General features: G+C 63.9%; 50 protein-coding genes, 1 tRNA gene and 1 other RNA gene (1 of these 52 cut by a window edge). 29 read left to right on the forward strand and 23 right to left on the reverse strand.

All coding sequences use genetic code 11. From position 1 onward, the window contains the following. Positions 1-2: 2 nt before the first annotated feature. The 14 genes from NKH91_RS21155 to NKH91_RS21220 all read right to left on the reverse strand — a co-directional run bounded on the left by NKH91_RS21155 (position 3) and on the right by NKH91_RS21220 (position 14,820). Positions 3-794, reverse strand: a complete 792-nt coding sequence (locus tag NKH91_RS21155) for an ABC transporter substrate-binding protein (RefSeq protein WP_023717874.1) — start codon at positions 792-794, stop codon at positions 3-5. Between the two features lie 177 nt (positions 795-971). After that, positions 972-1,367, reverse strand: coding sequence for a RidA family protein (locus NKH91_RS21160; RefSeq protein WP_352483286.1), 396 nt, complete (start codon positions 1,365-1,367; stop codon positions 972-974). Positions 1,368-1,442: 75 nt separating this feature from the next. Further along, a complete protein-coding gene (locus NKH91_RS21165) occupies positions 1,443-2,591 on the reverse strand; it encodes an acyl-CoA dehydrogenase family protein (protein ID WP_352483285.1) in 1,149 nt (382 codons plus the stop codon). Positions 2,592-2,822: 231 nt separating this feature from the next. After that, positions 2,823-3,635, reverse strand: a complete 813-nt coding sequence (locus NKH91_RS21170; protein ID WP_023717871.1) for an enoyl-CoA hydratase family protein — start codon at positions 3,633-3,635, stop codon at positions 2,823-2,825. Then, positions 3,623-4,102 carry a MarR family winged helix-turn-helix transcriptional regulator gene (locus NKH91_RS21175; RefSeq protein WP_023717870.1) on the reverse strand — a complete coding sequence of 160 codons (480 nt, stop codon included), beginning with the start codon at positions 4,100-4,102 and terminating at the stop codon, positions 3,623-3,625. The genes NKH91_RS21170 and NKH91_RS21175 overlap by 13 nt, the downstream gene beginning before the upstream one ends. After that, positions 4,096-4,869: an SDR family NAD(P)-dependent oxidoreductase gene (locus NKH91_RS21180; RefSeq protein ID WP_023717869.1), complete on the reverse strand. Its 774-nt coding sequence runs from the start codon at positions 4,867-4,869 to the stop codon at positions 4,096-4,098. Before NKH91_RS21180 ends, NKH91_RS21175 begins: the two co-directional genes overlap by 7 nt. Beyond that, the gene (locus tag NKH91_RS21185; RefSeq protein WP_352847050.1) at positions 4,866-7,160 is read right to left on the reverse strand and encodes a bifunctional salicylyl-CoA 5-hydroxylase/oxidoreductase; all 2,295 of its coding nucleotides are present in this window, start codon (positions 7,158-7,160) and stop codon (positions 4,866-4,868) included. The genes NKH91_RS21180 and NKH91_RS21185 overlap by 4 nt, the downstream gene beginning before the upstream one ends. Positions 7,161-7,302: 142 nt before the next feature. Next, complete coding sequence (locus tag NKH91_RS21190; RefSeq protein ID WP_352483281.1) at positions 7,303-7,902, reverse strand: VOC family protein; 600 nt, start codon at positions 7,900-7,902, stop codon at positions 7,303-7,305. A gap of 80 nt (positions 7,903-7,982) precedes the next feature. Further along, entirely contained in the window at positions 7,983-8,813 is an 831-nt protein-coding gene (locus NKH91_RS21195) for an ATP-binding cassette domain-containing protein (RefSeq protein WP_352885025.1), read from the reverse strand. Continuing rightward, complete coding sequence (locus NKH91_RS21200; RefSeq protein ID WP_352590791.1) at positions 8,806-9,696, reverse strand: ABC transporter ATP-binding protein; 891 nt, start codon at positions 9,694-9,696, stop codon at positions 8,806-8,808. The genes NKH91_RS21195 and NKH91_RS21200 overlap by 8 nt, the downstream gene beginning before the upstream one ends. Continuing rightward, positions 9,693-10,541 carry an ABC transporter permease gene (locus tag NKH91_RS21205; RefSeq protein ID WP_352847041.1) on the reverse strand — a complete coding sequence of 283 codons (849 nt, stop codon included), beginning with the start codon at positions 10,539-10,541 and terminating at the stop codon, positions 9,693-9,695. Before NKH91_RS21205 ends, NKH91_RS21200 begins: the two co-directional genes overlap by 4 nt. Continuing rightward, positions 10,534-11,541 (reverse strand): ABC transporter permease, encoded by a 1,008-nt coding sequence (locus tag NKH91_RS21210; protein WP_352847038.1) that lies wholly within the window; start codon positions 11,539-11,541, stop codon positions 10,534-10,536. Before NKH91_RS21210 ends, NKH91_RS21205 begins: the two co-directional genes overlap by 8 nt. A 69-nt stretch (positions 11,542-11,610) precedes the next feature. Continuing rightward, on the reverse strand, positions 11,611-13,137 hold the full coding sequence (locus NKH91_RS21215; RefSeq protein ID WP_352847036.1) for an ABC transporter substrate-binding protein: 1,527 nt from the start codon (positions 13,135-13,137) through the stop codon (positions 11,611-11,613). Between the two features lie 108 nt (positions 13,138-13,245). Further along, positions 13,246-14,820: a phytoene desaturase family protein gene (locus tag NKH91_RS21220; protein ID WP_352885022.1), complete on the reverse strand. Its 1,575-nt coding sequence runs from the start codon at positions 14,818-14,820 to the stop codon at positions 13,246-13,248. 122 nt (positions 14,821-14,942) lie between these two features. Between NKH91_RS21220 and NKH91_RS21225 the strand changes: the two genes are divergently transcribed. The 5 genes from NKH91_RS21225 to NKH91_RS21245 are packed head-to-tail and all read left to right on the forward strand — an operon-like array spanning position 14,943 to position 21,579. Then, a complete protein-coding gene (locus NKH91_RS21225) occupies positions 14,943-15,734 on the forward strand; it encodes a cyclase family protein (protein ID WP_352847033.1) in 792 nt (263 codons plus the stop codon). 16 nt (positions 15,735-15,750) lie between these two features. After that, positions 15,751-17,322, forward strand: a complete 1,572-nt coding sequence (locus NKH91_RS21230) for a phytoene desaturase family protein (protein WP_352847030.1) — start codon at positions 15,751-15,753, stop codon at positions 17,320-17,322. Further along, a complete protein-coding gene (locus NKH91_RS21235) occupies positions 17,322-17,798 on the forward strand; it encodes a MarR family winged helix-turn-helix transcriptional regulator (RefSeq protein ID WP_352815797.1) in 477 nt (158 codons plus the stop codon). The genes NKH91_RS21230 and NKH91_RS21235 overlap by 1 nt, the downstream gene beginning before the upstream one ends. A gap of 45 nt (positions 17,799-17,843) precedes the next feature. Next, complete coding sequence (locus NKH91_RS21240) at positions 17,844-19,997, forward strand: thiamine pyrophosphate-dependent enzyme (RefSeq protein WP_352847027.1); 2,154 nt, start codon at positions 17,844-17,846, stop codon at positions 19,995-19,997. Next, positions 19,990-21,579, forward strand: a complete 1,590-nt coding sequence (locus tag NKH91_RS21245) for an indolepyruvate oxidoreductase subunit beta family protein (RefSeq protein ID WP_352847025.1) — start codon at positions 19,990-19,992, stop codon at positions 21,577-21,579. The genes NKH91_RS21240 and NKH91_RS21245 overlap by 8 nt, the downstream gene beginning before the upstream one ends. Before the next feature lie 26 nt (positions 21,580-21,605). Here NKH91_RS21245 and NKH91_RS21250 read toward each other — a convergent pair whose 3' ends face one another. Further along, a complete protein-coding gene (locus tag NKH91_RS21250) occupies positions 21,606-21,776 on the reverse strand; it encodes a hypothetical protein (RefSeq protein WP_023717857.1) in 171 nt (56 codons plus the stop codon). Between the two features lie 333 nt (positions 21,777-22,109). Between NKH91_RS21250 and NKH91_RS21255 the strand changes: the two genes are divergently transcribed. Further along, positions 22,110-24,794 (forward strand): ATP-binding protein, encoded by a 2,685-nt coding sequence (locus tag NKH91_RS21255; protein ID WP_352885019.1) that lies wholly within the window; start codon positions 22,110-22,112, stop codon positions 24,792-24,794. 299 nt (positions 24,795-25,093) lie between these two features. Further along, a complete protein-coding gene (locus tag NKH91_RS21260; protein WP_352483271.1) occupies positions 25,094-25,720 on the forward strand; it encodes a LysE family translocator in 627 nt (208 codons plus the stop codon). Between the two features lie 34 nt (positions 25,721-25,754). On the opposite strand, the gene NKH91_RS21265 is transcribed toward NKH91_RS21260, so the two are convergent. Continuing rightward, a tRNA-Thr gene (locus NKH91_RS21265) sits at positions 25,755-25,830 on the reverse strand. Between the two features lie 381 nt (positions 25,831-26,211). On the opposite strand from NKH91_RS21265, the gene NKH91_RS21270 reads away from it, so the two are divergent. Continuing rightward, on the forward strand, positions 26,212-27,375 hold the full coding sequence (locus NKH91_RS21270) for a hypothetical protein (protein ID WP_352847021.1): 1,164 nt from the start codon (positions 26,212-26,214) through the stop codon (positions 27,373-27,375). A 1-nt stretch (position 27,376) separates the two neighbouring features. Here NKH91_RS21270 and NKH91_RS21275 read toward each other — a convergent pair whose 3' ends face one another. Next, positions 27,377-28,978, reverse strand: a complete 1,602-nt coding sequence (locus tag NKH91_RS21275; protein ID WP_352548794.1) for a cisplatin damage response ATP-dependent DNA ligase — start codon at positions 28,976-28,978, stop codon at positions 27,377-27,379. A 226-nt stretch (positions 28,979-29,204) separates the two neighbouring features. Further along, positions 29,205-30,215, reverse strand: coding sequence for a ligase-associated DNA damage response exonuclease (locus tag NKH91_RS21280; protein WP_352847018.1), 1,011 nt, complete (start codon positions 30,213-30,215; stop codon positions 29,205-29,207). 108 nt (positions 30,216-30,323) lie between these two features. On the opposite strand from NKH91_RS21280, the gene NKH91_RS21285 reads away from it, so the two are divergent. Continuing rightward, on the forward strand, positions 30,324-31,268 hold the full coding sequence (locus NKH91_RS21285; RefSeq protein ID WP_352847015.1) for a methyltransferase domain-containing protein: 945 nt from the start codon (positions 30,324-30,326) through the stop codon (positions 31,266-31,268). Between the two features lie 55 nt (positions 31,269-31,323). Then, positions 31,324-31,680 carry a hypothetical protein gene (locus NKH91_RS21290; RefSeq protein WP_352548791.1) on the forward strand — a complete coding sequence of 119 codons (357 nt, stop codon included), beginning with the start codon at positions 31,324-31,326 and terminating at the stop codon, positions 31,678-31,680. Between the two features lie 7 nt (positions 31,681-31,687). Here NKH91_RS21290 and NKH91_RS21295 read toward each other — a convergent pair whose 3' ends face one another. Together NKH91_RS21295 and NKH91_RS21300 are read right to left on the reverse strand one after the other, a co-directional pair. Beyond that, entirely contained in the window at positions 31,688-32,551 is an 864-nt protein-coding gene (locus NKH91_RS21295) for a prephenate dehydratase (RefSeq protein WP_352548789.1), read from the reverse strand. A 33-nt stretch (positions 32,552-32,584) separates the two neighbouring features. Further along, positions 32,585-33,313, reverse strand: a complete 729-nt coding sequence (locus NKH91_RS21300; RefSeq protein ID WP_023717846.1) for a 3-deoxy-manno-octulosonate cytidylyltransferase — start codon at positions 33,311-33,313, stop codon at positions 32,585-32,587. Positions 33,314-33,505: 192 nt separating this feature from the next. Here NKH91_RS21300 and NKH91_RS21305 point away from each other — a divergent pair, with 192 nt between their 5' ends. The 7 genes from NKH91_RS21305 (at position 33,506) to NKH91_RS21335 (ending at position 43,014) form a co-directional block, all read left to right on the forward strand. Beyond that, positions 33,506-34,159, forward strand: a complete 654-nt coding sequence (locus NKH91_RS21305; RefSeq protein WP_352847012.1) for a c-type cytochrome — start codon at positions 33,506-33,508, stop codon at positions 34,157-34,159. Between the two features lie 174 nt (positions 34,160-34,333). Beyond that, entirely contained in the window at positions 34,334-36,217 is a 1,884-nt protein-coding gene (locus NKH91_RS21310; RefSeq protein ID WP_352847009.1) for an extracellular solute-binding protein, read from the forward strand. Next, positions 36,217-38,085: an extracellular solute-binding protein gene (locus NKH91_RS21315; protein WP_352885015.1), complete on the forward strand. Its 1,869-nt coding sequence runs from the start codon at positions 36,217-36,219 to the stop codon at positions 38,083-38,085. Before NKH91_RS21310 ends, NKH91_RS21315 begins: the two co-directional genes overlap by 1 nt. A 30-nt stretch (positions 38,086-38,115) precedes the next feature. Then, on the forward strand, positions 38,116-39,210 hold the full coding sequence (locus tag NKH91_RS21320; RefSeq protein ID WP_352885013.1) for a microcin C ABC transporter permease YejB: 1,095 nt from the start codon (positions 38,116-38,118) through the stop codon (positions 39,208-39,210). After that, positions 39,210-40,349, forward strand: a complete 1,140-nt coding sequence (locus NKH91_RS21325; RefSeq protein WP_352885012.1) for an ABC transporter permease — start codon at positions 39,210-39,212, stop codon at positions 40,347-40,349. The genes NKH91_RS21320 and NKH91_RS21325 overlap by 1 nt, the downstream gene beginning before the upstream one ends. Then, positions 40,346-41,977, forward strand: coding sequence for an ABC transporter ATP-binding protein (locus tag NKH91_RS21330; RefSeq protein ID WP_352885011.1), 1,632 nt, complete (start codon positions 40,346-40,348; stop codon positions 41,975-41,977). Before NKH91_RS21325 ends, NKH91_RS21330 begins: the two co-directional genes overlap by 4 nt. 95 nt (positions 41,978-42,072) lie before the next feature. Further along, on the forward strand, positions 42,073-43,014 hold the full coding sequence (locus NKH91_RS21335) for a 2-hydroxyacid dehydrogenase (protein WP_352885010.1): 942 nt from the start codon (positions 42,073-42,075) through the stop codon (positions 43,012-43,014). A gap of 25 nt (positions 43,015-43,039) precedes the next feature. Here the strand turns inward: NKH91_RS21335 and NKH91_RS21340 are convergent, their stop codons facing one another. The 3 genes from NKH91_RS21340 to NKH91_RS21350 are packed head-to-tail and all read right to left on the reverse strand — an operon-like array spanning position 43,040 to position 44,767. Further along, on the reverse strand, positions 43,040-43,342 hold the full coding sequence (locus NKH91_RS21340; protein ID WP_352483257.1) for a Dabb family protein: 303 nt from the start codon (positions 43,340-43,342) through the stop codon (positions 43,040-43,042). A 25-nt stretch (positions 43,343-43,367) separates the two neighbouring features. Continuing rightward, positions 43,368-44,309 (reverse strand): NAD(+) diphosphatase, encoded by a 942-nt coding sequence (gene nudC, locus NKH91_RS21345; protein WP_352885008.1) that lies wholly within the window; start codon positions 44,307-44,309, stop codon positions 43,368-43,370. Between the two features lie 38 nt (positions 44,310-44,347). Beyond that, complete coding sequence (locus NKH91_RS21350; RefSeq protein ID WP_023717834.1) at positions 44,348-44,767, reverse strand: HIT family protein; 420 nt, start codon at positions 44,765-44,767, stop codon at positions 44,348-44,350. A gap of 357 nt (positions 44,768-45,124) precedes the next feature. On the opposite strand from NKH91_RS21350, the gene ffs reads away from it, so the two are divergent. The 12 genes from ffs to NKH91_RS21410 form a co-directional block, all read left to right on the forward strand. Then, positions 45,125-45,221, forward strand: an RNA gene (gene ffs, locus NKH91_RS21355) — signal recognition particle sRNA small type. Positions 45,222-45,325: 104 nt separating this feature from the next. Beyond that, positions 45,326-47,152: a DNA polymerase III subunit gamma/tau gene (locus NKH91_RS21360; protein WP_352548782.1), complete on the forward strand. Its 1,827-nt coding sequence runs from the start codon at positions 45,326-45,328 to the stop codon at positions 47,150-47,152. A 32-nt stretch (positions 47,153-47,184) separates the two neighbouring features. Continuing rightward, a complete protein-coding gene (locus NKH91_RS21365; RefSeq protein ID WP_352548781.1) occupies positions 47,185-47,508 on the forward strand; it encodes a YbaB/EbfC family nucleoid-associated protein in 324 nt (107 codons plus the stop codon). Positions 47,509-47,798: 290 nt separating this feature from the next. After that, positions 47,799-48,752, forward strand: coding sequence for a cell wall hydrolase (locus NKH91_RS21370; protein ID WP_023719592.1), 954 nt, complete (start codon positions 47,799-47,801; stop codon positions 48,750-48,752). Between the two features lie 382 nt (positions 48,753-49,134). After that, a complete protein-coding gene (gene recR / locus NKH91_RS21375) occupies positions 49,135-49,740 on the forward strand; it encodes a recombination mediator RecR (protein WP_352493754.1) in 606 nt (201 codons plus the stop codon). Between the two features lie 197 nt (positions 49,741-49,937). Continuing rightward, positions 49,938-51,215 (forward strand): lytic murein transglycosylase, encoded by a 1,278-nt coding sequence (locus NKH91_RS21380; protein ID WP_352885006.1) that lies wholly within the window; start codon positions 49,938-49,940, stop codon positions 51,213-51,215. A 201-nt stretch (positions 51,216-51,416) separates the two neighbouring features. Further along, a complete protein-coding gene (locus NKH91_RS21385) occupies positions 51,417-53,060 on the forward strand; it encodes an ABC transporter substrate-binding protein (protein WP_352549165.1) in 1,644 nt (547 codons plus the stop codon). Between the two features lie 18 nt (positions 53,061-53,078). Beyond that, the gene (locus NKH91_RS21390; RefSeq protein ID WP_023719588.1) at positions 53,079-54,146 is read left to right on the forward strand and encodes an ABC transporter permease; all 1,068 of its coding nucleotides are present in this window, start codon (positions 53,079-53,081) and stop codon (positions 54,144-54,146) included. Between the two features lie 13 nt (positions 54,147-54,159). Beyond that, complete coding sequence (gene nikC / locus NKH91_RS21395) at positions 54,160-55,080, forward strand: nickel transporter permease (protein ID WP_352493757.1); 921 nt, start codon at positions 54,160-54,162, stop codon at positions 55,078-55,080. Then, entirely contained in the window at positions 55,077-55,910 is an 834-nt protein-coding gene (locus NKH91_RS21400; protein ID WP_352950996.1) for an ABC transporter ATP-binding protein, read from the forward strand. Before nikC ends, NKH91_RS21400 begins: the two co-directional genes overlap by 4 nt. Next, a complete protein-coding gene (locus NKH91_RS21405; protein ID WP_352483249.1) occupies positions 55,907-56,656 on the forward strand; it encodes an ABC transporter ATP-binding protein in 750 nt (249 codons plus the stop codon). Before NKH91_RS21400 ends, NKH91_RS21405 begins: the two co-directional genes overlap by 4 nt. A 142-nt stretch (positions 56,657-56,798) precedes the next feature. After that, positions 56,799-56,992, forward strand: partial view of a 4-aminobutyrate--2-oxoglutarate transaminase gene (locus tag NKH91_RS21410; protein ID WP_352950997.1) — the 5' portion only. 1,084 nt of this gene lie beyond the right edge of the window; 194 of the gene's 1,278 nt are visible here — the first part of the coding sequence; the start codon lies at positions 56,799-56,801; its stop codon lies beyond the right edge, outside the window.

Below are 56,992 nucleotides of genomic sequence, written 5' to 3' on the forward strand. Positions count from 1 at the left end.
GCTCAGGCCTTCGGCATAGGCATTTCCTTGACGGTCGAGGAATCGGCCGGTGCGTCGCTGCCGAACCACTTCTTGTGGATCGCGGCCAGCGTGCCATCCGTCTTCATCGCGGTCAGCGCGTCGTTCAGCTTGCCGAGCAACGGGTGGTCCTTGGTCATCATCAGGCCGTACTGCTCGCCGGTCTTGATGCGCTCTTTTACGGCGAGATCCTTCATCCTGGTGAAAGAATATTCCAGGCCCGGAATATCGCTGACCGCCGCATCGACGCGGCCGGAGCTGAGATCGAGCAGCAAATTCTGCTGCGTGTCGTAGCCCTTGACGTCACTGAACCCGTCCGCTTCCTGGTGCGCCTTGACCCAGGTTTCGCCGGTCGAGCCGGACAGCACGCCGACGATCTTGCCCTTGAGGTCGGCCTCGGCCTTGATTGGGCTGTCGGCCTTCGCGGCGATGCCCATGTCGGAATCATAGTAGGGTTGCGTGAACGACTGCGACTTCAGCCGCTCCGGCGTGATGGTGATCGACGAAATGGCGACGTCGATGCGCTTAGAGGTGGTGGCGGCGAACAGCGCCTGGAAACCGAGGTCGGCGATGTCAGTGGTCATGCCGATACGCTTTGCCGCTTCGTTGATGATGTCGACTTCGAAACCCTCGAATGTACCGCTCTCGTTCTTGTATTCAAAAGGCGGATTGGTCGGATAGGCGCCGACATTCAGCGTGCCTTCGGCATAGGCCGGGCCGCCGGCGATGCCGATGGCGGCAGCAACAAGAAGCAGGTTGCGACGGGTGAAGTTCATTTTCGTTCCCTCTGGTTGTGATCGGACGGGTTGGCCCCGCACGGTTTTGATACGCCAAGTAACCGGACTGCCGGAAAGCCCTCCCGGCACGGCAGTCGTAAGACATCGGATGCTATCCAAAGTACCGCGCTTTTCAAGGCGAAAGTTTTAAGCTTAAAAAATTGCCGCGTGTTGCCATCAGTCCGGAATAACCGCCGTGGCCTGGATCTCAACCTTGGCGCGATCCTCGACCAACGCCATCACCTGCATGGCGGCCATCGCCGGAAAATGCCGGCCGATCACCTCGCGATAGACCTCGCCGATCCCCTTGAGATTGGCCAAATATTCCGCCTTGTCGGTAAAGTACCAGGTCATCGAGGTGATATGCTGCGGCTTGGCGCCGGCCTCGGCGAGCACGGCGACAATATTGGCCAGCGTCTGCTTCACCTGGCCGACAAGATCGTCGGTCTCGAAGCGGCCCTGCCCGTTCCAGCCGACCTGCCCGCCGACGAAGACAAGCTGCCCACGCGCGGCGACGCCATTGGCGTAGCCGACGGGTTTCGCCCAGCCTTCCGGCTGCAGGATGGTGTGCATATCAAAGCCTCCCAATGCTCAAATCCGGTCGCTCAAAACTCAAAGACAATCAATTCTTCCACACAAACTCCGGTCTCAGGCCGCTCCCATCACTTGCCGTGCAATCACCACCTTCTGCACGTCCGACGCTCCCTCGTAGATGCGCAGTGCCCGGATCTCGCGATACAGTCTTTCGACGATATGGCCCCTGCGGACGCCGTCGCCGCCATGCAGCTGCACAGCCCTGTCGATCACCTCCTGCGCCTTGTCGGTGGCGAACAGCTTGGCCATCGCCGCTTCGCGGGTGACACGGGCGGTCCCCATGTCCTTGGTCCAGGCGGCGCGGTAGACCAACAAGGCGGCGGCATCGACATCCAGCGCCATCTCGGCGATGTGGCCCTGCACCATCTGCAGCTCGGCCATCGCTGCACCGAACAGCCTGCGCTCGGCCACTCTTTTGATGCTTTCGTCCAGCGCGCGCCGGGCAAAGCCGAGCGCAGCTGCCCCGACCGTCGAACGGAACACGTCGAGCACCGACATGGCGATGCGAAAACCATCACCGGGTTTGCCGATCAGCGCCGAGGCTGGAACGCGGGCATTGTCGAAAGACAGCCGGGCGAGCGGGTGCGGCGCGATCACCTCCAGCCGCTCGGCGATGGTCAGGCCCTTTGTCTCGGCCGGCACGATGAACGCCGAAAGCCCCTTGGCACCGGGCGCTTCGCCAGTACGGACAAAGACAACATAAAAGTCAGCGATACCGCCGTTGGAGATCCAGGTTTTTTCGCCGGATAGGATATAGCTATCGCCGTCACGCGTGGCCGTCATTTCCATATTGGCAACGTCCGAGCCCGAACGCGCCTCCGACAGTGCGAAAGCCGAAATCGCCTTGCCGGCCCGTGTCTTCCCCAGCCAGTGCTGCTGGTCTGGCGTGCCGAACAGGCTGAGCGCGCCGGTGCCGAGCCCTTGCATGGCGAAGGCGAAATCGGCCAGCCCGTCATGCCGGGCCAGCGTTTCGCGCGTGAGGCACAATGTGCGCACGTCGAGTGCTGCAGGGTTTTCGGTGTCGAGCGCTGTCGGTTTCAGCCAGCCATCCCGGCCGAGCTTGGCCACCAGCTCGCGGCAGGCTGCGTCGACATCGTCATGCGCGACCGGCAGGTTCTTGGCGCACCATGCCTCCAGCCGCTCTGCCAACTCGCGGTGATGGTCCTCGAAAAACGGCCAGGTGAGGAAGGAACGGTCAGGCATTTCTGCCTCCACAGTTCTCCGGCCCTGGCGCTCCACGGCGCCCCCCTCTGTCCTGCCGGACATCTCCCCCTCTAGGGGGGAGATTGGCGGCTTCGCTGCCACTGCTCTCCCGGCGATGTTGGAGATTGGCGAAAGCGGGCCTGACATCCAATCTCCCCCCTTGAGGGGGAGATGGCCGGCAGACCAGAGGGGGGTGCTGTCTTGCCAGCGTGCCCATGGAAGCGATCATCCTCAATCCCCCTCGAACACCGGCTTCTCCTTGGCGACGAAAGCCTTATAGGCCCGTTCGAAATCGCGGGTCTGCATGCAGATCGCCTGCGCCTGCGCTTCCGCTTCGATAGCCTGGTCGAGGCCCATCGACCACTCCTGGTTCAGCTGCGTCTTGGTCATGCCATGGGCGAAGGTTGGGCCGGAAACGATGCGCGCGGCCATGTCGAGCGCGTCGGCCTCGAGCGTTGCGGCATCGACCAGCCGATTGTAGAAGCCCCAGCGCTCGCCTTCCTCGGCGCTCATCGTGCGGCCGGTATAGAGCAGTTCGGCGGCGCGACCCTGGCCAATGATGCGCGGCAGGATCGCGCAGGCGCCCATGTCGCAGCCGGCAAGGCCGACGCGGCTGAACAGGAAAGCCGTTTTTGCCTGTGGCGTGGCGATGCGGATGTCGGAGGCCATGGCGATAATCGCGCCGGCGCCGACCGCCACGCCGTCGACCGCCGCAATAATCGGCTTGCCGCAATTCAGCATCGCCTTGACGAAATCGCCGGTCATGCGAGTGAAGGCGAGCAGCGCCTTCATGTCCATCTTGACCAGTGGGCCGATGATTTCGTGGACATCGCCGCCCGAGCAGAAATTGCCGCCATTGGGAAGGAACACCACCGCATCGACGTCGTCGGCATAGACGAGATCGCGAAAAGTGTCGCGCAATTCGGCATAGCTGTCGAAGGTCAGCGGGTTCTTGCGCTCCGGCCGGTCAAGCCGGATCTTTGCGATTTTGCCTTCGACCTGCCAGAGGAAATGCTTCGGCTTGCGGCCGGCTATCTTTGCCATTCCCGTCCCTCCCAATTGCTGCGGAAGGAGGTCAGCATGCCGGTCAGCCGGCGCGCCTCGTCCTCGCTCACATTGCCCAGCAATTCGCCGACCCATTTTTCATGCGCGGCGGCGATCACGCCGAAAGTCTTCGATCCCTCTTCCGTCAGCCGTACCATCGAGGTGCGGCGGTCGCCATTGCGTCGGGCTCGCATCACCAGCCCTTCCGAGACCAGCCGGTCGATGATGCCCGTGACATTGCCGTTGGACACTAGCAGGAAGCGCGACAGGTCGCTCATCAGCATGCCCTCGGGCGCCCTGTAGAGCGCGGCCATCACGTCGAAGCGTGGCAGCGTTGTGTTGAATTCTTGCCGCAAGCGTTCGCGCAGCTCGGCCTCGATGGTGCGCGAGGCGCGCAGCAAGCGTATCCACAGCCGCAGGCGGTCCTTGCCGGGTCCGGACGGGGCGGGCAGGGGACCGGCTACCATGTCTCACCTCCGGAGATCGAAATCGTTTGTCCGGTGATCGACCCGGCGGCGTCGCTACACAGATAGAGCACGGCGGCTGCAATTTCCTCTGGCTGGATGAAGCGGCCTTGCGGGTTGGTCTCGGCAAGGCTTGTCCGCGCCTGCTCGGCCGAGCGGCCGGTCGTTTCGACGATGCGCCGAACGGCGCCTTCCAGCATTTCGGTTTCGACGAAACCCGGGCACACCGCATTTACGGTCACGCCGGACTTCGCGGTCTCGACGGCGAGTGCCCGCATCAGACCGACGACGCCATGCTTGGCTGCGACATAAGCTGCAACATAGGGATAGCCTTTCAGTCCGGCGGTGGAAGCGATGAAGATGATACGGCCCGTCTTGCGCGCGGCCATGCCGGCCAGCGCCGGCTTCACCGTCAGGAACACACCGGTCAAGTTGACGTCGAGCGTGCGCTGCCAGTCTGCCAGCGAGGTCCGCTGCGCCGAGGCGCTGCCGGACATGCCGGCATTGGCAACGACGACGTCTAACGGGCCGCGTGCCGCTTCCGCGTCCTCGTAGAGCGACGCCATCGATGCCTCGTCGGTGACGTCGGCGGCAATGGCGAAGATGCGCTTGTTCTGAGCGGCGACCTCGGCAAGCGGCTCCACGCGCCGGCCACAGATGGTCACATCGATGCCTGCGCCGGCCAGCGCCAGCGCGATCGCCCGGCCGACGCCGGAGCCGCCGCCGGTGACCAGCGCATGTCGCCCTGAAATCGCTGCGGCGGAACTCATACTTTCAACCCCGCCGCCGCTTCGCGCTCGGCCAGCCGGTAGAGTTGGTCGCGGCCGGGCAGATAGGGATCCGGCCATTTGACGCCGCGATCGCCAAGCGTGACCGCCGCATGCAGCGTCCAATAGGGATCGGCAAGATGCGGCCTTGCCAGTGCGACGAGGTCGGCGCGGCCGGCCATCAGGATCGAGTTGACATGGTCCGGCTCGTAGATATTGCCGACCGCCATGGTCGCCATGCCGACTTCGTTGCGGATGCGGTCGGAAAATGGCGTCTGGAACATGCGGCCATAGACCGGTCTTGCCACGGCCGAAGTCTGGCCGGCCGACACGTCGCAGATGTCGACTCCGGCTTCATGCAGCTGCCGCGCGATCTCGACCGCATCGGCCGGCGTCACGCCCTCGATGCCGAGCCAGTCATTGGCGGAGATGCGCATCGAGATCGGCTTTTCAGCCGGCCATACGGCGCGCACCGCATGAAAGATTTCCAAGGGATAGCGCATGCGGTTTTCCAACGAGCCGCCATAGGAGTCGGTGCGCCGGTTGGTCAAGGGTGTGATGAAGGAGGACAGGAGATAACCGTGCGCGGCGTGGATTTCGAGCATGTCGAAGCCGCAGCGCGCCGCCATCTCGGCCGAAGCGACGAACTGCTCGCGCACCGTATCCATGTCGGCGCGGTCCATCGCCTTCGGCACCTGGTTCTGCGGCGACCACGGCACGGAAGATGCCGCCATGACGGGCCAATTGCCCGAGGTCAGCGGCACGTCGGTTCCCTGCCAGCCGAGCCGGGTCGATCCCTTGGCGCCGGAATGGCCGATCTGCGCACAGATTTTGGCTTCGGTTTCGGCATGAACGAACTCGACCAGCCGCTTCCAGGCGACCTCATGCTCGGGCGCATAGAAACCGGGGCAGCCTGGCGTGATGCGGCCTTCCGGGCTGACACAGGTCATCTCGATGTAGAGGAGAGCGGCGCCGCCCTTGGCCCGTTCGGCATAGTGGGCGAAATGCCAGTCGGTCGGACAGCCGTCGACCGCCTTGTACTGCGCCATCGGCGAGACGACGATACGGTTCTGCAGCGCCATGTCGCGCAGCCGGAACGGCGCAAACATCGGCGCGCGACGCAGACTGTTGCCGCCGGCACCGGCCTGACGTTGGAACCATTCCTCGGCGCCGGCCAGCCATTCGGCATCGCGCAGCCGCAAATTCTCGTGACTGATGCGCTGCGAACGCGTCAGCAGCGAATAATTGAACTGCACCGGATCGAGGCCGAGATAGCGCTCGACCTCCTCGAACCATTCGAGCGAATTGCGTGCCGCCGACTGCAGCTTCAGCACTTCGGTGCGGCGGGCGTCCTCATATTTGCGGAAGGCTGCCTCGAGGTCCGGCTCGGACTCGACATAGTCGGCCAGCGCCACCGCGCTTTCCAGCGCCAGCTTGGTGCCGGACCCGATCGAGAAATGCGCGCTCGCCGCCGCGTCGCCCATCAGCGCCAGGTTCTTGTAGGACCAGCGTTCGCACAAGACGCGCGGGAAATTGATCCAGGCCGAGCCGCGGATATGATTGGCATTGGTCATCAGCGCGTGGCCGCCGAGATGGCGGGCAAAGATGCGCTCGCAGACGGCAATCGATTCCTGCTGAGACATCGCGCCGAAGCCGAAGCGTTGCCAGGTCTGCTCGCTGCATTCGACGATGAAGGTCGCGGTATCGCTGTCGAACTGGTAGGCATGCGCCCAGACCCAGCCATGTTCGGTTTTCTCGAAGATGAAGGTGAAGGCGTCGTCGAATTTTTGACGGGTGCCGAGCCAGACGAACTTGCATTTGCGGACATCGATATCGGGCTTGAACACGTCGACGAAGGCGCCCCGCGCTTTCGAGTTCAGCCCATCGGCGGCGACGACCAGGTCGTGCGTCTCCATATATGGCTTGGGATCGGCGATGTCGATTTCGAAGACCAGCTTGACGCCGAGTTCGCGCGCCCGCCGCTGCAGCAGCGTGAGCAGCCGCTTGCGGCCGATGCCGCAAAAGCCGTGACCGGTCGAGACCGTGCGCACGCCGTCATGGATAACGGCGATATCGTCCCAATAGGCAAAATGCTTGCGGATCCAGACGGCGCTGACCGGGTCGTTCCTGGTCAGGTTCTCCAGCGTTTCGGCCGACAGCACGACGCCCCAGCCGAACGTATCGTCGGCACGGTTGCGCTCGAACACCGTCACCTCATGCGCCGCATCCCGGAGCTTCATCGAGATGGCAAAGTAGAGGCCGGCTGGTCCGCCGCCGAGAACCGCAACTTTCATCGTGCGATCTCCTCTTCGCTTCTGTTTGTCGAGTTTACGCCTGAGGAAAATTAATTCAAGCTTGAAGTTTCAAGATTGAAACAATCCGCCCCTGATAACTCGCCTTGCCGGCAGTCGGCTCGGCAGGCCAGGGACTCCCGGGCTATTTTTCCGGGTTCTTCGGGCTCCACAGCACCGTTTCTGCATCCTTTTCATAGGCCATGCCATTGGGATAGCTGATCGCTTCCAACTGCAAGCCCCAAGGGGCCTGGAAGTAAAGGATGGCCTGGCCGGCGGCGGGGCCTTCGGTAACCGGCAGCGGTCCCATTCGCGTCTTGACGCCCTTGCCGTCAAGATAGGCTTTTGCGGCGGCGATGTCGTCGACATAGAAGGCGATATGGAAGCCGCCTATGTCGCTGTTGCGAGGCGTCAGGTCCTTCTGGTCCGGCGCGGTGTATTTGAACAGCTCGATGTTCGACCCGTGTCCGCAGCGGACCAGGGTGATCTCCTCGATCACCGCCTTGGGATCGACGCCCAGCAGATCCTGCATGAATGTGCCCTTGTCGTCGGCGAACGGGCCGAACGACATCGCCTTCTTGCAGCCAACCACTTCGGTGAAGAAGTCGACCGCCTGCTGCATGTCGGGGACGGTGACGCCGGTGTGGTCGTGGCCACGCATGCCGGGTATGGAACTGGCGCAAGCGGTGCCGATGCTTCCCAGCACGGTGGCTGCAAGCGTCGCATATCGGATCGCATTCTTCATATCAGTCATCCTCCATAGCGAGACATTTTGCCGGGCGCACGCCCGAGGCCCGCTCTTCGGCGTGCGAATAGGATTGTGCTTCATGCCGGCGCCTTTGGGGCGGGAAGCAGCCAGGCGTCATCGATCTCGGGCAGCGGAATGGCGGCGAGGAGGTCGCGCGTGTAGGCCTGCCGCGGGTGCTCGAACAAAGTATCCGTCGCGCTGGCTTCGACGATCGCGCCTTCGCGCATGACGATCACTTGCCGGCAGAGCCTCCGGATCACCGACAGATCGTGGCTGATAAAGGCAACGGTCAGGCCCATTTCGGCGGCGAGTTTTTCCAGCAACGTCAGGATCTGCGCCTGGGTCGAGACGTCGAGGCCGGAGACGATTTCGTCGGCCAGCACGAATTTCGGCGACAGCGCCAGTGCGCGGGCAATGCCGACGCGCTGGCGCTGGCCGCCCGACAATTCGTGACGGTAGCGGCCGGCAAAGCTCTGCGGCAGGCCGACGCGCTGCAGCGCCTCCGCGACGCGTGCCTTGAGATTGTCGCCAAGCCCGTTCTGTTTGAGGGGTGCTGCAATGATGCTGAAGATGGTGCGGCGCGGGTTGAGCGACGACATCGGATCCTGGAAGATCATCTGCAGATTGCGGCGCAGCGGCCGGAGCTCGGCCTCAGGCAGATGTGTGATGTCGCGGCCGTCGAACATGACGTTGCCGGCACTGGGCTCCAGCAGGCGCACCAGCGCGCGGCCGAGCGTCGATTTGCCGGAGCCGGATTCGCCGACGATGCCGGTCACCAATCCCCTTGGCAGGTCGAAATCCAGGCCTTTCAGGATCTCGGCCAGCGGCGCCCGGCCGATCAGCGGTTTGCGCGTCATATCGGGCAACGCAACCTTCAACCCGCGCACGGAAAACAGCGGCTCAACCATGCGGTCGCCTCCATGCCTGGTCGGCGGCGGCGATCTCCGCGGCCAGCCCGGCCAGTACCTTGTCGTCGACCGGCTTCAGCGAGGCGAACGGATCGGTGTAACGCGGTGTCGCCGCCATCAGCGCCAGCGTATAAGGGTGCTGGGGTGCGGCGAACAGCGCTGCGGTATCGGCCTCTTCCACCACCTTGCCAGCATAGAGCACCGAAACTTTCTGGCTGATCTTGGCAACCACACCGAGATCGTGAGTAACGAACAGGATCGCCGTGCCGTGCTCGCGCTGTAATTGCGCGATCAGCCGCAAGATCTGTTTCTGCACGGTCACGTCGAGCGCGGTCGTCGGCTCGTCGGCGACGATCAGCCTTGGTTCGGCTGCAAACGCCGCGGCGATTAGCACGCGCTGCCGCATGCCGCCGGACAGCTCGTGCGGATAGCATTTGAGCACGCGCTCGGGGTCGCGGATCTGCACCTCGTCCAGCAATTGGCGGATGCGTGCATCGGCCTTCTCACCGCTCCAGCCGAGGATGCGCACCAGCCGGTCGGTCATTTGCGGGCCGATGCGCCGTGACGGATTGAGCGCCGTCAGCGGGTCTTGCGGGATCAGCGCCGTGCGCGCGCCGATCAGGGTGCGCCTTGCCTTGGGTGCCAGCCGGCCCAGATCCTCGCCTTCGAGCAGCATATCGCCTTCGACGATGCGCACGCTCGGTGGCAGCACGCCGAGCACGGCCTTGCCGATCATTGTCTTGCCGGCGCCGCTCTCGCCGACCAGCGCGCGGACTTCTCCGGGCTCGACGGCGAGCGACACCGAGCGCAGCACGCGCAAGCCATTAGGCAGCACCGCGCTAAGGTTGCGTATGTCCAGGCAGGGTTTCGCAGGCGCGTTCATCGCAGCACCGGATCGAAACGCGCCCTGAGGCCCTCGCCGAACTGGCTGAACGACAGCACCGTCAGGATCAGCGTGACCAGCGGGAACACCAGCACCCACCAGGCCTGATAGATCGACAGGCGGCCCTCGGCGATGATGCCGCCCCAGGTCGGGTCGTCGGTCGAGATCGACAGATTGACGAAGGACAGGATCGCCTCGACGATGACGGCAATGCCCATCTCCAGCGACAGCAGCGCCACGATCGACGGCACCACATTGGGCAGCACCTCGCGCAGCATGATGCCGATGCGGCCATAGCCGGCGATGCGGGCGTTCTCGACATAGTCCATGCGCGACTGACCCATGGTCTCGGCGCGGATCACCCGGCAGAAGCGCGTCCAGTCGATGACGGCGATGGCGATGATGACCGAGCTCAAGCCGGTGCCGAGCACGGCGACCAGAAGGATGGCAAACAGCACCGGCGGAAACGCCATCCAGACATCGACGATACGCGAGATGATGCGGTCGGCCCAGCCGCCGAAATAGCCGGCGATCAGGCCGAGCGTCGAGCCGACCAGGCAGGCGGCAAAGGCCGCCGCGAAGGCGACGATGAAGGCGATGCGCGCACCGAAGATCAGCCGTGACAACAGATCGCGGCCGAGGCTGTCGGTGCCGAGCCAGTAGCCGGGCTCGGCACCGCCCAGCCAGAACGGCGGCAGGCGCTCCAGCATCAAATCCTGCGCCAGTGGGTCCTGCGGTGCGACCAGCGGCGCAAAAATTGCGGCCAACAGCGCAATCAGCAGCCAGCCGCCGGCCAGCCACAGGCGGGCGCGCGAGCCATGTCTTGAAATGCGGGCGTCATCCATGGCGCAGCCTCGGATTGAGCAACGCGTACATCATGTCGACGGCAAGGTTGATCAGCACGAACAACAGCGCGAAGACCAGCACGATGCCCTGGATCAGCGGCAGGTCGCGATTGATGACGGCATCGATCGCCATATTGCCGAGACCTTCATAGGAAAACAGCCGTTCGACGATGACCGTGCCGCCGATCAGGAAGGTAAACTGCACGCCGACCAGAGTGAGCGTCGGCAGCGCCGCGTTCTTCAACGCCTCGCGCAGGATGACCTGCGTTTCCGAAAAGCCCTTTACCCGCGCCAGCACGACATAGTCGAGGTCGAGCACTTCCTTCAGCGACTGTTTCAGCAGCTGCGAGATGATCGCGGCCAGCGGCAGCGCCAGCGCGATCGCCGGCATCAGCATGTGTGCCAGCAGGTCCCTGGTCAGGTCGAAGCGCAGTCGCACGATGCTTTCGAACAGATAGAATTGCGTGGCGAAGGGCAGGTCGAGTTGCGGCGACACCCGGCCGGAAATGTCGAACACCGGCACCAGCACGCCGAACAACAAGATCAGCACCAGACCCCACAGGAAATCGGGAATCGAGAGCGCCGCACCACTGGCAATGTCGATGCCGGCCTCGACCGCGGTGCCGTGCTCGCGCGCGCCGAGGATCGCCGTCGTGCCGCCGATCGCCACCGCCATCACAAGCGCGACGATGGCGAGTTCCAGCGTCGCCGGGAGGCGATTGAAGACCAGCCCAAGCACGTCCTGCCGCAGTGAGATCGACGTGCCGAAATCGCCTCTGACCACGCCGGCCAGCCAGATGAAGAACTGCTGGACGATCGTCTTGTCCAGCCCGTACAGCGCGCGCAGCCGCGCGATGTCGGCATCGGTGGCGCCGGGCGGCAGCATCATCGAGATCGGGTCGCCGGGGGCGACACGGATGACGATAAAGACGACGACGGCCACACCGAACAGCGTGATCGCCATCGTCAGAAGACGGATCAGGAATCTTTGCAGCAGCATGGTCGCCTGTATGCTGGCGGAAAAGGCGCGCCGTCGTTGCAGACGGCGCGCGTTAGTCCCGGGCCGATCTCAGGCCGGGCTCATCAGCGCCGGCAACAGCGCGCCCGACACATGCTGCACGACATTGACGCCCTTGGCATGCACGATCGGCTGCGCATACTGGATCAGCGGCAGCACATAGGCCTGCTCGGCGATGTATTTGTCGACGGCCTTCCAGCCGGCGATGCGCTTGGCCTCGTCCTTCTCGCCCCATAGCGGGTTGATCATGTCGATCAGGTCCTGGCTGTCCCACACCGAATGCGGGCTCGGGCCATACATGGCAAAGCCGGTCGACGTGGTGGGGTCGCCGATGGCGTTGCCCCAATTGTAGAAGGCTGCCGGCGCCAGCTTGTCGGCGGCGCGCAGCTCGTAGTGCTTGGCGATTTCGTAGACCTCGATCGTCGCCTCGATGCCGACCTTGCGCCACATGCCGACGATCGCCTGGATCATCTCGTAATCCTTGGGCTTGAAGCCCTTGGTCGTCTGGATCGTGAACTTGACCGGCTTTTCCGGCGAATAGCCGGAGGCGGCCAGCAATTCCTTGGCCTTTTCCGGGTTATGTTCGACCTTGATCGACGCATCGTAGGCAGTGTATTCCGGCGTCTCCAGCGTACCGATCGGCTGGCCGTAGCCGCGCAACAGCCGGTCGACCAGCAGCTTCTTGTCGACCGCCATCACCGCCGCCTGGCGCACGTTCTTGTCCAGCATCACATCGATGTCGTTGAAAAAGATCATGCCGATGTCGGAAACGTTCTTGCACGAGCCGGCAAGCCCGTCCTTGGCGATCAGGCGGTCATATTCCTCATAGGGGATTTCGAGCGTCACCTGCGAGGAACCGGACTCGATCTCGGCGACGCGGCTCGCCGCATCGGTGACGAACTTGACGGTCACGTTTTTGAAGGCCGGCTTGCCACCCCAATAGTTAGGGTTGGCCTTGAGCCGCAGGAAGGCGTTGCGCTCGAATTTGTCGACCATATAGGGCCCGGTGCCGATCGGAGCCTTCTCAAAACCCTCGGCGCCGACCTTCTCGTAATAGGCTTTCGGCATGATGTAGCCGGTCAGGAACGACATCCATTTGAAATACACCGGGTCGAATTGGACGACATCGCCGGTGATCTTGTTGCCGTCGATCTTGAAGTTGTTGACGTTCTTCCAGACGAACTGGATCGGGTTGCCGGTCTTCTCGTCGCCCGCCCGCTGCAGCGACCAGACCACGTCTTCGGCCGTAAATGGCGAGCCGTCATGCCAGGTGACGCCCTCGCGCACCGTCATCGTGATCTTGCTGCGATCTTCGTTCCAGCCCCATTCGGTGAGCAGGCCGGGCGCGAAGGAAAGGTCCGGCTTCTGCGGGATGAACTGGTCGAACACCGATTGGTAAAGGCCCTGGATGGTCGGGTTGACTGCCGAAGGCCCGGTGGTCGGGTCCCAGGACGGCAGGTTGACATTGTAGGCGATGGTCAGTTCGCCGGCAGCCTTAGCGATTTGCGGCAGGCCGAGCGCCGTAGCGCCAAGCGCGGCCGCGCCATATCCGAGCAATTCTCGTCTGTTGATTGTCATGGTCGTTCCCCTGTTGCTTTTATGCGCGGTGTCGTTGTCAATCGGTGGGTTCAGGCTCCTTGGGCAACCGCGCCTTGTCCTCCTTCACCCTAATTGAAAATTACGGCTTTACCTCCCGCCAAGTTGTTGTGCGAGCATGAAGCCCGAGCCCGCACCAGTGCCGGCGCCCGGCCATGTTGCCGCCCCGGTCAGATGCAGATTGCCGACCGGCGTGTTCCAGCCGGCGTAGCCGCGCGCCGGCCGGAACAGGAAATTCTGCGCCAGATGATGGCTGCCGCAGATCTGGTCGCCGCCGACAAGGTTGGGGTTCTCGCGTTCGAGGTCGATGGGCGAGAACACGGCGCGGCCGAGGATCTTCCGGCGAAGGCCGGGCGCATAGCGCTCGATAATGTCGAGGACGCGCTCGGCGTAGTGCTCCCTAGCCTCGTCCCAGTGAGCCGCCGCGATCGTGCCCGCCGCATCGCTCACAATCTCGGCCGGCAGCATGCGCACCTGCACCCACAGCACATGCTTGCCGTCGGGCGCGCGCGATGTGTCGACCGCCGTCGGCTGACCGACGACCAGCACCGGTTCGTCCGGCAGCATGCCTGACATCGCCTGCTGATAGGTCCGCGACATGGCATCGAGCGACGGCGACAGATGCACATAGGCGAACTGCCGAAGCTCGGCGCCGGCGCGCCAATCCGGCAGATCGTCGAGCGCCAGATGGATCATCATCGTCCCCGGCGCGTGGCGAAAGTTTTTCATGGCCGTGTCGAAACCGGCGTCGCCCGAACCGTCAGGCAACAGCTTCCCGATCAGCGCCTTGGGCGCGACACCGGCGATAACAGCCTTGGTGGCGGTGTGGATCTCGCCGGAAGCGAGCCGCACGCCGGTCGCCTTGCCGGCGGACACCGTGATTTCGGCGACGTCAGCCCCAGTGACGATCTTGCCGCCGGCAGCCGTGAGCATCCCCGACAAAGCGTGGATGATGGTGTCGGCGCCGCCCTTGCCGAGCACCATGCCGAAGCACTGGTTGGCCATGGATTCGAGGTAAGGAAACACCGCGCCGCCGGCGATGTCGGGGGCGAAGTCGAGATGCATGCCCCAGGTGGCGAGCGTCGCCCTGACGTGCGGCGACTGGAAAATCTCCTCGAGCCACGCGCGGGGTGAGGAAAGCAGCAGCCGCCCGGTATCGAGCGCGCCGGCAAAACCCTTCTTGCGCCACAGGTTCCAGGCAGTGCCGGCGAGCGCTCGAGCGCTCATCGGCGAGCCCAGCAGCCGGAACAGATGCTCGGCCTCGGCCGGGAATGCCGCAACCAAGCGGCGCCATGTGGCGACGTCGATTGCGGAGAAGGCGGCCATTCGTGCAGCGGTCGTTTCCAGATCGCTGCTGACACCGAACCAGCGGCCGTCGGGGAACGCACTGGCAAAACAGTCGGCCACCGGCACGAATTCCAACCCGTGGGTTTTCAATTCATTTGCATATTTCTTGTGAAAGGCCGAGCCGGCAAAAAGGCTCAGATTCATCGCGCCGAAATCGTGCCGGAAACCCGGCAGCGTGAATTCGCGCGTCTGGACGGCGCCGCCGATCGTTGCGTTGCGTTCGAAAACCGCTGTTTTCCAGCCTTTGAGCGCCAGATGCGCGGTGCATGCCAGACTGTTGTGGCCTGCCCCGACAAATATGGCGTCGAACTCGCTCACATCCCACCCAACCCATTTCCTTTATGCTTAAAGATAATTGCAGATGCATATGTTTTCGTCTAGTAGGATATTAAGGGCCGCAACGAGCCTTCAGAGCCATCCAAGAAGAGGGAACAGAGACCATGGACACGCAACAACTCCTCGGCGAAGTCGCCGGCCAGCTTCTTTCAGGCGCCATCCAGGTGGTCGACCTGACGGCGCCGCTCGGGCCGAACACGCCGCTGATCAAGCTGCCGCCGGAACTGGCGGTCGACACGCCGAAGATCGAGATCCATGCCATCTCCGCCTATGACAAGAACGGACCTTGGTGGGCGTGGAACTGGCTGAAGCTCGGCGAGCATTCGGGCACGCATTTCGATGCGCCCAATCACTGGATCACCGGCAAGGATTATCCGGACGGCGCCACCGACACCATTCCGGCGCAGAATTTTGTCGGACCCGTCAATGTCATCGACTGTTCGAAGCAAGCGGCCGCCGATCACGATTTCCTGCTCACCGTCGACCATATCAAGGCGTGGGAAGCCGAGCACGGGGCTATCAACCCCGGCGAATGGGTGGTGATGCGCACCGACTGGTACAAGCGCAACGGCTCGGAAGCCGAATTCCTCAACGCCAATGAGACCGGACCGCACACGCCAGGCCCGACCGCGGAAGCCATCCAGTATCTGATCGGCAAGGACATCAAGGGCTGGGGCAGCGAGACGATCGGCACCGATGCTGGCAAAGCAGGGGGAATGGAGCCGCCGTTCCCGGCACACAGCCTGATGCACAAGGCCAACCGCTACGGCCTCGCCAGCCTCTGCAACCTCGACCGGTTGCCCCCGAAAGGCGCGATCCTGATCGCCGCACCGCTCAAAATCGAGCACGGCACCGGCAGTCCGATCCGCGCGCTCGCGCTGGTTCCGCGCGCCTAGGCGATAGGCTCCGACGATGACCGAGATCGATCACATCATCGTCGGCAGCGGCATCAACGCGCTGGTTTGCGCGGCGATGCTCGGCGGCAAGAGGGCGAAGGTGTTGGTGCTCGAGCGCAACGACCGCATCGGCGGCTGTATGCGCACAGAAGAAATCACCGCGCCCGGCTTCATCCACGACGTGATGGCGACGACCTTCGTTCTGTTCATCACCTCGCCGGCCTATGCGGCGCTGGGCAAGGATCTGGCGCGGCACGGGCTGGAGTTCTGCAACACCTCCACGCCAAGCGGCGTGCTGCGGCCGGATGGCAGCCATGCCGTCCTGCGCACCGATCGTACCGCCAATGTAGCGGCGATCAATGCAATCGCCGCGGGCGACGGCGACCGGCACGGCAGCGATGTCGGCGAGATCGAGCGCAACGCCGGTCTGCTGTTCGGGCTGCTCGGCGGCAGCCTGTGGTCCTACCCGACGGCCAGGCTGCTGGCGGGCGAAGCCTGGCGGCGCGGCCCGCGCGGCCTTGCCGCCTTTGTCGGCGACGCGCTGGTGCCGGCGCGCGGTTGGCTGGAAAGCACCTACCAGTCGGAAACCATGCGCGCGCTGTGGGCGCCCTGGGTGCTGCATGCCGGCCTCGGGCCCGAAGATGCGTTCTCCGGCCAGATCGCCAGGGTCATCGCCTTCGCGCTTGAGGCGGCCGGCGCGCCGATCGTCAAGGGCGGTGCCAGGAACCTGCTGTCCGCCTTCGAAGCCCTGATCAGGGAACGTGGCGGCGAAATCCGCACCGGCGCCGACGTCGCGGCCATCGTCCAGAGCGGAGGCCGCGCCACCGGCGTGCGGCTGGCTTCCGGCGAGATCGTGACCGCCGAGAAGAGCGTGATCTGCTCGGTCACGCCGACGCAGCTTTACGACCGGCTGCTCGGCAGGGATGCTGCAAAGGACGACGCCGAAGCAGCGCAAAAATACCGCTACGGCAAGGGCAATTTCCAGATCCACTATGCCTTGGACAAGCCGCCGGCATGGCGCGGCGAGGGCCTGGACAAGGTCGCGCTGCTGCATCTGACGCCGGGGCTCGACGGCGTGTCGAAAGCCTGCAACGAGGCTGTGCGCGGCATGCTACCGGAGGTGCCGACCATCTGCGTCGGCCAGCCGCATGCGCTCGACCCGTCGCGCTGTCCGGACGGCAAGGCGATCCTGTGGCTGCAATTGCCCGAGGCGCCACGGCATATCAAGGGCGATGCCGCCGGCAAACTGCAGACACCGGCAGATGGCCGCTGGACCGAGGCGCTGCGCGAAGCCTATGCCGACCGCGCCGAAGCGATCCTCGCCAGTCATATCGACGGGTTCAAGGACAGCGTCATCGCACGCCGCGCCTATTCGCCGGCCGATTTGGGAGCGATGAACATCAACTTGGTCGGCGGCGATCCCTATGGCGGCTCCTCGGCTATCGACCAGTCGTTCTTGTGGCGGCCGTTCAAGACGAGCCGCAATCACGATACCGGCGTCAAGGGCCTCTACCATATCGGCGCCTCGACCCATCCGGGTGCTGGCTTGGGCGGCGGCTCCGGTTTTCTCCTGGCGGGGAGGCTGTGATGGAACAGAAGGTTGTGCGCCAGCGCATCTCGACACTGGGCCAAATCGGCCTGCAGCAATTCGCGCCCTATCTGATGAACCGCATCATGGGCCGCTACAATGCCACCTTGCGAGATAATTTCCGCAAGCAGGGCCTGACCATTCCGCAGGTGAGGACGCTGGCCGTCCTGTCGGTCACCGATGGCGTCACCGTCAACGATCTGTCGGTCTATACTGTCATCGAGCAGTCGACCTTGAGCCGGACGCTCGACACGCTGGAGGGGCAAGGGTTTGTCCGGCGCGAGCAGGGGGTCACCGACAGCCGTATCCGCCATGTGTTCCTGACCGACGATGGCCGCGCCGAATTCGCGCGCGCCTGGCCGGCCATGCATGACGCGTTCGAGGTCATGTTCGATGACATCGACGATGCCGAATACGCGGCGCTGATCGCGACACTGCAGAAGATGCTGAAGAACATTCGCAAGCACGACATCTGATCTTACGCGCCGCCAGATTCCTGGCGGCAACGGAAGGAGCCCAAAATGGCCGAACGGTCTTTTGCCAAGGAAGTCGAAAAGCTCAGACTCGGCGCCGGCGAGGAGTTTTCCGGCGAGGGCATTCTGGCGATCACCAAGGCGCTGCTGCAATGCGGCGTCGGTTATGTCGGCGGCTATCAGGGCGCGCCGATCAGCCATTTGATGGACGTGCTGGCCGACGCGCAGGATATCCTGGGCGAGCTTGGCGTGCATTTCGAGGCAAGCGCCTCGGAAGCCACCGCGACCGCCATGCTGGCGGCATCGGTGCACTATCCGATCCGCGGCGCGGCGACCTTCAAGTCGACGGTCGGCACCAATGTCGCGTCCGACGCGCTGGCCAACCTGGCGTCCGGCGGCGTCACCGGCGGCGCACTGATCATCGTCGGCGAGGATTACGGCGAAGGATCGTCGATCATGCAGGAGCGCAGCCACGCCTTCGCCATGAAAAGCCAGGTCTGGCTGCTCGACCCGCGACCGAACCTGCCGTCGATCGTCAAGGCGGTAGAGGACGGCTTCGAGCTGTCCGAGGTTTCCAACACGCCGGTCATGCTGCAGGTGCGCATCCGCTGCTGCCATGTGCACGGCCATTTCATCGCCAAGGATAACAAGCGCCCGGCGATGACGGTCGCCGATGCGCTCGAGGCGCCGCGCCGCGACACCGGCCGCATCGTGCTGCCGCCCGCGTCCTTCCTGCACGAGAAGGAAAAGGTGCAGAAACGCTGGCCGGCGGCGGTGGATTTCATCCGCACCAACAAGATCAACGAGTTCTTCGGCCCGGAGCACGGCGCGGTCGGCATCGTCATGCAGGGCGGCATGTACAATTCCGTCATCCGGGCGCTGCAGCGGCTCGGCCTCGCCGACACCTATGGCGACACCGACGTGCCGCTCTATGTGCTGAACGCCGTCTACCCGCTGGTCGATGACGAGTTCCTGTCCTTCTGCGAAGGCAAGGACGCCGTGCTCGTCGTCGAGGAAGGCCAGCCCAACTACATCGAACAGGCCTTTGCCGCGATGCTGCACAAGGCCGGGCGCGGCACCAAGCTCGTCGGCAAGGAACATCTGCCGATGGCCGGCGAATACACCGGCCAGGTGATGCTCGACGGCATCGGATCATTCCTGCGCGCCACCATCCCGCATCTGCTGCCAAGCGAGGTCCGCGCGCCGAACAAGATCGGCGACGGGCTCGACACCGCCGACCTGATCAACGTCGTCCCGGGCCGCCCGCCCGGCTTCTGCGTCGGCTGCCCGGAGCGGCCGATCTTCGCAGCGACCAAGCTGGTCGAACAGGAGTTGGGCAAGCACCACATCGCCTCCGACATTGGCTGCCACCTGTTCTCGATCATGCCGCCCTTCGAGCTGGGCGCCACCACCATGGGCTACGGATTGGGGCCGGCTTCCGCCTCGGCCTTCAATTCGCCCGATGCCAGGCGCCGCTCGATCTCCTTCGTCGGCGATGGCGGCTTCTGGCACAACGGCCTGACCTCATCGATCGGCAATGCGGTGTTCAACAAGAACGACGGCGTCATCGTCATCGTCGACAATTTCTATTCGGCCGCGACCGGAGGGCAGGACATCCTGTCGTCCCGCGCCGGCAACAAGACGAAGTCGACCAAGCATCCGATCACCGAGGCGGTGAAGGGGATGGGCGTCAAATGGCTGCGCCACATCGACCGCACCTACGACGTAACCAAGATGCAAGACGCGCTGCGCGAAGCGCTGACGACGGACGAAAAGGGCCCAAAAGTCATCGTCGCCTCGTCCGAATGCATGCTCAACCGGCAGCGCCGCGAAAAGCCTCTGGTCGACAAGGCGATCAAGGGCGGTAAGCGGACGGTCAAGCCGAAATTCGGCGTCGACGAGGATATCTGCACTGGCGATCACGCCTGTATGCGGCTTTCCGGCTGCCCGTCGCTATCGGTGAAGTCGCTGGACGACCCGCTGCGCGACGATCCGGTGGCGCATATCGACGAGAGCTGCGTCGGCTGTGGCAATTGCGGCGAGGTTGCCGACGCGGCGGTGCTCTGCCCGTCCTTTTACCGCGCCGACGTGGTGCACAATCCGAGCCGCCGGGACCGTTTCCTGGAAGCGGCGCGCCGCGCCATGATCGGCCTCTTGCAGCGGCGCCGTGAAAGCCGGCGCCTGACATTCGCTGATGCTTGACGCTGTCCCATCAGCCCGTTCCAAGGCCGGCGCGCCGGACGACGAGCGCGTCATCAAGCTTGCCGTGCTGGCGGTCGGCGGCCAGGGCGGCGGCGTGCTGGCCGACTGGATCACCGACGTTGCCGAGCGCAACGGCTATGTCGCGCAATCGACCTCGGTCGCCGGCGTCGCCCAGCGCACCGGCGCCACCATCTATTACGTCGAGATATGCCGCGACAGCGGCCGGCTGCCGGTCTTCGCGCTGTCGCCGTCGCAGGGCGACGTCGATATATTGATCGCCGCCGAACTGATGGAGGCCGGCCGCGCCATCATCCGCGGCTTCGTCACGCCGGAGCGCACGACACTGATCGCCTCGTCGCACCGCATCGCAGCTGTCTCGGAAAAGATCGAGCCTGGCGACGGCCGCGCCTCGTCCGCCAAGGTGCATGCCACGGCGGAAGCCGCGGCCAAGCGCTTCATCGCCTTCGACATGGAGAAGATCGCCGCCGACAACGGCTCGATGATCTCGGCCAGCCTGCTCGGCGCGCTGGCCGGCTCCGATGCCTTGCCGTTCACACGCGAGAGCTACGAGCAGGCGGTCAGTGCCGGCGGCCGCGGTGTGAAGGCCAGCCTCGCCGCCTTCGGCGCCTCCTACGATCGGGCGCGCGGCATCGCGAGTGCGCATTCGGGCGACAAGACTGAACAGCCGGCGGCCGCTGAAACCGGCTCGGGCGCGGCGACAGAAGTCAGCGGCCCGGAAAGGCTGTTGAAGGGCTGGCAACAATTGGCGGCGCGCGTCGCCACGCTGCCTGTACCAGCGCGCGACATGGCGCTTCGCGGCCTGAAAAAAGTGGTCGACTATCAGGACATCGCGTATGGCGGCGAGTATCTCGACCGGCTAGACCGGGCCGTCGTCCTGGACAATGCCGAACATGACTACGCGCTGTCGATCGCCGCGGCAAAGCATCTGGCCAATGCGATGTGCTACGACGACATGATCCGCGTCGCCGACCTGAAGACGCGCTCGAGCCGCGACCGACGCGTACGCCGCGAGGTCGGCGTCAAGGACGGCTCGGTCCTGCAGGTGACCGAATATTTCCATCCGCGCATTGAGGAATTCTGCGGCACGCTGCCGGCCGGGCTCGGCAGCTACATCGAAAGCCGGCCGAAGCTCGCCGCCTTCCTCGACCGCCGCATCAATCGCGGCCGCCACATCCGCACCGACAGTTTTGCCGGCTTTGCCGCATTGTGGTTCATCGGCGGCCTGCGCCGCTGGCGCCGCCGCCTGCTGCGCCACAAGATCGAGACCGCGCATCACGAGCGCTGGTATGCGCTGGCGCTCGGCCAAGTCGGCCAGGACTACGCGCTTGGCACGGAGATCCTCAACTGCCGCCGGCTGATCAAAGGCTACAGCGATACCCATGCCCGCGCGCAGTCGAAGTTCGACCGCGTGCTGTCGGCGCTCGACGTGGTCAAGGGTCGCCCGGACGCCGCCGACTGGATCAGACGCCTGCGCGAAGCGGCACTGAAGGACGAGAAGGGCGATATGCTCGACGGCGCGCTGAAAACCGTGGCGTCGCTGGGCGACACCTCGCCGAGCTGAGGCGCTCGTTCAACCCCGGCTGCAACTCAGTCTGTTGCCCATGTCGCCTTCGACGCGGCAGTCTGCAGGGCAATTCTGAGGCCAATGATCTCGGCGATTGCAGCCTCCAGCACCAGGACGATCGTTTCCTTTGCCACATCATCGAAATTTTCGGCGACATAGCTCAGGTCGCTTAGGACATCGTCTTCCTCTTCCATGATTTTCACCCCCTGTTGAACGTCAGGCCGGAACGGCCGACGATGAGATAGGCTTTGGGCTGGATCGATGGAACGCGTTGCTTTCACGCTATCATCACGGAAGTGAGGCTATCCAGCCCGCTTCGCTAGGTCTTGTCGCCGCCTTGGTTGTCTGCCTGTTTTGTAGTCTTCATGCCTATGGCAGCAGCAAACATATCGGCTCCGGGACAAAATAACGCCCGCTTCCCAGGGGTGATTTGCCAAATCGCCGCGGTCATGTGAGGTCATGTGAAATGAGCGTGTTGCACTCATTGCCTACTGTTGTACCTTCAATGTTCTGGAGGCGCGGGTTTGATGCTGCTTGAGCGAGAGGACCCACTTGGAGCTCTGTTGGCCGCGGCCGAGAGAGCTGCTGCCGGACATGGCGGGACCGTGCTGGTGCATGGCGAGGCGGGCCTAGGCAAGACCTCTCTGCTGCGCGAATTCGCGGAAAACGCCGACCGGGACTGCCGGGTGCTGTGGGGCTGGTGCGAGGCGCTCTTCACGCCGCGTCCATTGGGCCCTCTCCAGGACATGGCGCACTTGCTCGACCCGCGCATGGCAGCGCTGCTTGAGGAGACCGCAGCCCCGGAGCGGCTTTTCCCGGCATTGCTGAACGCGCTGCAGCGCGCCAAGGGCACGACCGTGCTCATCTTCGAGGACATGCATTGGGCGGATAATGCGACGCTCGACCTCGTAAGATATCTCGGTCGCCGCGTCTCCCTGCTCCGCACCATGCTGGTGCTCAGCATGCGCAGAGAGGACTTGAACGCCGATCACCCGCTGACCCACGTGCTCGGCGATCTTCCCGCCGCCTCCGTACGCCGCGTGACGCTTAAACCGCTGTCTCCCCAGGCGGTTACGATGCTGGCCGAACAGGCCGGCCGTTCCGCCGACGGGCTTTACCGCATTACTGAGGGCAATCCCTTCTTCGTTACCGAGCTCCTGTCCAGCAGCGAGACCGAATCGGCGCGCGTGCCCGATTCCATACGCGACGCGGTGTGGTCCCGCCTGTCGCGCCTGACGCCTGGAGAGCGCGACGTGCTGGAGGTCATGAGCATCATGCCGGGCAGCGTTGAGCCGTGGCTGATCCGGGCCCTTCTCGGGGACGAGACCGAAGCGCTCGTGGATCGATGCGTCGACCGTGGATTGCTGCGGCGGCACGATCAGGGCGCGCTGACATTTCGCCACGAGCTTGCCAGGGAAGCGACGCTCGACCGGCTCTCCCCCTCTCTGCAACGTTTGCTTCATTCCAAGGTCGAAGCGGCACTCTCGGAAGTTCCGGCGTCGCAGGCAAGCGCTCTGCTTTCGCGCCGCGTCCATCACGCCGGCGGCGCCGACAATGGCGAACGCGTGCTCGAACTCGCGCCGCTCGCCGCCCGGCAGGCCGCCCGCCTGGGCGCGCACCGGGAGGCGGCCTCGCATCTGGCGACCGCACTCAGATATGTCGACCAAGCCCCGCCGGAACTGGCCGCGCAGTTGCACGAGGACTGGGCCTACGAGGCCGGCCTGGCACTGCTTGTCTATGATGCCATCATCGAGGCCCGGCATCGCGCCATCGCCATCTGGCGGCAGCTGGACCGGGTCGACAAGATAGGGCTCAATTTGCGCTGGCTGTCGCGGCTGCACTGGCGGCGCGGCGAAGGCCCGCAGGCGGAAGAGTATGCGGACCAGGCCGTGCATGAAGTGGAAAGGCTGCCGCCGGGTCCCGAAGTGGCAATGGCCTACAGCACACGCTCGCAGCTCCACATGCTGCACTATCGTTTCGACGAGGCGATCGAATGGGGCGAGCGCGCGATCAGCCTGGCCGATCGGCTGGGTGAGGTCGAGACGCGCGTTCACGCCCTCAACAATGTCGGCACCGCGCTCATGTTCGCCGACCGTCCCGGCGGCCGTGAGCGGCTGGAGGAAAGCCTTGCCCTGGCGCTCGAGCACGGGCTCCACGACCATGCGGCGCGGGCCTATACGAACTTTGCGGAATGCGCGGTGGTGGCCAAGGACTTCGAGCTGGCGGAGCGGCTGCTGGCCGAAGGCATCGCATTCTGCACCAGGCACGACCTCGATTCGGCGGCGCAATACCTGCTCGGCCGGCAGGCGCAGCTTTGCATGGAACAGGGCCGGTTTCGCGAGGCCGCAACCATCGCTCAGGGCGTCATGAATGTGGAGCGCCTGCCGATGGTGATGCACTTGCCGGCGCTCACCGTGCTTGGCACGGTCCGCGTAAGGCTGGGCGAGACCGACGGCGTCGACCTTTTGCAGCGGGCCTTTGCGGAGGGGCAGACGACCGGCGAGCCGCAGCGTATCGTCCCGGTTCGCCTGGCGCTGACGGAGGCGGCCTGGCTTGCCGAGGATATCGGCGCCGGCCACGCGCAGCTTACCGAGCTGGCGGCCATGAACCTCGACAATTTCCGCCCCAGGGACCTTGGCGAATTGTCGGTCTGGTGGCGTCGATGCGGAATGCCCGGATCGCTGCCGGCGCTATCGGCGCCCATACCGTCGCCCTGGTCCGCCGAGCTTGTCGGCGACCCGCAGGCCGCCGCGGCGGAGTGGACGCGTTTCTCGCTGCCCTACGAGGCAGCACTTGCCCTCATGCAGGTTCGTGGGGCGGATGCCGGAACGGCGCTCGCTCGCGCCGTGGCGATGCTGGACGAGATCGACGCGCCCGCGGCCGCAGCGCTGGCGCGCAAGCTCGCGCAGCGTCAGGGCCTGTCAGGCCTGCTGCCGAAGGTGCAGCGCGGACCCTATGCGGCGGCCCGTCGCCATCCGCTCGGCCTGACACAGCACGAGCAGAAGGTGCTCGCCCTGATCGCCCAGGGCATCAGCAACAAGGAAGTCGCGCGACATTTGTCGCGCTCGCCCCGCACGATCGAGCATCACGTCTCCTCGCTGCTCGGCAAGCTCAACGCCGCAAACCGTATGGAAATCCTCCTGCGGCTGCGCGGCGAGCCGTGGCTCCTGACGGGCACCCATCCGTTGGAACCGCACCAGACGGGACCATGATTCCAGCTGATTCTGTCGGGATGGAACAGGCTCTGGGTAGTTCCCGCAGCGAAATCTCCGCGAAAACTGGGAAATCGACCGCCTAAAAATGGGTGGCGGTACCGATTTGCATGCCCGCCGCTCCGCGTAGGCTTCTGCTCGCAGCGTGGATGGACCTCCCAACACCACGACGCCTTCACGATCCGGGGGAGAAGGCGGGCAACGGCGGCGGTGCGGGGAACCGCCGCCGGCGTCCGGCGGCTGGGGCGCGACGGAATTCCTCGCCGCTCTGTGATCGACGCCACAAACGGGAGGCTGCAATGTCAAATTCGCTTCTGCCGTCGACGGCCATGCTGCAATTCCTGGCGGCATATACGGTGATCATGATCACGCCAGGCCCGATCGGGCTCGCGACCGGCAGCCTTGCCTCCCTGCACGGCTTTGGCAGGACGGTTCCGCTCGTGGCCGGGATCGGCGCCGGAACCGCCGTGCTGGCGGTCCTGGTGGCATTGGGCGCCGTTCATCTTTCCGGGTCGCTGTCGGTGCCGGCGGTCAAGATCGCTGGTGCGGCGGTCCTTGGCTGGATGGCCCTGCGCATCGCCAGAACGGCGCCGCCGGCCGTCGGCGACGAGCCTCAGAGACGACAGGCCGGATTGTTTGCCGGCGGGTTTCTCATCAGCATTCTCTCGCCTGAAACCGCCACTTTCTTTGCCGTCGCCTTCATGGGGCTGATGCTGCCGATCCGGAATTCGAACGAGATGCTGATGGTCGCGGCCATCGTCGCCATCATCGACATTGGCTGGTACGGATTTCTGGCCGTCGCCCTTTCGCGTCCGGTCGTGCGCGCTGCCGCGATGCGGCATCATCGGGTCATCTGCCGGGCGGCGGGGGTCGTGCTGGCAATGCTCGCCCTCGTCTCGGCGGCGTCGGCCTTTCCACTCGGCTGAGCGCTGGTTGAAGAAGGCGCGCGGGTAAATCGTTTGGTGCCGCTTAGGTGACTCGAACACCTGACCCCATCATTACGAATGATGTGCTCTACCAACTGAGCTAAAGCGGCCCGGGAAGCCGTGCTTCCAAGATCGGCTGGGTGATAGACGCAACCAGCGTTTAATTCAAGATGGTAGCGTTGAATTCAAGATGGCAGCAGCGAATTCAAGGACGAGGCTTGGCAATTCGTATCGGTCCGAGGCCGGGCGCAAGGGCAGCAGCCGCGCCGATCCGCCTAGGTCGCGCGATGCCGCACCAGCAGGCCGCGCGACCGCCACGTTGGCGTCGTGACCGGAAAAGCAGCGAAAAATGTTGATTCCTTTACCGAAAACCGCCGAAATGAGCTTTGCACCCCTCGGCAAGGCAGAATGCGGCCGCTCGCTTGTTGATTGATTGGTCGCCTGCGGCTAACGATCATGACAATGTGAATGAAATTGCAGAGGGAATTTGCTTGGACGCGATCGAAAAAGCGATCCGCAATGCCTTCGAGAAAGGCAATGCCGACGACCGGGCGTTTCGCGAGCGGGTCTATCGATCGGCTTTCGCGGCACTCGACCGTGCCCTGCAGGCCAATCCAAACGTCACCGTGGAGGTCGCCATCAAGCGCCGCAAGGCGGTCCAGGCCAAGATCACCGAAATCGAATCGGAATTCCTGCCGGCGGTTCCCGATGTCGCCGCGCCGACCGACAGTTTGGAGACAGCACCGGCGGTGGAGCCTCCAGCTGAAACCGAAACCGAAGCCGAGCCCGTGCCGTCGTCCGATGTCGTCGTTGACGGTCCGGCGCAGCCGCCCGAATCCGATGCGCCCCGGTCGCGCGTCCTGCCGGTCGTCCCCGACATCATGCCCGATGCACCTGTTGCCGAAGTGCCGGTGATCGACATGGGGGCCTCGGCTCCGACCGAAGCCGACGTCGAAACCGACGATGCGGAAGTGACGCCCGACCGCGACGACCGGCGGGCGAGGCGGCGGCGCCTGCCTTTGACCGCGATCTTCCTCGGTGTGACGCTGCTCGCAGCCGCCGGCATCGGCCTTTATTTCGCCAACCAGACCGGCGTCTTCAAATCGGCAACCGAACTCGACACGGCGCCGCCGGAAGTGCCGCCAACGGTCGACGGCGACGATTTCACGCCGGATGACACCGCTTCGCCGCCAAAGCAGGGCGAGGAGGACCAGGCGCGCGACTGGATCAACGTGTTTTCGCCGGGCGACCCGACGCAGGTCAATGCGCCGTCGGACGCCAAGGCCGACGTTGTCCAGGACGAAAGCGGTTCCTTCCTGCGCATCCGCTCGGGCGCATCCGGCTCGGCCATCAGCTTCGACGTCGGGCAAGGCGTGCTGGAGAGGATCGCCGGCAAGCATGCCACATTCGACATCATCGCACGCTCCGAGGAGGGGCAGGAGACGCAGATTTCCGTCGACTGCAATTTCGGCGAACTCGGCGACTGTGGCCGCAAGCGCTATGCGGTCGGTCGCGAGCGCAATCAATATCTGTTCGACGTGCGCCTTCCCGACAAGCGTCCGGGCGCTGCCGGCACCATCGCCATCAATTCCGACTTCGACAAGCAGGGCAAGTCGGTCGACATCTACGAGATCCGCGTTTCAGTCCTTCCTTAAGTTAACTGTCGAGCAGCGCCTGCAGCGTCTCGATGCGGTCGGCTTCGGCCGCCGGCTTGTCCCAGCGCAATCGTGAAATGCGGGGGAAGCGCATGGCGACGCCCGATTTGTGCCGCGTCGAGCGGTTGAGCCCTTCGAATGCCACCTCCAGTACGAGGCCTTGTCTGCGGTCGGCACGCACTGAGCGCACCGGGCCAAAGCGCTCGATCGTGTTGTCGCGGACATATTTGTCGATCTGCCTCAGTTCTTCGTCGGTGAAGCCGAAATAGGCTTTTCCCACCGGCACCAGCTCTTCCGATCCTTCCGGCCCGGACCAGACGCCGAATGTATAATCGGAATAGAAGCTCGAGCGCTTGCCGTGGCCGCGCTGGGCATACATCAGTACGGCGTCGACCGTGTGCGGATCGCGCTTCCATTTGAACCAGGGACCCTTCGGCCGCCCGGCCACATAAGGCGAATCCCAGCGCTTCAGCATGACGCCTTCGATGACCGGATGCAGCGGCTTGCGGCGCAATTCCTCCAGCGCCTGCCAGTTGGTGAATTCGACCAGCGGCGACAGATCGAAGCGGCTCGGATCGAGTGTCCTCACAAAGGCCTCGAGCCGGCCGCGCCGTTCGCGGAAGGGAAGTCCGCGCACATCCTCGTCGCCGATCTGCAGCGCATCGTAGCAGCGCATGAAGGCCGGGTATTGCTGCTGGATCTTGGGTGACACGCTCTTGCGGTTCAGCCGCTGCTGCAGGTCCGAGAACGTGCCCGTCGCCTGCCTGGGGTCTCCGACCAAAAGCTCGCCGTCGAGGGCGCCGGAAAAATCCATCGCCTCAGCAAGATCGGGAAAGGCGCCGGAGACATCGTCACCGGTGCGCGAATAGAGCCGGCGAATGCCGCCTTCGCAAACCGCCTGGACGCGGATGCCGTCCCATTTCCATTCGGCCGCGTAGTCGGCCGGGTCGAGCTTTTCGAGGTCGCCGTCACCGACGGCATTCGACAGCATCACCGGCCTGAACAGCGCCAGCGCCGTCTTCCTGGGTTTTTCCGCTTTACCCTCCAGCCAGGCGAACAGCGCGATATAGGGCGGCGTCAGGCCGTGCCAGAGTTCCTCGATTTCGGCGATTTCGACCCTGCCGAAATCAGCGAGCGCCTGCTTGGCCAGCCGCGCCGAGACGCCGATGCGCAGGCCGCCGGTGACCAGCTTTATGATGGCAAAGCGCGCCGAAGTGCTGGCGCTGTCGAGCAGCCGGGCCAGCACCTGAGGCCCGTCCGAACGGCTCGCCGCCTGCAGCTTCGCCACCACTTCGGCCAGCGTCGGCTCGTGGTTCGCAATGTCGACCGGCGCTTGCGGCCAGACCAGCGACACGGTCTCGGCCAGGTCGCCGACATAGTCGTAGGAATAGCCGAACAGCACCGGATCCATGCGCTCGACGACCAGCGTGCGCAGCATCGCCGGCTTGACCGCGGCGATGGACAGATCGCCGGTGATGGCCGCCAGCGCCAGCCCGCGGTCAGGATCCTCGACGCTGCGGAAATAATCGGTCAAAAGCGTCAGCTTGCCGTTGCGCGACGGCGTCAGCACCAGCCGGTCGAGAAGCTCGGCGAAGCGGTTCATGGGAGGAGCGCCAAGGGGGGAAGCTTGCGATCCTTCGCGCCCCCCTCTGTCCTGCCGGACATCTCCCCCACGAGGGGGGAGATTGGATGTCGCCACTGGTTTCGCCAATCCCCAGCGTTGAGGGAACGAGCGCGGCGCCAAAGCTGCCGATCTCCCCCCTCGTGGGGGAGATGGCCGGCAGGCCAGAGGGGGGCGCGACAGAACGCCATACCGGCGATTTCCACCATCAATCGCCCTCGTCCTCATAGCCAACCAGATGCAGCGGCCTGGCGGCGATGCCTTCGAGTTCGCACCAGCGCACCAGCGCCTCCTCGCGGCCATGCGTCACCCAGATTTCCTCGGCGCCGGTCTCCTTGATCGTCGCTGTCAGCTCGTCCCAGTCGGAGTGATCGGAGATGATCAGCGGCAGCTCGACGCCGCCCTGTTTGGCGCGCTGGCGGATGCGCATCCAGCCTGAGGCGAAGCACGACATCGGATCGGGAAAACGCCGCGCCCAGCGATCGGCGAACGCGGATGGCGGGCCGACGACGATGGCGCCGGCAAAGTCGCTTTTCGCGCCGCTCTCGACGGTCGCCGGTTCCAGTGTGCCGAGATCGATGTCCTGGCTCTGGAAATACTCGCTGAGCTTGGCCAGCGCGCCATGGATGTAGATCGGCTTTTCGTAGCCGGCATCGCGCAGCAGGCGCATGACGCGCTGCGCCTTGCCAAGCGCATAGGCGCCGACCAGATGCGTGCGTTGGGGAAACTGCTCGGTCGATTTCAGCAACCGGGCGATCTCTTCGCTATCGGGCGGATGGCGGAACACCGGCAGGCCGAACGTCGCCTCGGTGATGAAGACGTCGCATTTGAGTGGCTCGAACGGCTCGCAGGTCGCGTCCTTCTGGCGCTTATAGTCGCCGGACGCGACGATGCATGTGCCCTGATGCGCGACCTTGATCTGCGCCGAGCCCAGCACATGGCCAGCCGGGTGAAAGCTGACGGTGACGCCGTCGAGCGTGATCGTCTCGCCGAGCACGGCGGCTTGCGTCGTTCCGGCAAAATCTTCGCCGTAGCGCAGCCCCATGATGTCGAGCGTCTGCTGCGTCGCCATCACCGAGCGGTGGCCGGAGCGGGCATGGTCGGAATGGCCATGTGTGATCAGCGCCCGGTTGACCGGCCGCACCGGGTCGATGAAGAAATCGCCGGGCGGGCAATACAGCCCTTCGGGCCGGGGATGAAGCAGGTCGCTGGCGCGCATGGCCCCAAGATAGGCGCTAATTCCGGCGCGGGAAGCCTGTTGTAAGTCACTGCTGACTCCAGCATAGAGCGCAGGCCGGCCGCAAAACACCGGCGGAACCTGATCGCCATGAAACCGCTCCAGACTTCGTCCGGCGATCCGACCGCCAATCGCCGCGCCGACTATGCCGAAATGCTCCATGCGTCCGGCGATCATGCGGCAGCGTCGGAATTGCTGCTCGGCGCGCTCGAACTGGCGCCGCAATGGCCGGCCGGCTGGTTCCGCCTCGGTGAGATGCAGGAGGCGGCGGGCGCGCCCGATCTCGCCGCGCAGGCCTGGACGACGGCACTGCGGCTGGACCCGGCGGACAGGCTCGGCGCGGTGCTCAAGCTGCAATTGATCGGCAAGGCAGCGGCCGCCCAGGCGCCGCCCAGCGCCTTTGTCGAGACGCTGTACGACCACTATGCCGGAAGCTTCGAGGGTGAGCTGGTCGACAGGCTAGGCTATCGTCTGCCCGAATGTCTCGACCGAGCCATCCGGGCAGCACGGCCGGGCCGGTTTTCGCTGGTGCTCGATCTCGGCTGCGGCACCGGCCTCATGGGCCAGAGACTGCGGCCGATCGCCGATCGGCTGGAGGGTTACGACATCTCGGCCGGCATGCTGAGGCAGGCGCGCGCCAAAGGCGTCTACGATCTGCTCGTCAAGACGGACCTGCAGGATTTTTGCTATTCAGGCCCGAAAGCCGATCTGGTGACGGCGGCAGATGTGTTCATCTATCTCGGCGCACTCGACAAGGTGGTGACCAAGATTGCCGGAATGCTTGCCGGCGGCGGTCTGTTTGCGTTCTCCGTCGAGACGCTCTCCGGCGGCGACCTATCTGGCAGCGGCGATTTCGCCTTGCAGCCGTCGCGCCGCTATGCGCATTCGCAAAGCTATGTAGAGCGGGTTCTGGACGCCAACGGCTTTTCGGTCCTGTCCCTGCAGGCAACGATTATCCGGCAGGATCGCCGCGAACCGGTCGAAGGGTTGGCCGTGGTGGCAAGCTTGCTTTCCGGCAGCGTAAAATCTGGCTAAGATTTCTGCCGCTGTGCATGAGAGGCGGCAGCTGCGAAAGACAAGGAGCACGTTCATGCGCTGGAACATGATGGTCTTGGCATCTTGCCTGGCGATGGCCGGCTGCGTCGGCAATTCGATGTCCGAACGGCAGGACGAAAACGTCCAGTCCTCGCTGCTATATGACAAGGTGCCTTGCGACCAATTGCTGGCGCAACGAAACGGCCTGGCGCAGCAATATCATTTGCCGGTGGACGCCAAGCCGTCCTTCTCCAACCCGGCGACGGGCTTCGGCCCGTTCACGCCGGACATGCGCTCAAAAGCCAAACGTGACGCCGACCAGGCAAGCGGCAAGATCGACGCCATGAACCGGTCGATCAGCCGCCGCGAATGCGGCAAGCCGGCCAGGCAGAACAAGCTCGGCCTGACCTGACCGGATCCTAATCCGCCACCTTCCATTGCTCGCGTGAGGCGCTGGCGGGATAGACGCCGAGGATGCGCATTTCGCGCGAGAAAAACCGCAACTCGTCGAGTGCCAGCTTCACCAGCGGATCGTCGGGATGGCCCTCTATGTCGGCGTAGAACAGCGTCGCCGTAAACGCGCCGAGCTGGTAGCTTTCCAGCTTGGTCATGTTGATGCCGTTGGTGGCGAAGCCGCCCATCGCCTTGTAGAGCGCCGCCGGCACGTTGCGGACGCGGAAGATGAAGGTCGTCATCATCTTGGCGTCGGCCGAGGGGCGTTCGGCCCATTGCTTGTTCTTTGTCAGCACGACGAAGCGGGTGACGTTGCTGTCGGTGTCCTCGACATTCTCTTCGATGATGTCGAGCCCGTAGAGGGTCGAGGCCAGCGCCGGCGCCAGCGCGGCCATGGTGCGGTCCTTCATCGCGGCGACCATCTTGGCGGCGCCCGCCGTGTCGCCGGCAACCGTCGCCTTCCAGCCGTTCTTGCGGATGTATTTGCGGCATTGGCCGAGCGCGTGGATGTGGCTGTGCACGGTCCTGATCTCGTCGCGCCTGACGCCGGGCAGCACCATCAGCTGGAAGTGGATCGGCAGGAAATATTCGCCGATGATGTGCAGCTTCGATTCCGGCAAGAGGTGATGGATGTCGGCGACGCGGCCAGCAATGGTGTTCTCGATCGGGATCATCGCCAGATCGGCCTTGCCGGTCTCGACCGCGTTGAAGGCGTCCTCGAAGGTCGGGCACGGCAACGGCTCCATCGATGGGAACATGTTGCGGCAGGCGGTGTCGGAATTGGCGCCCGGCTCGCCCTGGAAGGATATTTTGTTGGTCTTTTCAGGCATGCGCAGAGTCTCGGGAATTGGGGGAAGAATTTCTTAGTTGGAAAGGAGTGCCCTGGCGCGTTCGAGATCGTCCGGCGTATCGACGCCAAGCGGCACCGACTGCACGATCTCCGCATCAATGCGCATGCCGGCCTCGAGCGCCCGCAACTGCTCCAGCCGCTCGCGGCGCTCCAGCGGCGACGGCCTCAACGCAACGAAGCGTTCGAGTGCGGCGCGGCGATAGGCATAGAGGCCGATATGATGGTAGAGCGGGCCTTCGCCCCAGGGGGCGGTGGCGCGGGTGAAATAGAGCGCCCTGAGCCGCGTCGCCGAGAGTGGCGAGCCGACCAGCTTGACGACGTTCGGATTGGTCTTTTCCTCGTCGCGGACGATCTCGACGCAGAGCGTGGCGATGTCGACCGCTGCGTTCTCGAAAGGCTTAAGCGCGGCGCCGATAACAAGGGGCTCGATGGTCGGCAGATCGCCCTGCACATTGACGATGGTCTCGACGCTGTTGCCAGGGTCGAGAATGGTCAGCGCTTCGAAGATGCGGTCGGAGCCGGTTTCGTGGTCCGCCCGCGTCATCACCGCCTCGAAATCATGCGCGCGCACCGCCTCCGCGACGCTTTGCGTATCGGTGGCGACGACGACCCGGCCGAGGCCGGCCTCGGCAGCACGGCGGGCGACGTGGACGATCATCGGAGTGCCGGCGATGTTGGCCAGCGGCTTGCCCGGCAGGCGGGTCGAGGCCATGCGGGCCGGGATCAGGATGAGGGTGGACATGAGGCGGGCAGGGGCTCGAAAAAGAGGAGGACAAAAGTGGCAAAAGGTCTCACTGGCAGCGCCCTTATAGGTGTTGCAACGCCGGAGCAAAAGACCTAGTTTCCGCGCGATTTGACCGCCTCGCAGGGTGGTTCACGATACCGACGGACGGAGTGGACGGATCGGTCCGCCGGAAAAGGGAGCCTGGGGCGTATGGATTCCAACGAAGTCAACAAGCTGCTCGCCGCTTTCCTCGGCACGGTGTTCATTGTCTTTTCCGTTGGCATCGTGTCCGACGCGCTGTTTGCCTCGCCGGCGCCGGAAAAGCCCGGCTTTGCCATCGAGGCGACCGAGCCCGCCGAAGGCGGCCCGGCCGCTCCCGCCGCGGAGGCCAAGCCGATTGCCGAACTGCTGGCCACCGCCAACGCCGAAGCGGGCGCCGCCATCTTCAAGAAATGCCAGGCTTGCCACTCCGGTGAAAAGGGCGGCCCCAACAAGGTCGGCCCCGATCTCTGGGACATTATCGACCGTCCGGTCGCCGAGCATGAGGGCTTTGCCTATTCGGCCGGCATGAAGGAGTTTTCCAAGGGCGGCGCCGAGAAGTGGACCTACGACAACCTCAACCACTTCATCACCTCGCCGAAGAAGTTCGTGAAGGGCACCGCGATGGGTTTCGCCGGCCTGCCGAAAGATGAGGACCGCGCCAACGTCATCGCCTATCTGCGTACGCTGTCGGACAATCCGAAGCCGCTGCCGGCGCCCGGCGCCTCGGCCGAAAACGCGCCCGCCAAGCCGGCCGAAGGTGCAGCCCCTGCCAAGCCGGCAGAAGGCGCGGCGCCAGCCGCTCCGGCCGCACCCGCAAAATAACAAAACTGTAATGACATAATCCTTGAAAAAGCCGGGTTCAGCCCGGCTTTTTCGTTAGGAAAAATGCATATGCGACGACAAAGCCGCTCGGTTGCGGTTTTCAGTGGCGCCAAATGATCTAGATTGGGCCCAGACGCTTATGGTGACGGCGCTATATCGCGAAGAGGAGAACGCATGACGGTTGGCCGAGCGCGGACGCTTCTGAAATCGGTGCTGATGCTGGCTGCCTTTGCCGGCGGCCTGCAGGCGGCCTTAGCGGACGAATGGCGCACGACCTCGTCGCTGATCGGCGAATCCAAATATGGCGATAATTTCCAGCACTACGATTACGTCAATCCGGATGCACCCAAGGGCGGCACGCTGAATTCCGTGGTGCTTGGTACGTTCGACAGCTTCAATCCCTACATCGTGCAGGGGTCGCCGGCTGCCGGCTTCGCGCAGTTCGGCGGCGGCCTGATCTACGACACGCTGATGGAGCAGGCGACCGACGAGGGCAGCACCAGCCATCCGCTGATCGCCGACGCCTACAAATATCCGGCCGACTATTCCTCGGCGACCTACCGGCTCGACCCGCGGGCGAAATGGCATGACGGCCAGCCGATCACCACCGACGACGTGATCTGGTCGTTCCAGGTGCTGAAGGCCAACAGCCCGCAATATAGCCGCTATTTCGAAAACGTCACCGACGCGGTCGCCATCTCCGACCGCGAGGTCGAGTTCCATTTCAACCAGAAGGGCAACCGCGAACTGCCCAAGATTCTCGGCGATCTCGTCGTATTGCCCAAGCACTGGTGGGAAGGTACCGACGCCAATGGCAAGAAGCGCGACGTCACCAAATCGACGTTGGAGCCGCCACTCGGCTCGGCCGCCTACAAGATCGCCAGCTTCAAGCCGGGCTCGGAAATCGTCTGGCAGCGCGTGCCCGACTACTGGGCGGCCAAGCTGCCGGTGAAGATCGGCCGCGAGAATTCCGGCAGCCAGCGTTTCACCTATTTTCTCGACGACAATGCCGCCTGGCAGGCCTTCACCAAGGGCGGCTTGGACGACATCAAGCCGGAGAACAGTTCGAGACGCTGGAACACGGCCTATAATTTCCCGGCAGTCCAGGCCGGCGACGTCATCAAGAAGGAATTCAAGACCGCGTCGCCCGAACCGATGCAGGCCTTCATGCTCAACACCAGGCGCCCGCTGTTTAGGGATCGCCTGGTGCGCGCCGCCTTGATGTACCCCTTCGACTTCGAGACGATGAACCGGACCCTCTTCTTCGGTTCCAACACCCGCACCAGCAGCTATTTCCAAGGCACGGAACTGGCGTCGAGCGGCCTGCCGCAAGGCAAGGAACTGGAAATCCTCGAGCAGTACCGCGACAAGCTGCCGCCCGAAGTCTTCACCCAGGAATTCAAGCTGCCGGTCTACGACACGCCGCAGGCGGAACGCAAATACCTCAAGACCGCGGTCGATCTGTTCGCCAAGGCGGGCTGGGTGATCAAGGGCGGCAAGATGGTCAACGCCAAGACCGGTGAACCGTTCAAATTCGAAATCCTCGGCTGGAACGACACCGATCAGGTCATCGCAAGCCCCTACCTAGCCAATCTGCGCAAGATCGGCGTCGACGCGACGCTGCGCCTGATCGACCAGACCCAGTATATCAACCGCGTCACCCATTTCGACTTTGACGTGGTCACTTCGATACTCGGCCAGTCCGACTCTCCCGGCAATGAACAGCGCGATTTCTGGAGCTCCAAGGCGGCCGATACGCCGGGATCGCGCAATTACGCCGGCATTAAGGACCCCGTCGTCGATGCGTTGGTCGATCGCGTCATCTTTGCCACCGACCGCGACGATCTGGTTGCCGCCACCCACGCGCTCGACCGGGTGCTGTTGTGGAATTTCTACGTCGTGCCGCAATATTACCGCGCCGTGGTCTGGCTCGCCTACTGGAACAAGTTCGGTATGCCGGAAAAGCAGCCCGCCTATAGCGGCGTCGACCAGAATTCCTGGTGGATCGATCCGGTCAAGGAAAAAGCGCTGGCGGCAAAATACAAGAGTGGCAATTGATGGCGGCGCTGCCCCGTCGCGACTTCCTCGCCCTTGGCGGTGCAGCCGCGGCCGCAGCGCTGCTGCCCGGGCGGGCTTTCGCCGCGATCCCAACCGGCGTGAAACTGCACGGCCTGTCGGCCTTCGGCGATCTCAAATACGGACCGGATTTCGCGCATTTCGACTATGTCAATCCGGACGCGCCCAAGGGCGGCCGGATGAATTTCGCCCCGCCGAACTCCACCCTCAATCAGAGCTTCCTGACTTTCAACACGTTGAACTCGCTGGTGTTGAAGGGGGATTCGCCGCCGCGCACCGAGCTCTGCTTCGATACGCTGATGGCAAGGGCAGTCGATGAGCCGGATGCGGTCTACGGCCTGCTTGCCGAATCCGTTACCTTGTCGCAGGACCGCAACGGCTACCGCTTCAGCCTGCGGCCACAAGCGCGCTTCCACGACGGCTCGCCGCTGACCGCCGAAGACATTGCCTTCGCCTTGAATCTCTACAAGGACCGGGGGCATCCGAACCTTTCCCAAGCGCTGCGGCATATGACGGATGCGGTTGCAATTGATCCGCTTACGGTCAGCCTTACCTTCAACGGCAAACAGTCCGCGCAGAATATCCTCGCCATCGCCGTAATGCCGATAGTGTCCAAAGCCTTCTACACGGCCAATGATTTCGACGCCTCGACGTTAACCCCACCGCTTAGCTCCGGACCATACAGGGTGGGACGGGTGGTGGCCGGGCAGACTGTCGAATATGAACGCGTCGCCGACTATTGGGGCCGCGATCTGGCCGTAAACCGCGGCATTAATAATTTCGACCGCATCCGTATCGATTTCTACCTTGATCGCCAGGCAGCGTTTGAAGCGTTCAAGAAAGGCGACACGCATTTTCGCGAGGAAGGTACCGCGCGGGTATGGGCGACCGGTTACGACTTTCCTGCGCTGAAGGACGGCAGGGTCATCAAACGCGAATTTCCCGGCGAGAAATCGCCATCCATGCAGGCTGTCGCGCTGAACCAGCGCCGGCCGCAATTCCGCGACATACGCGTGAGACGCGCAATCGCCTACTGCTTCGACTTCGAATGGACCAAACGGGTGCTGTTTTTCGGCTCCTACGATCGCTCGCAATCGAACTTCGAACGATCGGATTACAAGGCCGAGGGCCTGCCGACGCCCCAGGAATTGAAACTGCTGGAGCCGTTTCGAGCCGAGTTGCCGCCGGAGACCTTCGGCGAACCGGTGATACAACCTGTCTCCGACGGTTCTGGCCATGACCGCAAGCTGCTGCGCGAGGCGTCGAGATTGCTTGCCGAAGCCGGCTGGAAGCGAGCGGGCAAATTCGTCGTCAACGACAAAGGCGAGCGACTGCAGGTGGAAATGCTGGCCGAGGACGAGGGCCTCGTTCGCATCTTCGCCCCGTGGTCCGAGAATATGAAGGCGATCGGCATCGATGCTTCGATCCGGCAGGTCGATTCGACGCAATTCGAAGCGCGGCAAAGCAACTACGATTTCGATTTCAACCTTCTCCGATGGTCGATCGGGGCGACGCCCACCGCCGACGGCCTCGAGATACTCTACGATTCGCGGATGGCGAAGACGCCGGGGATGCGCAACTATCCGGGTACGGAAAGCAAAGCCATCGACGCGCTGATCGAGGCAGCCGGCAAGGCACAGAGCCGGATCGAGCTCGTCACCGCGCTCAAGGCGCTCGATCGGGCCTTGCGCGCACGGCTAGACTGGATTCCAACATATGACCTGGCGAATCACCGAGCGGCGTTCTGGGACATGTTCGGCATTCCCGCTCAAAAGCCGGATTACGACTTCCCGGTCGAGACGTTGTGGTGGTTCGACAAAGACAAGGCGGCAAAGATTGGCAAAGCCTGAGATTTTCGCACAAGCGAGGCAGAGAGCCTGATGGGCGCCTATATACTGCGCCGCATCCTGCTGATGATCCCGACGCTGTTCGGCATCATGGCGGCGTCCTTCGCCGTCATCCAGTTCGCGCCTGGCGGGCCGGTCGAGCAGGTCATTGCCAGGCTGACCAACCAGGGCGGCAGCGATCGCCTCGGTGGCGGCGGGGGAGATGCCGGCGGCGCCAATTTCGATGTGGCCGGCGACGTCGGCTCGAAATACCGCGGCGCGCAAGGGCTCGACCCGGAATTCATCAAGAAGCTGGAGAAGCAGTTCGGCTTCGACAAGCCGCCGCTCGAGCGCTTCGGCATGATGCTGTGGAACTATCTCCGCTTCGATTTCGGCGACAGCTACTTCCGCGACATCTCGGTGCTCGACCTGATCCTGGAAAAGATGCCGGTGTCGATCTCGATCGGGCTGTGGATCACGCTTTTGTCCTACCTGATCTCGATCCCGCTCGGCATCCGCAAGGCGGTCAAGGACGGCTCCACCTTCGACGTCTGGACCAGCGGCGTCGTCATCGTCGGCTACGCCATTCCGGGCTTCCTGTTCGGCATATTGCTGATGGTGCTGTTTGCCGGCGGCTCGTTCTGGGACTGGTTTCCGCTGCGCGGCCTCACCTCCGACAATTGGGACCAGCTGTCGTGGCCGGCCAGGATCGTCGACTATTTCTGGCATATGACCTTGCCGCTGACCGCGCTGGTATTGTCGGCCTTTGCCACGACGACGCTTTTGACCAAGAATTCCTTCCTCGAGGAAATCCGCAAACAATATGTGGTCACCGCCCGCGCCAAGGGCCTGTCGGAGCGGCAGGTGCTCTACGGCCACGTCTTCCGCAACGCAATGCTGATCGTCATCGCCGGTTTTCCCGGCGCCTTCATCTCGGCGTTCTTCACCGGGTCGCTGCTGATCGAGAACATATTTTCGCTCGACGGCCTCGGCCTGCTCGGCTTCAACTCGGTGGTGCAGCGCGACTATCCGGTCGTCTTCGCCAATCTCTACATCTTCTCGCTGCTTGGCCTGTTCGTCGGACTGCTGTCCGATCTGATCTATACCTGGGTCGATCCGCGCATCGATTTCGAGCGGAGAGACGTCTGATGGCGCAGGCCATAGCCGAAACGGCGCCGGCACGGATCGCGCGGCCCTTTCTGTCGCCGCTCAACCAGCGCCGCCTGCAGAACTTCAAGTCCAACCGGCGCGGCTACTGGTCGTTGTGGATATTCCTGTTCCTGTTCGTGCTGTCGCTGGTTTCCGAATTGATCGCCAACGACAGGCCAATCATCGCCTCCTACAAGGGCGAGATCCTGTTTCCGGTCCTGGTTGCCTATCCCGAGGAGAAGTTCGGCGGCTTCTATGCGGTCACCGACTATCGCGACCCGGTCATCCAGTACGAGATCAACGCCAATGGCTGGATGATCTGGCCGCCGGTGCGCTACTCCTATCAGACCGTCAACAACGCTATTCCCGAAGCAGCACCGACCAAGCCATCCTGGCTCTACGACAAGAAGACGCGCTGCAACCAGTATCCGAAAGGCGAGGCAGACCCCAACTGCAACGTCGGCAACTGGAACTGGCTGGGCACCGATGACCAGGCCCGCGACGTGCTGGCGCGCGTCATCTACGGCTTCAGGATCTCGGTGCTGTTCGGCCTGGTCCTGACTGCCGGCTCGGCGCTGATCGGCGTGGCGGCCGGCGCTCTGCAGGGCTATTTCGGCGGCTGGACCGACCTTCTGTTCCAGCGCTTCATCGAGATCTGGTCGGCGATCCCGGTGCTGTATCTGCTCTTGATCGTCGCCGCCATCCTGCCGCCCGGCTTCTTCATCCTGCTCGGATTGATGCTGCTGTTTTCCTGGGTGGCACTGGTCGGCGTGGTAAGGGCCGAGTTCCTGCGCGCCCGCAATTTCGAATATGTCAATGCGGCGCGCGCGCTCGGCGTGTCCAATATCACCATCATGTTCCGGCATCTGCTGCCCAATGCCATGGTGGCGACTCTGACCTTCTTGCCCTTCCTGCTTAGCGGCTCGATTTCGACGCTGACCTCGCTCGACTATCTCGGCTTCGGCCTGCCGCCCGGCTCCGCCTCGCTCGGCGAGCTGCTGAAGCAGGCACAGCGCAACCTCAATGCCCCCTGGCTCGGCATTTCCGGCTTCGTCGTCATCTCGCTGATGCTGTCGCTGCTGGTCTTCGTTGGCGAGGGCACCCGCGACGCTTTCGATCCGCGCAAGACGTTCAGATGAGCGATACCCCACTGCTCTCGGTCCAGGATCTCAGCGTCGCCTTCACGCAAGGCGGCAACCAGTCGATCGCCGTCGACCATATTTCCTTCGATCTCGCCAAGGGCGAGACGGTGGCGCTGGTCGGCGAGTCCGGCTCGGGCAAGTCGGTCACCGCGCTGTCGGTGCTGAAGCTGCTGCCCTATCCGACCGCCAGCCACCCGTCGGGAAAGATCCTGTTCCTCGGCGCCGACCTGCTGGCCACGGACGAGAGAGACTTGCGCCGCGTGCGCGGCAACAAGATCACCATGATCTTCCAGGAGCCGATGACTTCGCTCAACCCGCTGCACACGATCGAGCAGCAGATCGTCGAGGTGCTGAAATTGCACCAGGGCCTGGGGGATCGCACCGCCAAGGCGCGCACGCTGGAACTTCTGCACGAGGTCGGCATCCGCGAACCGGAGAAACGGCTCGACGCCTATCCGCACCAGCTTTCCGGCGGCCAGCGCCAGCGCGTCATGATCGCTATGGCGCTGGCCAACGAGCCTGAACTTTTGATCGCCGACGAGCCGACGACGGCGCTCGACGTCACCGTCCAGGCGCAGATCCTCGAATTGCTCGCCGGCCTGAAAAGCCGCAAGAACATGTCGATGCTGTTCATCACCCACGATCTCGGCATCGTCAGGAAGATCGCCGACCGGGTCTGCGTGATGACCAAGGGCAAGATCGTCGAGACAGGGCCGACCAAAGCGATATTCGCCAATCCGCAGCACCCCTATACGCGGCATCTGCTTGCCGCCGAGCCGAAGGGCAAGCCGCCGGCGGCCAACCAAGCCGCCAAGCCAGTGATGGTCGGCAAGGACGTCAAGGTCTGGTTTCCGATCAAGAAGGGTTTCTTCCGGCGCACCGTCGACAATGTGAAGGCGGTCGACGGCATCGACGTCACCGTCCGGGCCGGCCAGACGCTCGGCGTCGTCGGCGAATCCGGCTCCGGCAAGACGACGCTCGGCCTGGCGCTGGCCAGGATGATCTCGTCGACCGGGGATATCCAGTTCAACGGACGCGGCATCGATCAGCTGTCCTTCAACGAAATGCGGCCGCTGCGGCGCGAGCTGCAGATCGTCTTCCAGGATCCGTTCGGCTCGCTCAGCCCGCGCATGTCGGTCGCCGAGATCGTCGAGGAAGGGTTGAAGATCCACGAGCCGAAACTGTCGCCCGATGCGCGCGACGAGCGTGTCGTCGACGTGTTGCAGGAAGTCGGCCTCGATCCGGCGACGCGCAACCGCTATCCGCACGAATTCTCCGGCGGCCAGCGCCAGCGCGTCGCCATCGCGCGCGCCATGGTGCTCAACCCGCGCTTCGTCATGCTGGACGAGCCGACCTCGGCGCTCGACATGAGCGTGCAGGCGCAGGTCGTCGACCTCTTGCGCAGCCTGCAGGCCAAGCACGACCTCGCCTATCTCTTCATCAGCCACGATCTGAGGGTCATCCGCGCGCTCGCCAATGAAGTCATCGTCATGCGCAATGGCAGGATCGTCGAAGCCGGACCTTCCGAACAGATTTTTGGCAACCCGCGGACCGACTATACAAAGGCGTTGATCTCGGCCGCCTTCAAGATCGAAACGGCGCCGGTCGGCATCGTTAGCGAGTAGATTTTCGCCAGAGATCATGCACAAAATCAAAACGCTGCCGCGCCCTTGCACGTCGGGACGCGAAGGCTGTTGGTAAAAAGGAAAAACAATCCGCAATGGAAAAAGGCCGCATCCTGCTTGCCCTCACCGGTATTCATCCGCTGCGCTGGCGCGAACTGCTGTCGGCGGAGCGCGAAGTGGTGCTCGAGCCGAATGGCGCCGCCGATCCGTCGATCACCTATGCGGTGGTGTGGAAACAGCGGCCGAACCTGTTGTCGTCGCTGCCCAATCTGCGCGCCATCTTCTCGATCGGCGCCGGCGTCGACCACATCTTCGCCGATCCCACCTTGCCCGACGTTCCGGTCGTCAAGGTGGTGGCCGACAACCTGACCCAGTACATGACCGAATACGTCGTCTGGCGGGTGCTCGACCACCATCGCCAGGGCATGCTCTACCGCGCCCAGCAGCAGAAGAAGATCTGGCACGAACCGCAGCAGCGGCCGGCCAGCGACATCTCGGTCGGCATTATGGGGCTCGGCACGCTCGGCCGCGCGGCGGCGTCGGTGCTGTTGTCGCTCGGCTTTCCGGTCAATGGCTGGTCGCGCAGCGATCGGCCGATGCAAGGTGTCTCGACTTATGCGGGCGAGGCCGGCCTGATCCCGTTCCTCAACGCTACCGACATCCTGGTGGTGCTTCTGCCGCTGACGCCGCAGACGCACGGCATCATCAACCACGGCGTGCTGAAGGAGCTGCGCAAGCGCAACGGCCTCGGCGGCTCGGTGCTGATCAATGCCGGCCGCGGCAGGCTGCAGAAGGACGCCGACATTTTGCGCGCGCTGGACGACGGCACGCTGAAGGAAGCCAGCCTCGACGTGTTCGAGGTCGAGCCGCTGCCGAAGACCAGCCCGCTATGGAGCCATCCGAAAGTGTTCGTGACGCCGCATGCGGCGGCAACTTCCGATCCGGTCCACCTGGCGCCACTCATGCTGCGCCAGATGGACGCCTTCGAGCGCGGCGAAGCGCTGGAAAATGTGGTGGACCGCGACGCGGGGTATTGATTTTTTGGAGCGCCGCTTCCCCGTCTCAGCCCCAGCCGAGCGGCACGTAGTCGATCTCCATAAACGCCTCGACCTCGGGGATCCAGCGGTCGCGGACGAAGGCGACGTGGTCGGGATGATCGTTGTAGCCGGAGTAAGCCCGCTGATCGGCGAACTCCATCGAGAAGCCGAAGCGGTACTCGTTCTTGGGGCTGACCTGCCGCAACTGCTCGAAATGCGTGACGCCCTTTATCGCCGTGAGGATCCTCTTGGCATCGGCGAGGAACCTTTTTTCCTCAAGCGAGTGCGGCGGGTGTTTTAGCGTGAACACGACGGTGTGACGGATCATTTTTTGCTCCTGCGATGTCTTCGTGTCACGCGCTGTCGGCCCAGGCGCGGATCAGGTTATAGGCGATCGCCCCTTTCGGCGGCGTCACCAGGCCGCCCGGATGTTCCCTGGCCAGCATCGACAGCACCTCGTCGCGAAAGAACCAGCGGCAGTCTTCCAGCTCGTTGAGGTCGGGGTGGATGTCGTCGTTGAGCGGTTCGCCGAAGCAGCCGATCATCAGCGAATAGGGAAACGGCCAGGGCTGGCTGGCGTGGTAGACGACGCGGCCGAGCCGGATGCCGGCTTCCTCCAGCGTTTCGCGGCGCACCGCCGCCTCGATCGTCTCGCCCGGCTCGATGAAACCGGCGAGCGCCGAATACATGCCGGGCCCGAAATGCCGGCCGCGGCCGAGCAGGCATTTTTCGGGCGTTGCCGTCAGCATGATCGCCACCGGGTCGGTGCGCGGAAAGTGCTCTGTGCCGCAGGCCGGGCAATGCCGCTTGTAGCCGCCGGCCCGCATCTCGGCTTCGGTGCCGCATTTGCTGCAGAAGCGATGGCTGGCATGCCAGGCGAGCAGCGCCGCCCCTTGCGCCAGCGCGCCGGCCGCCGCTTCGTCGATCAGCCCTTGCATATAGACCGAGCGGTAGTCGATCGCCTTGATCGTCTCGGGAAGCTGCTCGGGCTCGACCCCGGCCGGCACCGCCAGCACCGGGCCGCTTTCGGAAAAACCGAGCAGGACGCCGTTTTCGAGCGATGCCTCGAGCGGCCGGCTTTCGGCCGCGCCGAACCAGGGATCGAATGCGTCTTGCGCAAGCTTCAGATAGAGCCGGCCGCCATGCATCAGCAAAAGCCGAGTCGTCGGATCGGCGAGCGCCTTTTCGACGGAATCGTCGGCGCGGTTTTCGGATTGCCGGTCGATGATGTTGCCGGCGAAGCCGACGAACTGGCTCGGCTCGCGCAAGGGCGCGTCAAACAGGCTAAAGCTCATGCGGACTCGGGAAGGTTCAAGATGGACACGGGAGAGGCTTATAGCGCTGCCTTGATCTTTTCCGCAAACTTGCGAATGTCGGAGCGCTGGTAGGGCTCGCGCAGGCCGTGCCCCCACACCGGGCCGGGCCAGCCGGGATCGCCTTCCGAGCGCGCGATAACATGCACGTGCAACTGCCGCACGATGTTGCCGAGCGCGCCGGTGTTGATCTTGGTGCAGCCGGTCACCCGCTTCAGCGCCAGCGCCACCATGTTGGTCTCGAAGGTCAGCATCGCCTGGTCGAGCGGCGTCATGTCGTGGATTTCCTCGATGCCCGGTCGCTGCGGCACCAGCAGCAGCCACGGCCAGCGGCGGTCGTTCATGACCCGCAATTCGCACAGGCCGAGCCACATCAGCTGTTCGCTGTCGGCTTCCAGCTGAGCGTCAAGCGTGAATCCGGCCTTGAGGCCCGGCAGCATCGGCGTTTCCCTCGCATTTTGACGTTTTTTGAACTTTATCGACGCTAGAGCGGCTACCGGGGGGCCGCAAGGGGCAGCAAGCAACATTGGCCGTCGTGGCGCTGATTGTGCGCGAAGAACCGAGGACCAGGGCATTGCATACGGTTGGCGCTGCCCCGCCGAGGTCGACAATTTTGACCGCAGCCACATTTTGTTCTTGCTTTGTGCCGGCAGCTATGCTACTAATGTCGCTATGGTGATTATTCGCACCAACGACCCGCCCGCCGAGGCGGGTTTTTGGTTTCAGCTTTCGCCGTCGCGCACGACCCCTATCATCCGCACTTGCATTTCATCGCCGGATTGCCGATATGGAGGCCGGGAGGTTGGTGGTGGACGGTCCACTCGCCAACCGGGTCAGGTCCGGAAGGAAGCAGCCCTAACGAGCCCGGAACGGGTCATTGTTCCAGCCTCCCGCCTCTTCGCCTTTTGCCCCGACATTGACGGCGCCAAGCCGTGCGGGCGAAACTATGCGCAGGAATCGGCCGCCTCCAGTGGCAGCCCTTGGAGCTTAACGGGCGAATGAGCGAAGCCGGAAACGACGCCGGGAAATCGGACAAGCCTGCCGCCTATCGCGTGCTGGCGCGCAAATACCGACCGTCGAATTTCTCCGAACTGATCGGCCAGGAGCCGATGGTCCGCACCTTGACCAATGCCTTTGCCACCGGCCGCATCGCCCAGGCCTGGATGCTGACCGGCGTGCGCGGCGTCGGCAAGACGACGACCGCGCGCATACTGGCGCGGGCCCTGAACTATAAAACAGCGACCGTCGACCAGCCTTCAGTCGACCTTGCCGTGCTCGGCGAGCATTGCCAGGCGATCATGGAAGGCCGCCATGTCGACGTCATCGAGATGGACGCCGCCTCGCATACCGGCATCGACGACATCAGGGACATCATCGAACGCGTGCGCTACGCCCCGGTATCGGCGCGCTACAAGGTCTACATCATCGACGAAGTGCACATGCTTTCCAACCAGGCCTTCAACGGCCTGCTGAAGACGCTGGAAGAGCCGCCGCCGCACGTCAAGTTCATCTTCGCCACCACCGAAATCCGCAAGGTGCCGATCACCGTCCTGTCGCGCTGCCAGCGTTTCGACCTCAGGCGCATCGATGCGGCAATGATCAAGGCCGACCTTGCCAGGATAGCGGGTCTGGAGGGCATCGAAGTCGAAGACGATGCGCTGGCGATGATCGCGCGCGCGGCCGAAGGCTCGATGCGTGACGCGCAGTCCATCCTCGACCAGGCGATCGCCCATGGCGGCGGCGCGGTCAGCGCCGAAGCGGTCCGCGCCATGCTGGGCCTGGCCGACCGTGCCCGCATCGTCGACCTGTTCGAACATGTCATGAAAGGCGACGTCGCCGCCGCGCTTGCCGAATTCCGTGCCCAGTACGATACCGGCGCCGATCCTGCCGCGGTGCTGACCGACCTTGCCGAGTTCAACCATCTGGTCACCCGTCTGCGCTTCGTGCCGGCTGCTGTCGACGACGCCTCGCTGTCCGAGGACGAGCGCCGGCGCGGCGCCGATTTCGCCAGGACGCTGTCGGTCAAGGTGCTGTCGCGGACATGGCAGATGCTTTTGAAAGGCATTCCCGAGGTGCAGACTTCCAACCGTCCAGTCAGCGCCGCCGAGATGGTGCTGATCCGGTTGGCGCATGCCGCCGACCTGCCGACGCTGGATGAGGCGCTGAAATCGCTGGAGAACGGCGTCTCCCTGCCGGGTGCCGCGCCGCGCGCGAATGGCGCGCCGGCAAGCCCTGGCCCCACAAATCATGGGCCTGCAAGCGGTAGTGCCGGTGCCGTGGCGCAGGCGCGGATGCCGACGGCCAATGGCGGCGCGCAGTCGATGCGCCTGGTCGAGTCCGAGCCGGTGCCGACCAATTTCGTTGCTCCGCCGGAGCCGGTGGTCGAGGCGCCGCCGGTGCCGGTGAAGTCGCTGGCCGACATTGTCGCCCTTGCCGACGCCCAGCGCGACATGGCCTTCAAGGTGCTGGTCAAGCGTTGCGTGCGCCTGGTGCGCATCGAGCCCGGCCGTATCGACGTCAGCCTGACCGACGATGCGCCGAAGATGCTGCTCAACGATTTGACCGCCAAATTGCGCGCCTGGACCGGCCGCAACTGGCTGGTGTCGCTGTCGAAGGAGGAGGGCGGCCAGACCTTGGCCGAGATGGAATCGACAAAGCGCGAAAACGCCTTCCTCGATGCCAAGAGCGATCCGACGGTCGCCGCCATCCTGGCGCGCTTTCCCGGCGCCAAGATCATCGACGTGCGCATTCCCGACGCGCCGGAAGCCGATGCGGCCGAGGGCGAAGTGCCGGTCGAGCCGCCGGCAGACGACGACGAAACCTGAAACAACCGGCACCAACTGCAAAGGACCGTGCGATGAAAGATCTTCTCGGCCTGATGGGCAAGGCAAAGGAAATGCAGGCCAAGTTCCAGGCCATGCAGGATGAGATCGCCACGCTGGAAGCCACCGGACAGGCCGGCGGCGGCCTGATTAGCGTGACGCTGACCGGCAAATTCGAGATGAAGTCGCTGAAGATCGACCCGTCGCTGTTCAAGGAGGACGAGGTCGAGATTCTCGAGGATCTGCTTCTCGCTGCCCACAACGACGCCAGGACCAAGGTCGAGCAAACCATGCAGGAAAAGACCAAGGCGCTGACCGCGGGACTGCCGATCCCGCCGGGAATGAAACTGCCCTTCTAAGGCTAATGCATGTCGCGCAAAAGTGTGCAGCGGTTTTGCGGTAACGACATGCATCGAAACAAGAACGTAAAGCGCGTCGCCTGAGGCCGGTCGAACGCGACGCGCTTTTAGTCAATCGGTATGCCGTTACAGTGGCCGAAGAGTGCAGCAGCCAGTGCTTGCTCTTCCGCCAGCTGTGTCTATTAGGCAACTCCCCACACTTAATAACGCTTTAGCCATCTTTTTGCCTGAAAGTGTCTCATTCTTGCCGCAACCAGGGGCGGGCTGGCAGCAGAATGAGGGGACGCCTGTTGATCTCTACCCGATGGAAGACGCCGTTGCGGCTCGGCGTCGTTATCTCGCCGCTGTTTTTGGCCGCTTGCAGTCAGACCGCCTCGCACGGCATGTCCAGCCTGACCGATGCCATTACGCCGGGTTTCCTGAGCTCGCGCTCCTACAATTCCACGCCGAAGGAAAAGGAGTGCCTGGAGCGGGCAATGTTCTTCGAGTCCAACCGGTCGAGCCGTGACGGCATGATTGCGGTCGGCACGGTGGTGATGAACCGGCTGCGGTCCGGCAAGCATGGCAACACCATCTGCCAGGTCGTTGGCGAGCGCGGCCAATTCGCGCCGGGCGTCATGACGCGGCCGATGAATTCGAAGGCGATGCCCGATGTCGAGGAAGCCGCCGCGGCGGTGCTCAAGGGCGAGCGCAAAGCCAAGCTGAAGAACACGATGTACTTCCACACCGCCGGCCTGCGCTTCCCCTACAAGAACATGCACTACACCATGGTCGCCGGCGGCAATGCCTTCTATGAAAAGCGCGGCCGCAACTGGCAGCCGCTGCCGGACGAACCGGTGGTCGCCGTGGCCCAGGCCAAGCCGCAAGCGCCTGCCGCTCAGGCCATACTTGTCGCCTCGGCCGAGCCGGCGCGCGACGCCAAGCCGACATTCGCCAAGGCGACCTATGTGACCGCCGCCGCATCGCAGCCGGCAAAGCAGACAAGGGTGACTGCCGGGATGGCGACCCCGGAGAGGGCGGCCCCAGAGAAGCCCACCCAAGAGAAGCCGGTGCTGGTGGCGCTGCAAGAACCAATGCAGGAGCCCGATGCGGCCCGTTTCGGTGGGACCGCGAGCGCACGGCCTGTCACCTCCTTCGAGGCAGCGCCGGCAGAGCCGACAATGTCGTTCGAGGCGACGCCCGAGAACACCGACGCCATCGGCGCGATGATCGCCGGCCAGACCCGGCCGCTGGAAGAAAACTGAGACGGTCAACGTCGGCGCCGCCGCTCATCTGGCTGCCGCCATCTTCTCCCCGTATAGTGACGGGAGAAGGACGCTGTGGCCAAGGATTTCGCCAATTTCCGGCGTCGCAAAAAAAGGGACCGAGGTTGCGGTCAGCCCTTTCTCCCCGCCGCTATACGGGGAGAAATGCCCGGCAGGGCAATGAGGGGCGGCGCAAACCTAAAGCGATTGCCTCTTTGCGCATCGAACATCCCGCGCCTCAGCAGTGTTCCAAAACCCGTTGAAAAATCCTGGAGCCTGATCCATTCCGATAGATCGGAATGGGGCTCTATCGTCTTGTTTGACCATGATCTTTTCCGAAAACCGGTTTCCACTTTTCGGGATCATGGTCTAAACCGGTGCGATGTCGAAGCGAATCGCCGGTCCCGAGATCGAACGCCTGATCCAGCTGCTGGCCAAGGTGCCGGGGCTCGGCCCGCGTTCGGCACGGCGCGCCGCGCTCCACCTCATCAAGAAGAAGGAGCAGCTGCTGGCGCCGCTCGCCGCCGCCATGGGCGAGGCGGTCGACAAGGTGCGCATCTGCTCGACCTGCGGCAATGTCGACACCTCCGATCCCTGCATGATCTGCACCGACCCGCGCCGCGACCCCACCACGCTCATCGTCGTCGAGGACGTGGCCGACCTTTGGGCGCTGGAGCGGGCGACCGCCATGAACGTGCGCTACCATGTGCTCGGCGGTACGCTGTCGCCGCTCGACGGCATTGGTCCTGATGAGCTCAACATCCGTTCGCTGGTCGATCGCGTCGCCGGCGGCGAAGTCAAGGAAGTGATCCTCGCCGTCAACGCCACGGTCGAGGGCCAAACCACCGCGCACTACCTCACCGACCAGCTTTCCGGCTTCGACATCAAGGTGACGCGGCTGGCGCATGGCGTTCCGGTCGGCGGCGAGCTCGATTATCTCGACGAAGGCACGCTGGCCGCCGCGTTGCGCTCGCGGACGGCGTTTTGAGGCGAGTGGCGGGGAGAGTGCGGATGATGGCTGCTGCGCATTTTTTAAGGCGGGCACTCTGTCACACCCCCCTCTGTCCTGCCGGACATCTCCCCCGCAAGGGGGGAGATCGGCAGCGTCAATCTCGCCGCCAATCTTTCAACGTCGAAAATTGGCGGAAGCAGAGGCGACAGCCAATCTCCCCCCTTGCGGGGGAGATGTCCGGCAGGACAGAGGGGGGTGGGACGGATCGCTGCTTTCACAAAATAGCCGTCGCGTTTCTTCTCGCCGCACTTGCCGCCTTCCTCCTCGCCACCCCCGTCTCCGCGGCAAAAATCGACGACCAGTTCCGCGCCTGGCTTGGCAACGACCTCTGGCCCGAAGCCAATGCCAAAGGCATCTCCAGGAAAACCTTCGATGCCGTCTTCGACGGCGTCAAGCCGAACCTCAAGCTGCCCGACCTGGTGCTGCCGGGCGAGAAGGCGACGACGCCGCGGAAGCAGCATCAGGCCGAGTTCGGTTCGCCGGGCGCCTATTTCGCCGAAAAGATAGTTCGCGCGGTCACCGCCGGCGGCCGCACCCGCGAGGCGGCCAACGCTAGGACCCTTGCGGCGATCGAGAAGCGCTATGGCGTGCCCGGCGAAGTGCTGCTGGCGATCTGGGGCCGTGAGAGCGGCTTCGGTGCGGCAAAGCTGCCCTACGACGCCTTCGAGGTGCTGGGCACCAAGGCGTTCATGTCGACGAAGAAAGAATTCTTCCGCACCGAGCTGCTGGCGGCGCTCGAGATCGTCGAGCGCGGGCTTGCCCCGGTCGGCGCGATAAAATCGTCCTGGGCCGGTGCGCTCGGTCAGCCGCAGTTCATGCCGACGTCGTTTCTGAAGCATGCCGTCGATTTCGATGGCGACGGCCGCACCGACATCTGGAATTCGAGGCCCGACATACTGGCGTCGATCGCCAATTATCTCGTGCATTATGGCTGGGTCAGGGGCCGCGGCTGGGGCTTCGAGGTGACGATACCGGACAGCGTCTCGTGCTCGCTCGAAGGTCCCGACCAGGGCAAGAAGATTTCGCAATGGGTTGATATGGGTATCAGGCGTGTGTCGGGTAAACCATTCCCGGCGAGTGAACTGAAGGCAGAAGGTTTTCTTTTGATGCCGGCCGGGCGCAGCGGCCCGGCCTTCATCGTGACCCCCAATTTCTACGTGCTGAAGCAGTACAACACCAGCGATCTCTATGCCCTGTTCATCGGCCATGGCGCCGATCGCATCGCCCATGGCGACAGCAATTTCTCGGGCAATTGGGGCGCGGTCGGCGGGCTCTACCGCTCCGACATCGCCGCCCTGCAGCGGGCGCTGGAGGCAAAGGGTTATGATGTCGGCAGCGCCGACGGCCTGCCCGGCTTCAAGACGCGCCGCTCGATCGGCAAATGGCAGGCCAGAAACGGCCGTTCCGCTACCTGCTTTCCCGACGCCGACCTGGTTACCGCGCTGAAATAGCCGGGTTTTCGCACCGCCGGTCTGGCCCAATCGACCGTTCTGCAAATGCTCGTTGCCGCGCTCGAAACCGCCGGATATGGTGAGCCGGAACTGCACAAAAATTGCCAAGACAATGGTCCGGGGATCACCGTTCGACGCGGCAAGAAAATGCCACAACCCTGAGCCGGGAACTCAGGTCAACAAAAACAGGGAACAGTTAAAATGATGATGGAAAAGTTTGCTCTACGCTCCCGCTTCTTGCTCGCGGGCGCGGCCATGTCCGCGCTGCTTCTGGCCGCTGCGCCTGCCTTCGCGGTCACGCCCGCCGACACGCTGGTCGAAGGTTTCGCCATCGACGACATCATCTCCATGGATCCGGGCGAGGCATTCGAATTGTCGACCGCCGAAATCACCGGCAACACCTACGATCTTCTGGTGCGCCTCGACCTCAGCGACACCTCCAAGGTCAAGGGCGATCTCGCGGAAAGCTGGAGCGTCTCCGACGATGGCCTGACCTACACATTCAAGCTCAAGCCCGGCCTCAAATTCGCTTCCGGCAATCCGATCACGGCGGCGGACGTCGCCTATTCGTTCGAGCGCGCGATCAAGCTCGACAAGAGCCCGGCCTTTATTATCGGCCAGTTCGGCATCGATGGCGGCAACGTCACCGAGAAGGCCAAGGCCGTTGATGATACGACGTTCCAGTTCACCGTCGACAAGGCCTATGCGCCGAGCTTCGTGCTGAACTGCCTGTCGGCGACGGTCGCCTCGGTGGTCGACGCCAAGCTGGTCAAGGAGCATGTCGCCGCGGTCACGCCGAGCGCCGACTACAAATGGGACAATGATTTCGGCAATGCCTGGCTGAAGACCGGCTATGCCGGCTCCGGCGCCTTCAAGCTGCGCGAATGGCGCGCCAACGAGGCCGTCGTGCTGGAACGCAACGACAATTACAACGGCGAGAAGGCCAAGCTTGCCCGTGTCATCTATCGCAACATGAAGGAAAGCTCGGGCCAGCGCCTGGCGCTGGAAGCCGGCGACATCGATGTCGCCCGCAATCTCGAGCCGAACGATCTCGACGCCATCGCCAAGAATGCCGACCTCACCACCACCAGCGCGCCGAAGGGCACGGTCTATTACATCAGCCTCAACCAGAAGAACGCGAACCTCGCCAAGCCCGAGGTTCGCCAGGCGTTCAAATATCTGGTCGACTACGATGCCTTGAGCACGACCATCCTCAAGGGCATCGGCGAGATCCATCAGACCTTCCTGCCCAAGGGCGTACTCGGCGAGCTGGACGAAAATCCGTTCAAGTTCGACGTCGCCAAGGCCAAGGAACTGCTCGCCAAGGCGGGTCTCGCCGACGGCTTCAGCGTCACCATGGACGTGCGCACCGGCCAGCCGACGACGGGCATGGCGGAATCGATCCAGCAGACGTTGGGACAGGCCGGCATCAAGCTGGAGATCATCCCCGGCGACGGCAAGCAGACGCTGACCAAATACCGCGCCCGCAACCACGACATCTATATCGGCCAGTGGGGCCAGGACTATTTCGACCCGAATTCCAATGCGCAGACCTTTGCCAGCAACCCGGACAATTCGGATGAAGGCAAGACCAAGACGCTGGCCTGGCGCAACGCCTGGGACATTCCGGACCTGACCAAGCAAACGGAGGCCGCCCTGCTCGAGAAGGACGCGGCCAAGCGCGCCACAATGTACCAGGATCTCGAGAAGAAGATCCTCGACACCAGTCCTTTCGTCATCATCCACCAGCAGCTGGAAGTGGCCGGCCTGCGCAAGAACCTCAAGGGCTTTGCGCTCGGCCCGAGCTTCGACACCAACTTCGTCGGCCCCGTCTCGAAGGAGTGACGCCGGCGGACGCGCCGTATGAGTGTGGCTGAAAGCGAAGTGACGGCAGGGCGCGGCGGCGCCCGCGCCGTTGCCGTGGCCTCATCGATCGCCCGGTTCCTGGTCATCGCGATAACGACCTATCTCGGTCTGCTCGCGGTGACCTTCTTCATCGGCCGTGTCATCCCGATCGACCCGGTGCTGGCGGTGCTCGGCGACCGGGCGCCGGCCAATGTCGTCGAACGAACGCGCCGCGAGATGGGCCTCGACCTGCCGCTGGTCGAGCAGTTCTACATCTATGTCAAACATGCCCTGAACGGTGATTTCGGCACCTCGGTGCTGACCACCAATCCGGTGATGACCGATATCCGCCGCGCCTTTCCCGCGACGCTCGAACTGGCGACGCTGGGAACATTGATCGGTTCGGTGATCGGCGTGCCGCTTGGCGTGCTGGCCGCGGTGCGGCGCGGCAGCGTCATCGACCAGGTCGTGCGGATCATCGGCCTTGTCGGCTATTCCGTGCCGATCTTCTGGCTGGGGCTGCTGGCGCTGGTTCTGTTCTACGCCAAGCTGCAATGGGTCGCCTTTCCCGGCCGCCTCGATGTCGTCTACGAATACACCTTCACGCCGATTACCGGCTTTTACCTGCTGGATGCACTCTGGCAGCGGCAGTGGGACGTATTTGCCGATGCCTTCCGCCACATCATCCTGCCGGCCTCGCTGCTCGGTTATTTCTCGCTCGCCTATATCAGCCGCATGACGCGCTCCTTCATGCTGAACGAACTCACCCAGGAATACATCGTCGCGGCACGAGCCAAGGGCCTGTCGGAAACGCGCATCATCTGGGGTCACGCGCTGCGCAACGCCGCTGTACCGATGGTTACGGTGATCGCTCTGTCGTATGCCGGGCTGCTCGAAGGCTCGGTGCTGACCGAGACGGTGTTTTCGTGGCCGGGCATCGGCCTCTACATCACCAACTCGCTGCAGAACGCCGACATGAATGCCGTGCTCGGCGGCACCATCATCATCGGCTCGGTCTTCATCGCCATCAATCTATTCTCCGACCTGCTCTACCGGGTGCTCGATCCCAGGACCAAGGCAGGATGAGGACGAAGGCAGGATGAGCACGGAAGCGATTCAAACCCGCCGCGACTGGCTGCTCAGCGAGCGGCCGGCGTCGCGCGTGCAGGCAAGGCTCGGCCGCGCCTATGTGGCCTGGCGACGCTTTTCGGCCAACCGGCTGGCATTTCTCGGCCTGCTCATCATCATCGCCTTGCTGTTGGTCGCAGCCTTCGCCGATGTGCTGGCGCCCTATTCGCCGACATTCGGCGACCTCAAGGGCTCGCGGCTGCTGGCGCCGAGTGCGTCGCACTGGTTCGGTACCGACGATCTCGGCCGCGATATCTATTCGCGCATCATCTTCGGCTCGCGCTGGACACTCTACGTCGTCATTCTGGTTGCCATCATCGCCGCGCCCATCGGCTTGCTGGTCGGCACCGTCGCCGGCTATGCCGGCGGCTGGACCGATGCGATCCTGATGCGCATCACCGACATCTTTCTCGCCTTTCCGAAGCTGATCCTGGCGCTGGCCTTCGTCGCCGCGCTCGGCCCCGGCATCGAAAACGCCGTGCTCGCCATCGCCATCACCTCGTGGCCGCCCTATGCCCGCATCGCGCGCGCCGAAACGCTCACGGTGCGCAATTCGGACTACATCAAGGCCGTGCAACTGATGGGCGCCTCGCCGTTCCGCATCGTGCTCCGCCACATAATGCCGCTCTGCATCTCCTCGCTGATCATCAGGGTGACGCTCGACATGGCCGGCATCATCCTGACCGCCGCCGGTCTCGGCTTCCTCGGTCTCGGCGCGCAGCCGCCGCTGCCGGAATGGGGCGCGATGATCGCGTCCGGCCGCCGCTTCGTGCTCGACCAGTGGTGGGTTGCGGGCGCGCCGGGCTTTGCCATTCTCATCGTCAGCCTCGGCTTCAACCTGCTCGGCGACGGCTTGCGCGACGCGCTCGATCCCCGAAGCGGTGACCAATGAGCACGCTTCTCGAAGTCGACGACCTGCGCGTTACCTTTCCGACGCGCACCGGCCGGCTCGAGGCGGTGGGCGGCGTTTCGTTCTCGCTCGGCCGCGAGCGGCTCGGCATCGTCGGCGAGAGCGGATCGGGCAAATCGCAGACCGGCCGCGCCATCATGGGCGTCACCCCGCCGCAGGCCGAGGTGACCGCGAAGACGCTCGCTTTCGACGGCATCGACCTGCTGGCCGCCTCGCCGCGCGAGCGCCGCGCGCTGCGCGGCAAGCGTATCGCCATGATCCTGCAGGATCCGAAATATTCGCTGGACCCGGTGATGAGCATCGGCCGCCAGATCGTCGAGACGCTGCGCACGCATGAGAAGGTCTCCAAGGCCGAAGCCCGCGAGCGCGCGCTTGCCATGCTGGAGGCTGTGCAGATCCGCGATCCGGCCCGTGTCTTCGACCTGCATCCGCATGAGGTTTCCGGCGGCATGGGCCAGCGCGCCATGATCGCCATGATGCTGATCGCCGGGCCGGAGATGATGATCGCCGACGAGCCGACCTCGGCACTCGACGTCACCGTGCAGCTCGACGTGCTCGGCATCCTCGACAGGCTGGTCAGCGAGCGCGGCATGGGGCTGATCTTCATCTCGCACGATCTGCGCCTGGTCTCGTCCTTCTGCGATCGTGTCATCGTCATGTATGCCGGCAAGGTCGTCGAACAGCTCAAGGCCTCGGAGCTCGGCCGCGCCCAGCATCCCTATACGCGCGGCCTGCTCAACTGCATGCCCAAGATCGGCGCCGACCGCCACCCGTTGCCGGTGCTCGACCGCAAGCCGGAGTGGGCGGCATGACGGCAGCCCTTTCCGTCGACAGGCTGGAGGTGATGTTCGACCGCTTCCGCGCGCTGAAAGGCGTCAGCCTCGAGGTGCAATCCGGTGAATCGTTCGGCCTCGTCGGCGAATCCGGCTCCGGCAAGTCGACCCTTCTCAGGGCAATCGCCGGCCTGGCGCCGGCCGCATCAGGCACCATTACCGTCAACGGCAAAACGCTCGGCGCGCGCCGCGACAAGGCGTTTTATCGCGAGGTGCAGATGGTGTTCCAGGACCCGTACGGCTCGCTGCACCCACGCCAGACCGTCGACCGCCTGCTGCAGGAGCCACTCGCCATTCACGGCTTCGCTGACGGTGAAAAGCGCATCCAGCGGGCGCTGGACGAGGTCGGCCTGGGCACTGGATTCCGCTTCCGTTATTCGCATCAATTGTCGGGCGGACAGCGCCAGCGCGTGGCGATCGCGCGCGCCCTGATCCTCGAACCCTCGATCCTGCTGCTCGACGAACCCACCTCGGCGCTCGACGCTTCGGTGCAGGCCGAAGTGCTGAACCTGTTGGAGGAGATCCGGCGGCGCCGCAAGCTGACCTTCCTGATGGTCAGCCACGACCTCGCTATCATCACTCACATGTGCGAGCGGCTGATGGTGATGCAGAACGGCGAAGCGATGGAGAATCTGACGGCGGACGATCTTGTCGAACGCCGTGTCACCAAGGATTATACGCGCAATTTGCTGAGGGCCAGCGAGGGGTTTGTCAGGACGGCATGAGCGACGGGCGTTCGGTTGCTGACGCCGACCGGCAGGCCCAATCGCCCGGCGGCGGTGCCAACTTGAGGAAAAACTGAAATAAGCCCAGAAGAGTCTCAACAGCCATCAAACGAGAGCGGGCGCCGGCCCGGCGAGGGGTACGATGACAAATTCAGCCATTTCCGAACGCAAGAACCAGTCGATTTCCCGCGGCGTCGGCATGACCACTCAGATCTATGCCGATCGCGCCGAAAATTCGGAGATCTGGGACGTCGAAGGCCACCGCTATATCGATTTCTCGTCCGGCATCGCTGTCGTCAACACCGGCCACCGTCACCCTAGGGTGATCGAAGCGGT

This window comes from Mesorhizobium sp. M0894 (assembly GCF_040319725.1).
Classification (GTDB): domain Bacteria; phylum Pseudomonadota; class Alphaproteobacteria; order Rhizobiales; family Rhizobiaceae; genus Mesorhizobium.

Excerpts from the sequence above, each read along its gene's own strand:
- NKH91_RS21155 (WP_023717874.1), bottom strand. The coding sequence starts at position 794 with ATGAACTTCACCCGTCGCAACCTGCTTCTTGTTGCTGCCGCCATCGGC.
- NKH91_RS21160 (WP_352483286.1), bottom strand. The coding sequence starts at position 1,367 with ATGCACACCATCCTGCAGCCGGAAGGCTGGGCGAAACCCGTCGGCTAC.
- NKH91_RS21165 (WP_352483285.1), bottom strand. The coding sequence starts at position 2,591 with ATGCCTGACCGTTCCTTCCTCACCTGGCCGTTTTTCGAGGACCATCAC.
- NKH91_RS21170 (WP_023717871.1), bottom strand. The coding sequence starts at position 3,635 with ATGGCAAAGATAGCCGGCCGCAAGCCGAAGCATTTCCTCTGGCAGGTC.
- NKH91_RS21175 (WP_023717870.1), bottom strand. The coding sequence starts at position 4,102 with ATGGTAGCCGGTCCCCTGCCCGCCCCGTCCGGACCCGGCAAGGACCGC.
- NKH91_RS21180 (WP_023717869.1), bottom strand. The coding sequence starts at position 4,869 with ATGAGTTCCGCCGCAGCGATTTCAGGGCGACATGCGCTGGTCACCGGC.
- NKH91_RS21185 (WP_352847050.1), bottom strand. The coding sequence starts at position 7,160 with ATGAAAGTTGCGGTTCTCGGCGGCGGACCAGCCGGCCTCTACTTTGCC.
- NKH91_RS21190 (WP_352483281.1), bottom strand. The coding sequence starts at position 7,902 with ATGAAGAATGCGATCCGATATGCGACGCTTGCAGCCACCGTGCTGGGA.
- NKH91_RS21195 (WP_352885025.1), bottom strand. The coding sequence starts at position 8,813 with ATGGTTGAGCCGCTGTTTTCCGTGCGCGGGTTGAAGGTTGCGTTGCCC.
- NKH91_RS21200 (WP_352590791.1), bottom strand. The coding sequence starts at position 9,696 with ATGAACGCGCCTGCGAAACCCTGCCTGGACATACGCAACCTTAGCGCG.
- NKH91_RS21205 (WP_352847041.1), bottom strand. The coding sequence starts at position 10,541 with ATGGATGACGCCCGCATTTCAAGACATGGCTCGCGCGCCCGCCTGTGG.
- NKH91_RS21210 (WP_352847038.1), bottom strand. The coding sequence starts at position 11,541 with ATGCTGCTGCAAAGATTCCTGATCCGTCTTCTGACGATGGCGATCACG.
- NKH91_RS21215 (WP_352847036.1), bottom strand. The coding sequence starts at position 13,137 with ATGACAATCAACAGACGAGAATTGCTCGGATATGGCGCGGCCGCGCTT.
- NKH91_RS21225 (WP_352847033.1), top strand. The coding sequence starts at position 14,943 with ATGGACACGCAACAACTCCTCGGCGAAGTCGCCGGCCAGCTTCTTTCA.
- NKH91_RS21230 (WP_352847030.1), top strand. The coding sequence starts at position 15,751 with ATGACCGAGATCGATCACATCATCGTCGGCAGCGGCATCAACGCGCTG.
- NKH91_RS21235 (WP_352815797.1), top strand. The coding sequence starts at position 17,322 with ATGGAACAGAAGGTTGTGCGCCAGCGCATCTCGACACTGGGCCAAATC.
- NKH91_RS21240 (WP_352847027.1), top strand. The coding sequence starts at position 17,844 with ATGGCCGAACGGTCTTTTGCCAAGGAAGTCGAAAAGCTCAGACTCGGC.
- NKH91_RS21245 (WP_352847025.1), top strand. The coding sequence starts at position 19,990 with ATGCTTGACGCTGTCCCATCAGCCCGTTCCAAGGCCGGCGCGCCGGAC.
- NKH91_RS21250 (WP_023717857.1), bottom strand. The coding sequence starts at position 21,776 with ATGGAAGAGGAAGACGATGTCCTAAGCGACCTGAGCTATGTCGCCGAA.
- NKH91_RS21255 (WP_352885019.1), top strand. The coding sequence starts at position 22,110 with ATGCTGCTTGAGCGAGAGGACCCACTTGGAGCTCTGTTGGCCGCGGCC.
- NKH91_RS21260 (WP_352483271.1), top strand. The coding sequence starts at position 25,094 with ATGTCAAATTCGCTTCTGCCGTCGACGGCCATGCTGCAATTCCTGGCG.
- NKH91_RS21275 (WP_352548794.1), bottom strand. The coding sequence starts at position 28,978 with ATGAACCGCTTCGCCGAGCTTCTCGACCGGCTGGTGCTGACGCCGTCG.
- NKH91_RS21280 (WP_352847018.1), bottom strand. The coding sequence starts at position 30,215 with ATGCGCGCCAGCGACCTGCTTCATCCCCGGCCCGAAGGGCTGTATTGC.
- NKH91_RS21285 (WP_352847015.1), top strand. The coding sequence starts at position 30,324 with ATGAAACCGCTCCAGACTTCGTCCGGCGATCCGACCGCCAATCGCCGC.
- NKH91_RS21290 (WP_352548791.1), top strand. The coding sequence starts at position 31,324 with ATGCGCTGGAACATGATGGTCTTGGCATCTTGCCTGGCGATGGCCGGC.
- NKH91_RS21295 (WP_352548789.1), bottom strand. The coding sequence starts at position 32,551 with ATGCCTGAAAAGACCAACAAAATATCCTTCCAGGGCGAGCCGGGCGCC.
- NKH91_RS21300 (WP_023717846.1), bottom strand. The coding sequence starts at position 33,313 with ATGTCCACCCTCATCCTGATCCCGGCCCGCATGGCCTCGACCCGCCTG.
- NKH91_RS21305 (WP_352847012.1), top strand. The coding sequence starts at position 33,506 with ATGGATTCCAACGAAGTCAACAAGCTGCTCGCCGCTTTCCTCGGCACG.
- NKH91_RS21310 (WP_352847009.1), top strand. The coding sequence starts at position 34,334 with ATGACGGTTGGCCGAGCGCGGACGCTTCTGAAATCGGTGCTGATGCTG.
- NKH91_RS21315 (WP_352885015.1), top strand. The coding sequence starts at position 36,217 with ATGGCGGCGCTGCCCCGTCGCGACTTCCTCGCCCTTGGCGGTGCAGCC.
- NKH91_RS21320 (WP_352885013.1), top strand. The coding sequence starts at position 38,116 with ATGGGCGCCTATATACTGCGCCGCATCCTGCTGATGATCCCGACGCTG.
- NKH91_RS21325 (WP_352885012.1), top strand. The coding sequence starts at position 39,210 with ATGGCGCAGGCCATAGCCGAAACGGCGCCGGCACGGATCGCGCGGCCC.
- NKH91_RS21330 (WP_352885011.1), top strand. The coding sequence starts at position 40,346 with ATGAGCGATACCCCACTGCTCTCGGTCCAGGATCTCAGCGTCGCCTTC.
- NKH91_RS21335 (WP_352885010.1), top strand. The coding sequence starts at position 42,073 with ATGGAAAAAGGCCGCATCCTGCTTGCCCTCACCGGTATTCATCCGCTG.
- NKH91_RS21340 (WP_352483257.1), bottom strand. The coding sequence starts at position 43,342 with ATGATCCGTCACACCGTCGTGTTCACGCTAAAACACCCGCCGCACTCG.
- nudC (WP_352885008.1), bottom strand. The coding sequence starts at position 44,309 with ATGAGCTTTAGCCTGTTTGACGCGCCCTTGCGCGAGCCGAGCCAGTTC.
- NKH91_RS21350 (WP_023717834.1), bottom strand. The coding sequence starts at position 44,767 with ATGCTGCCGGGCCTCAAGGCCGGATTCACGCTTGACGCTCAGCTGGAA.
- NKH91_RS21360 (WP_352548782.1), top strand. The coding sequence starts at position 45,326 with ATGAGCGAAGCCGGAAACGACGCCGGGAAATCGGACAAGCCTGCCGCC.
- NKH91_RS21365 (WP_352548781.1), top strand. The coding sequence starts at position 47,185 with ATGAAAGATCTTCTCGGCCTGATGGGCAAGGCAAAGGAAATGCAGGCC.
- recR (WP_352493754.1), top strand. The coding sequence starts at position 49,135 with ATGTCGAAGCGAATCGCCGGTCCCGAGATCGAACGCCTGATCCAGCTG.
- NKH91_RS21380 (WP_352885006.1), top strand. The coding sequence starts at position 49,938 with ATGTCCGGCAGGACAGAGGGGGGTGGGACGGATCGCTGCTTTCACAAA.
- NKH91_RS21385 (WP_352549165.1), top strand. The coding sequence starts at position 51,417 with ATGATGATGGAAAAGTTTGCTCTACGCTCCCGCTTCTTGCTCGCGGGC.
- NKH91_RS21390 (WP_023719588.1), top strand. The coding sequence starts at position 53,079 with ATGAGTGTGGCTGAAAGCGAAGTGACGGCAGGGCGCGGCGGCGCCCGC.
- nikC (WP_352493757.1), top strand. The coding sequence starts at position 54,160 with ATGAGCACGGAAGCGATTCAAACCCGCCGCGACTGGCTGCTCAGCGAG.
- NKH91_RS21400 (WP_352950996.1), top strand. The coding sequence starts at position 55,077 with ATGAGCACGCTTCTCGAAGTCGACGACCTGCGCGTTACCTTTCCGACG.
- NKH91_RS21405 (WP_352483249.1), top strand. The coding sequence starts at position 55,907 with ATGACGGCAGCCCTTTCCGTCGACAGGCTGGAGGTGATGTTCGACCGC.